Origin of the sequence: Streptomyces sp. NPDC052299, assembly GCF_040679335.1 — a bacterium.
Lineage (GTDB): Bacteria > Actinomycetota > Actinomycetes > Streptomycetales > Streptomycetaceae > Streptomyces.
The window spans coordinates 113,070-168,987 of the sequence record NZ_JBFAUP010000006.1; the positions used below are offsets into that span (position 1 = coordinate 113,070).

The 55,918-nt window shown below is 69.5% G+C and carries 54 protein-coding genes and 1 riboswitch (2 of these 55 only partly in view); of the genes, 31 read left to right on the forward strand and 23 right to left on the reverse strand.

The features are described from left to right. The 4 genes from AB0L33_RS12335 to AB0L33_RS12350 form a co-directional block, all read right to left on the reverse strand. Positions 1-130, reverse strand: the beginning of a protein-coding gene (locus AB0L33_RS12335; protein WP_365680330.1) for a ribonucleoside-diphosphate reductase subunit alpha. Its footprint begins 2,267 nt before the window's first position; only the first 130 of its 2,397 coding nucleotides appear in the window; its start codon is at positions 128-130; its stop codon lies beyond the left edge, outside the window. 140 nt (positions 131-270) lie between these two features. Then, positions 271-403: riboswitch (cobalamin riboswitch) on the reverse strand. 58 nt (positions 404-461) lie between these two features. Continuing rightward, complete coding sequence (gene mctP, locus AB0L33_RS12340; protein ID WP_365680333.1) at positions 462-2,093, reverse strand: monocarboxylate uptake permease MctP; 1,632 nt, start codon at positions 2,091-2,093, stop codon at positions 462-464. Continuing rightward, complete coding sequence (locus AB0L33_RS12345; protein WP_330453618.1) at positions 2,090-2,344, reverse strand: DUF3311 domain-containing protein; 255 nt, start codon at positions 2,342-2,344, stop codon at positions 2,090-2,092. The genes mctP and AB0L33_RS12345 overlap by 4 nt, the downstream gene beginning before the upstream one ends. A 256-nt stretch (positions 2,345-2,600) precedes the next feature. Next, positions 2,601-3,371, reverse strand: a complete 771-nt coding sequence (locus AB0L33_RS12350) for a GntR family transcriptional regulator (RefSeq protein WP_365680809.1) — start codon at positions 3,369-3,371, stop codon at positions 2,601-2,603. 281 nt (positions 3,372-3,652) lie between these two features. On the opposite strand from AB0L33_RS12350, the gene AB0L33_RS12355 reads away from it, so the two are divergent. The 4 genes from AB0L33_RS12355 to AB0L33_RS12370 all read left to right on the forward strand — a co-directional run bounded on the left by AB0L33_RS12355 (position 3,653) and on the right by AB0L33_RS12370 (position 8,544). Continuing rightward, positions 3,653-4,951 (forward strand): sugar ABC transporter substrate-binding protein, encoded by a 1,299-nt coding sequence (locus AB0L33_RS12355; protein ID WP_365680337.1) that lies wholly within the window; start codon positions 3,653-3,655, stop codon positions 4,949-4,951. 174 nt (positions 4,952-5,125) lie between these two features. Beyond that, positions 5,126-6,139, forward strand: coding sequence for an ABC transporter permease subunit (locus tag AB0L33_RS12360; RefSeq protein WP_365680340.1), 1,014 nt, complete (start codon positions 5,126-5,128; stop codon positions 6,137-6,139). Continuing rightward, positions 6,136-6,999, forward strand: a complete 864-nt coding sequence (locus AB0L33_RS12365) for a carbohydrate ABC transporter permease (protein WP_365680342.1) — start codon at positions 6,136-6,138, stop codon at positions 6,997-6,999. The genes AB0L33_RS12360 and AB0L33_RS12365 overlap by 4 nt, the downstream gene beginning before the upstream one ends. A 9-nt stretch (positions 7,000-7,008) precedes the next feature. After that, complete coding sequence (locus AB0L33_RS12370) at positions 7,009-8,544, forward strand: glycoside hydrolase family 3 protein (protein ID WP_365680344.1); 1,536 nt, start codon at positions 7,009-7,011, stop codon at positions 8,542-8,544. 74 nt (positions 8,545-8,618) lie between these two features. Here AB0L33_RS12370 and nagB read toward each other — a convergent pair whose 3' ends face one another. Beyond that, a complete protein-coding gene (gene nagB / locus AB0L33_RS12375) occupies positions 8,619-9,404 on the reverse strand; it encodes a glucosamine-6-phosphate deaminase (protein ID WP_365680346.1) in 786 nt (261 codons plus the stop codon). Between the two features lie 199 nt (positions 9,405-9,603). On the opposite strand from nagB, the gene AB0L33_RS12380 reads away from it, so the two are divergent. Further along, positions 9,604-10,674 (forward strand): SIS domain-containing protein, encoded by a 1,071-nt coding sequence (locus AB0L33_RS12380; protein WP_365680348.1) that lies wholly within the window; start codon positions 9,604-9,606, stop codon positions 10,672-10,674. Between the two features lie 358 nt (positions 10,675-11,032). Continuing rightward, positions 11,033-12,499, forward strand: coding sequence for a histidine kinase N-terminal domain-containing protein (locus AB0L33_RS12385; protein WP_365680811.1), 1,467 nt, complete (start codon positions 11,033-11,035; stop codon positions 12,497-12,499). A gap of 166 nt (positions 12,500-12,665) precedes the next feature. Here AB0L33_RS12385 and AB0L33_RS12390 read toward each other — a convergent pair whose 3' ends face one another. Both AB0L33_RS12390 and AB0L33_RS12395 read right to left on the reverse strand, forming a co-directional pair. Further along, entirely contained in the window at positions 12,666-12,923 is a 258-nt protein-coding gene (locus AB0L33_RS12390; protein WP_003953983.1) for a WhiB family transcriptional regulator, read from the reverse strand. Between the two features lie 319 nt (positions 12,924-13,242). Further along, positions 13,243-14,211: a diacylglycerol kinase family protein gene (locus AB0L33_RS12395; RefSeq protein ID WP_365680350.1), complete on the reverse strand. Its 969-nt coding sequence runs from the start codon at positions 14,209-14,211 to the stop codon at positions 13,243-13,245. 207 nt (positions 14,212-14,418) lie between these two features. Here AB0L33_RS12395 and AB0L33_RS12400 point away from each other — a divergent pair, with 207 nt between their 5' ends. Beyond that, positions 14,419-14,811 carry a hypothetical protein gene (locus AB0L33_RS12400; protein WP_365680813.1) on the forward strand — a complete coding sequence of 131 codons (393 nt, stop codon included), beginning with the start codon at positions 14,419-14,421 and terminating at the stop codon, positions 14,809-14,811. 66 nt (positions 14,812-14,877) lie between these two features. Here AB0L33_RS12400 and AB0L33_RS12405 read toward each other — a convergent pair whose 3' ends face one another. The 3 genes from AB0L33_RS12405 to AB0L33_RS12415 all read right to left on the reverse strand — a co-directional run bounded on the left by AB0L33_RS12405 (position 14,878) and on the right by AB0L33_RS12415 (position 16,759). Beyond that, positions 14,878-15,831: an RNA polymerase sigma factor SigF gene (locus tag AB0L33_RS12405; protein ID WP_365680815.1), complete on the reverse strand. Its 954-nt coding sequence runs from the start codon at positions 15,829-15,831 to the stop codon at positions 14,878-14,880. 23 nt (positions 15,832-15,854) lie between these two features. Then, positions 15,855-16,268, reverse strand: a complete 414-nt coding sequence (locus AB0L33_RS12410; RefSeq protein ID WP_018105584.1) for an anti-sigma regulatory factor — start codon at positions 16,266-16,268, stop codon at positions 15,855-15,857. Between the two features lie 230 nt (positions 16,269-16,498). After that, complete coding sequence (locus tag AB0L33_RS12415) at positions 16,499-16,759, reverse strand: UBP-type zinc finger domain-containing protein (RefSeq protein WP_365680352.1); 261 nt, start codon at positions 16,757-16,759, stop codon at positions 16,499-16,501. A 35-nt stretch (positions 16,760-16,794) separates the two neighbouring features. On the opposite strand from AB0L33_RS12415, the gene AB0L33_RS12420 reads away from it, so the two are divergent. Continuing rightward, positions 16,795-18,390: a Na+/H+ antiporter gene (locus tag AB0L33_RS12420; protein WP_365680354.1), complete on the forward strand. Its 1,596-nt coding sequence runs from the start codon at positions 16,795-16,797 to the stop codon at positions 18,388-18,390. Here the strand turns inward: AB0L33_RS12420 and AB0L33_RS12425 are convergent. The 4 genes from AB0L33_RS12425 to AB0L33_RS12440 all read right to left on the reverse strand — a co-directional run bounded on the left by AB0L33_RS12425 (position 18,372) and on the right by AB0L33_RS12440 (position 21,792). Further along, positions 18,372-19,313 (reverse strand): pyridoxal-phosphate dependent enzyme, encoded by a 942-nt coding sequence (locus tag AB0L33_RS12425; protein WP_365680357.1) that lies wholly within the window; start codon positions 19,311-19,313, stop codon positions 18,372-18,374. The two genes, AB0L33_RS12420 and AB0L33_RS12425, sit on opposite strands and share 19 nt — an antisense overlap. A 32-nt stretch (positions 19,314-19,345) precedes the next feature. Continuing rightward, the gene (locus AB0L33_RS12430; RefSeq protein ID WP_365680359.1) at positions 19,346-19,939 is read right to left on the reverse strand and encodes an N-acetylmuramoyl-L-alanine amidase; all 594 of its coding nucleotides are present in this window, start codon (positions 19,937-19,939) and stop codon (positions 19,346-19,348) included. 121 nt (positions 19,940-20,060) lie between these two features. Next, a complete protein-coding gene (locus tag AB0L33_RS12435) occupies positions 20,061-21,254 on the reverse strand; it encodes a globin domain-containing protein (RefSeq protein WP_365680361.1) in 1,194 nt (397 codons plus the stop codon). Positions 21,255-21,342: 88 nt separating this feature from the next. Next, entirely contained in the window at positions 21,343-21,792 is a 450-nt protein-coding gene (locus AB0L33_RS12440; RefSeq protein ID WP_365680363.1) for an Rrf2 family transcriptional regulator, read from the reverse strand. Positions 21,793-21,990: 198 nt separating this feature from the next. Between AB0L33_RS12440 and AB0L33_RS12445 the strand changes: the two genes are divergently transcribed. From AB0L33_RS12445 to AB0L33_RS12465, 5 genes are all read left to right on the forward strand, one after another. Beyond that, positions 21,991-23,397: a family 2B encapsulin nanocompartment shell protein gene (locus tag AB0L33_RS12445; RefSeq protein WP_365680365.1), complete on the forward strand. Its 1,407-nt coding sequence runs from the start codon at positions 21,991-21,993 to the stop codon at positions 23,395-23,397. A gap of 134 nt (positions 23,398-23,531) precedes the next feature. Further along, positions 23,532-24,575, forward strand: a complete 1,044-nt coding sequence (locus AB0L33_RS12450; protein ID WP_365680367.1) for a family 2 encapsulin nanocompartment cargo protein polyprenyl transferase — start codon at positions 23,532-23,534, stop codon at positions 24,573-24,575. A gap of 95 nt (positions 24,576-24,670) precedes the next feature. After that, the gene (locus tag AB0L33_RS12455) at positions 24,671-25,345 is read left to right on the forward strand and encodes a DUF6304 family protein (protein WP_365680369.1); all 675 of its coding nucleotides are present in this window, start codon (positions 24,671-24,673) and stop codon (positions 25,343-25,345) included. A gap of 99 nt (positions 25,346-25,444) precedes the next feature. Further along, entirely contained in the window at positions 25,445-26,428 is a 984-nt protein-coding gene (locus tag AB0L33_RS12460) for a DUF1648 domain-containing protein (RefSeq protein WP_365680371.1), read from the forward strand. Between the two features lie 2 nt (positions 26,429-26,430). Beyond that, entirely contained in the window at positions 26,431-26,790 is a 360-nt protein-coding gene (locus AB0L33_RS12465; RefSeq protein WP_265541263.1) for a GntR family transcriptional regulator, read from the forward strand. Between the two features lie 67 nt (positions 26,791-26,857). Here AB0L33_RS12465 and snpA read toward each other — a convergent pair whose 3' ends face one another. Next, the gene (snpA, locus tag AB0L33_RS12470) at positions 26,858-27,514 is read right to left on the reverse strand and encodes a snapalysin (protein WP_365680373.1); all 657 of its coding nucleotides are present in this window, start codon (positions 27,512-27,514) and stop codon (positions 26,858-26,860) included. 256 nt (positions 27,515-27,770) lie between these two features. Between snpA and AB0L33_RS12475 the strand changes: the two genes are divergently transcribed. The 5 genes from AB0L33_RS12475 to AB0L33_RS12495 all read left to right on the forward strand — a co-directional run bounded on the left by AB0L33_RS12475 (position 27,771) and on the right by AB0L33_RS12495 (position 31,786). Beyond that, on the forward strand, positions 27,771-28,715 hold the full coding sequence (locus AB0L33_RS12475; protein WP_365680375.1) for a LysR family transcriptional regulator: 945 nt from the start codon (positions 27,771-27,773) through the stop codon (positions 28,713-28,715). 104 nt (positions 28,716-28,819) lie between these two features. After that, on the forward strand, positions 28,820-29,818 hold the full coding sequence (locus AB0L33_RS12480; RefSeq protein WP_365680817.1) for an NAD-dependent epimerase/dehydratase family protein: 999 nt from the start codon (positions 28,820-28,822) through the stop codon (positions 29,816-29,818). Between the two features lie 69 nt (positions 29,819-29,887). Beyond that, positions 29,888-30,244 carry a DUF952 domain-containing protein gene (locus AB0L33_RS12485; protein ID WP_365680377.1) on the forward strand — a complete coding sequence of 119 codons (357 nt, stop codon included), beginning with the start codon at positions 29,888-29,890 and terminating at the stop codon, positions 30,242-30,244. Then, positions 30,241-31,158: an SDR family oxidoreductase gene (locus tag AB0L33_RS12490; protein WP_365680379.1), complete on the forward strand. Its 918-nt coding sequence runs from the start codon at positions 30,241-30,243 to the stop codon at positions 31,156-31,158. Before AB0L33_RS12485 ends, AB0L33_RS12490 begins: the two co-directional genes overlap by 4 nt. Positions 31,159-31,162: 4 nt before the next feature. After that, the gene (locus AB0L33_RS12495) at positions 31,163-31,786 is read left to right on the forward strand and encodes an amino acid transporter (RefSeq protein ID WP_365680381.1); all 624 of its coding nucleotides are present in this window, start codon (positions 31,163-31,165) and stop codon (positions 31,784-31,786) included. Positions 31,787-31,818: 32 nt separating this feature from the next. Here the strand turns inward: AB0L33_RS12495 and AB0L33_RS12500 are convergent, their stop codons facing one another. Further along, complete coding sequence (locus AB0L33_RS12500) at positions 31,819-32,430, reverse strand: TetR/AcrR family transcriptional regulator (RefSeq protein WP_365680383.1); 612 nt, start codon at positions 32,428-32,430, stop codon at positions 31,819-31,821. A gap of 101 nt (positions 32,431-32,531) precedes the next feature. On the opposite strand from AB0L33_RS12500, the gene AB0L33_RS12505 reads away from it, so the two are divergent. Then, positions 32,532-33,998 carry an MFS transporter gene (locus AB0L33_RS12505; protein ID WP_365680385.1) on the forward strand — a complete coding sequence of 489 codons (1,467 nt, stop codon included), beginning with the start codon at positions 32,532-32,534 and terminating at the stop codon, positions 33,996-33,998. Here the strand turns inward: AB0L33_RS12505 and AB0L33_RS12510 are convergent. After that, positions 33,995-35,005 (reverse strand): LuxR C-terminal-related transcriptional regulator, encoded by a 1,011-nt coding sequence (locus tag AB0L33_RS12510; RefSeq protein ID WP_365680387.1) that lies wholly within the window; start codon positions 35,003-35,005, stop codon positions 33,995-33,997. The two genes, AB0L33_RS12505 and AB0L33_RS12510, sit on opposite strands and share 4 nt — an antisense overlap. A gap of 147 nt (positions 35,006-35,152) precedes the next feature. Between AB0L33_RS12510 and AB0L33_RS12515 the strand changes: the two genes are divergently transcribed. From AB0L33_RS12515 to AB0L33_RS12540, 6 genes are all read left to right on the forward strand, one after another. Continuing rightward, complete coding sequence (locus AB0L33_RS12515) at positions 35,153-38,017, forward strand: M4 family metallopeptidase (protein WP_365680389.1); 2,865 nt, start codon at positions 35,153-35,155, stop codon at positions 38,015-38,017. A gap of 496 nt (positions 38,018-38,513) precedes the next feature. Then, positions 38,514-40,427: a GMC family oxidoreductase gene (locus AB0L33_RS12520; protein WP_365680391.1), complete on the forward strand. Its 1,914-nt coding sequence runs from the start codon at positions 38,514-38,516 to the stop codon at positions 40,425-40,427. A gap of 78 nt (positions 40,428-40,505) precedes the next feature. Beyond that, complete coding sequence (locus AB0L33_RS12525) at positions 40,506-41,648, forward strand: ferritin-like protein (RefSeq protein WP_365680393.1); 1,143 nt, start codon at positions 40,506-40,508, stop codon at positions 41,646-41,648. A gap of 21 nt (positions 41,649-41,669) precedes the next feature. Beyond that, a complete protein-coding gene (locus AB0L33_RS12530; protein WP_365680395.1) occupies positions 41,670-42,215 on the forward strand; it encodes a hypothetical protein in 546 nt (181 codons plus the stop codon). A 14-nt stretch (positions 42,216-42,229) separates the two neighbouring features. Beyond that, positions 42,230-43,147: a myo-inosose-2 dehydratase gene (gene iolE, locus AB0L33_RS12535; RefSeq protein ID WP_365680397.1), complete on the forward strand. Its 918-nt coding sequence runs from the start codon at positions 42,230-42,232 to the stop codon at positions 43,145-43,147. A 2-nt stretch (positions 43,148-43,149) separates the two neighbouring features. Then, the gene (locus AB0L33_RS12540; RefSeq protein WP_365680399.1) at positions 43,150-44,142 is read left to right on the forward strand and encodes a sugar phosphate isomerase/epimerase family protein; all 993 of its coding nucleotides are present in this window, start codon (positions 43,150-43,152) and stop codon (positions 44,140-44,142) included. 430 nt (positions 44,143-44,572) lie between these two features. Here the strand turns inward: AB0L33_RS12540 and AB0L33_RS12545 are convergent, their stop codons facing one another. Further along, positions 44,573-45,487: a hypothetical protein gene (locus AB0L33_RS12545; RefSeq protein ID WP_365680401.1), complete on the reverse strand. Its 915-nt coding sequence runs from the start codon at positions 45,485-45,487 to the stop codon at positions 44,573-44,575. A 108-nt stretch (positions 45,488-45,595) separates the two neighbouring features. After that, the gene (locus AB0L33_RS12550) at positions 45,596-46,627 is read right to left on the reverse strand and encodes a hypothetical protein (RefSeq protein ID WP_365680404.1); all 1,032 of its coding nucleotides are present in this window, start codon (positions 46,625-46,627) and stop codon (positions 45,596-45,598) included. Between the two features lie 861 nt (positions 46,628-47,488). Here AB0L33_RS12550 and AB0L33_RS12555 point away from each other — a divergent pair. Continuing rightward, on the forward strand, positions 47,489-48,526 hold the full coding sequence (locus tag AB0L33_RS12555; protein ID WP_365680406.1) for a RelA/SpoT domain-containing protein: 1,038 nt from the start codon (positions 47,489-47,491) through the stop codon (positions 48,524-48,526). Between the two features lie 211 nt (positions 48,527-48,737). Here the strand turns inward: AB0L33_RS12555 and AB0L33_RS12560 are convergent, their stop codons facing one another. The 3 genes from AB0L33_RS12560 to AB0L33_RS12570 form a co-directional block, all read right to left on the reverse strand. Further along, positions 48,738-49,763 carry a hypothetical protein gene (locus tag AB0L33_RS12560; RefSeq protein WP_365680408.1) on the reverse strand — a complete coding sequence of 342 codons (1,026 nt, stop codon included), beginning with the start codon at positions 49,761-49,763 and terminating at the stop codon, positions 48,738-48,740. Positions 49,764-49,897: 134 nt separating this feature from the next. Next, a complete protein-coding gene (locus AB0L33_RS12565; RefSeq protein ID WP_069742837.1) occupies positions 49,898-50,080 on the reverse strand; it encodes a DUF397 domain-containing protein in 183 nt (60 codons plus the stop codon). Further along, positions 50,077-50,874 (reverse strand): helix-turn-helix transcriptional regulator, encoded by a 798-nt coding sequence (locus AB0L33_RS12570; RefSeq protein WP_365680410.1) that lies wholly within the window; start codon positions 50,872-50,874, stop codon positions 50,077-50,079. The genes AB0L33_RS12565 and AB0L33_RS12570 overlap by 4 nt, the downstream gene beginning before the upstream one ends. Before the next feature lie 182 nt (positions 50,875-51,056). Here AB0L33_RS12570 and AB0L33_RS12575 point away from each other — a divergent pair, with 182 nt between their 5' ends. The 4 genes from AB0L33_RS12575 to AB0L33_RS12590 all read left to right on the forward strand — a co-directional run bounded on the left by AB0L33_RS12575 (position 51,057) and on the right by AB0L33_RS12590 (position 54,040). Continuing rightward, positions 51,057-51,545: a hypothetical protein gene (locus AB0L33_RS12575; protein WP_365680412.1), complete on the forward strand. Its 489-nt coding sequence runs from the start codon at positions 51,057-51,059 to the stop codon at positions 51,543-51,545. Between the two features lie 26 nt (positions 51,546-51,571). Next, entirely contained in the window at positions 51,572-52,072 is a 501-nt protein-coding gene (locus AB0L33_RS12580; protein WP_365680414.1) for a hypothetical protein, read from the forward strand. A 429-nt stretch (positions 52,073-52,501) separates the two neighbouring features. Then, a complete protein-coding gene (locus AB0L33_RS12585) occupies positions 52,502-52,948 on the forward strand; it encodes a DUF6082 family protein (RefSeq protein WP_365680416.1) in 447 nt (148 codons plus the stop codon). Positions 52,949-53,020: 72 nt separating this feature from the next. Continuing rightward, on the forward strand, positions 53,021-54,040 hold the full coding sequence (locus tag AB0L33_RS12590; protein WP_365680418.1) for a hypothetical protein: 1,020 nt from the start codon (positions 53,021-53,023) through the stop codon (positions 54,038-54,040). Here the strand turns inward: AB0L33_RS12590 and hemC (AB0L33_RS12595) are convergent. Further along, on the reverse strand, positions 54,027-54,959 hold the full coding sequence (gene hemC / locus AB0L33_RS12595) for a hydroxymethylbilane synthase (protein WP_365680420.1): 933 nt from the start codon (positions 54,957-54,959) through the stop codon (positions 54,027-54,029). The genes AB0L33_RS12590 and hemC (AB0L33_RS12595) overlap by 14 nt on opposite strands. 98 nt (positions 54,960-55,057) lie before the next feature. Between hemC (AB0L33_RS12595) and hemC (AB0L33_RS12600) the strand changes: the two genes are divergently transcribed. Then, positions 55,058-55,918, forward strand: the 5' portion of a protein-coding gene (hemC, locus tag AB0L33_RS12600; RefSeq protein ID WP_365680423.1) for a hydroxymethylbilane synthase. The gene runs 54 nt beyond the window's last position; 861 of the gene's 915 nt are visible here — the first part of the coding sequence; its start codon is at positions 55,058-55,060; its stop codon lies beyond the right edge, outside the window.

Genomic DNA, 55,918 nt, shown 5'->3' on the forward strand with positions numbered 1-55,918 from the left:
GGCCGGGGTCGGTGTCGGGCAGGTCCGCGGTGAGGTCGGTCAGGGTCCGCAGCAGCGCGGTGCCCGGTCCGTCGTTCTCGGTCCCCGCTGCTCCGGCCGCTGAAACCGGATCGGCTGGCGCGATGGTCACGTGGTGCTCTCCCTCGCTCGGCTCCGGCCAGGCGGGGAGCGGGGGCAGCCGGGCAGGAGGGGGCCCGGGCGGGGCGGCACTCCGTGCGGCGTCCACCGGCCCATCCCACGAGGCCCGGACGTCTGGGCATCCGGTTCGGTCGAGCCGGATGCGCCGTCGGCAGGTCCTCGGACTCGTCGGGTGCGTGAAAGCGCACCGAAAACACCGTTGCGGGACAGTTCCGGATTCGCACCGGATTCCCCTGCGGCGACAGCGAGCATGAGCATACATGTGGGGGCCGCCCCGTCGGGCAGCCCCCACATCTTGTGTCGCGAGGTGTAAGGGTGTGCGGTCAGTGACCGCCGGGCGCCCCCGCCGTGGCCGGCGGCAGCTTCTCCTGCACGCCCGGGTCGCCCGCGTCCGCGGTGTAGTCGGCCGGAGAGGTCTCGTCGGTCCCTGCCGGGGCCTTGACCGCGTTCAGGACGAAGGTGAGGACGACGACGACCACGACGTTCAGCACGAACGCGGTGAGGCCGATGTAGCCGATCTCGCCGAGGCCCGGGATCTCCTTGGAGGACCCGCCGAAGTGCTTCTGTGAGCCGTTCGGGTTCGCGACCCCGTAAGCGGCCAGCGTTCCGTAGACCATGCCGGCCGCCCAGCCGGCGATGAGCGCCCAGCGGTGGAACCACCGGGTGAACAGGCCGCCGACCAGGGCCGGCATGGTCTGGAGAATCCAGATCCCGCCCAGCAGCTGGAAGTTGATCGCGACGGTCTTGTCCATCGTGAGGACGAAGGCGAGCGCGCCGACCTTGACCAGCAGCGAGACCAGCTTGGAGACCTTGGTCTCCTGCTCGGGCGTCGCGTCCGGCTTCAGGAAGTCCTTGTAGATGTTGCGCGTGAACAGGTTCGCCGCGGCGATGGACATGATCGCGGCCGGCACCAGTGCGCCGATGCCGATCGCGGCGAACGCCACCCCGGCGAACCAGTCGGGGAACATGTTCTCGAACAGCTGCGGGATGGCCAGCTGGCCGTTTTCCACCTTGACGCCGGCGGCGATCGCCATGAAGCCGAGCAGCGCGAGCAGGCCCAGCATCAGCGAGTACAGCGGCAGGATCGTCGTGTTGCGGCGGATCACCTCACGGCTGCGGCTGGAGAGCGTCGCCGTGATCGAGTGCGGGTACATGAACAGCGCCAGCGCGGAGCCGAGTGCCAGCGTGGCGTAACCCCAGTGCCCTGCCTCGCCCGGAGCGAGCGCGCCGGTCGGCGGCTTCCCGGGCGGGTTGAACTTGTCCGCGGCGGCCGAGAAGATGTCGTCGAAGCCGCCCAGCTTGATCGGGATGTAGATGATCGCGACGGCGATGACCAGGTAGATCAGCCCGTCCTTGACGAACGCGATCAGCGCGGGCGCCCGCAGTCCCGAGGAGTAGGTGTAAGCGGCGAGCACCGCGAACGCGATCAGCAGCGGCAGGTCCTTGACGAACCAGTTGGTGTTCTCGCCGCCGCCGACTCCCATCACGTCCAGCACCGCCTGGATGCCGACGAGTTGGAGCGCGATGTACGGCATCGTGGCGAGGATGCCGGTGACCGCGACGGCCAGCGAGAGACCCTTCGAGCCGAACCGGCCCCGGACGAAGTCCGAGGTGGTGACGTACCCGTGCTTGTGCGAGACCGACCACAGGCGCGGCAGGAAGGTGAAGATCAGCGGGTACACCAGGATGGTGTAGGGCACGGCGAAGAAGCCGGACGCGCCCGCCGCGTAGATGGCCGCGGGGACGGCGACGAAGGTGTACGCGGTGTAGAGGTCGCCGCCGAGCAGGAACCAGGTGACCCAGGTACCGAACGACCGTCCGCCCAGGCCCCATTCGTCGAGCGTGGCCTCGTTCTCGGCCTTGCGCCAGCGGGCGGCCAGGAAGCCCATGACCGTGACGGCCAGGAAGAAGAAGATGAAGACGCCGAGCGCGACGCCGTTCACGCCGTCCTTCATGCCGACGCACCCCCCTTGCGGGCGCGCTGGTCACGCTGCCACAGCTTGTACGCGACCATGGTGAGCGCGGTGGAGATCAGCACCCAGAGCATCTGGTACCAGTAGAAGAACGGGATGCCGATGAAGGTCGGGTCGATCTTCGCGTACGAACTCACCCAGAGCATCGCCACGAACGGCGCGATGAGACACAGCGCGATGACCACCCGCACCGGGGTGACCGTGGGTGGCTTTCCTTCTGGTTCTTCGGGCATGGCGGCGACTCCGTCCCCTCGCTGATCACCTGTAATGCGCAGGAAATCTAGGCGAGGCATCCGGCCACCGTCACCCCCCGTCCGCATTGCGGTCCGGCAACGGTCGTCACCGGCCGGCCGGATGACCGGATTGGCGGCAAACGTCCGGGGGTTGGTCCGGTCCAAGGCCGCCACGGAAACGCCGAACGGCCCCCGGAGGCGGGTCCGGGGGCCGTTCGCGGCGCACATGCGTACGCCGGGTCAGTCGGTACGACGGTCAGTCCAGCGGGCGCTTCAGGCGGGCCACGAACTTGTAGCGGTCGCCGCGGTAGACCGAGCGCACCCACTCGACCGGTTCGCCCTGTTCATCCAGTGAGTGCCGGGAGAGCATCAGCATCGGCAGGCCCACGTCGGTGCCGAGCAGCCCGGCCTCGCGCGGGGTGGCCAGCGAGGTCTCGATGGTCTCCTCGGCCTCGGCCAGCCGGACGTCGTACACCTCGGAGAGCGCGGTGTAGAGCGAGGTGTACTTGACCAGTGAACGGCGCAGCGCGGGGAAGCGCTTGGCCGAGAGGTGCGTGGTCTCGATGGCCATCGGCTCGCCGCTCGCCAGGCGCAGCCGCTCGATGCGCAGGACGCGGCCGCCGGCGCTGATGTCGAGCAGTCCGGCGAGGGTGTCGTCGGCGGTGACGTAGCCGATGTCCAGGAGCTGCGAGGTCGGTTCGAGCCCTTGGGCGCGCATGTCCTCGGTGTACGAGGTGAGTTGCAGGGCCTGGGAGACCTTCGGCTTGGCGACGAAGGTGCCCTTGCCCTGGATGCGCTCCAGGCGGCCCTCGACCACCAGCTCCTGGAGCGCCTGGCGCACGGTGGTGCGCGAGGTGTCGAACTCGGCCGCCAGGGTCCGTTCCGGGGGCACGGGGGTGCCCGGCGGCATGGTGTCCGTCATGTCGAGGAGATGTCGCTTCAGCCGGTAGTACTTGGGTACGCGCGCGGTGCGCGTCCCGGCGCCCGTGCCCGCCTCGTTCTCCGAACTGCCCCCGTCGGCGCCCATGGCCCGCCTTCCCGACTGCTGCGTTGCTGCCGTCACCGGCTCCTCCGTCTGTCGCGGCTCACATGGTGGCACGGTCCGGTCACGGCTCGTCGCCCTCCCTCAGGTGTCGGTCCTATAACGGACGCGAGTGCACTTCTTATACACCCTTGACACCCCTAAAGGTCTAGGCCAAGCTCCCGGTACTGGTCTAAACCATTAAAGACCAGGTCCCAGCCCCAGAGGTACTCGTCGACGTTCTCGCGCGGTGGGGAGGGGGTTGCAGCATCCCTGAGGAGGGTGGCGTGAAGCGCAAGCTCATCGCGGCGATCGGCGTCGCGGGCATGTTGGTTTCCATCGCGGCGTGTGGTTCGGACGACAAGACGTCCTCGAAGGACCCGAAGGACCGCAAGGAAGACCTGACTGTCTGGCTCATGGGCGAGGCCCAGTCGACCTGGCCCGAACTGGTCAAGGACGTCAACGCCCAGTTCAAGAAGAAGTACCCGAACGTCAACGTCAAGATCCAGTACCAGGGCTGGGCGGACAAGGTCAAGAAGCTCGACACCTCCCTCGGTGGCGACAAGTTCCCGGACGTTGTCGAACTCGGCAACACCGAGACCATGCAGTACATCCTCAATGGTGCGCTCGGCGAGATCGACACCTCGAAGTACGAGAACTCGGACACCTGGATCAAGGGCCTGAAGGACACCTGCTCCTTCGAGGGCAAGGTCTACTGCGTTCCTTACTACGCCTCCGCGCGCCTGGCGGTCTACAACAAGGACATGCTGAAGGCCGGCACCGGCAGCGACGCCCTCCCGCAGAACGAGGACGACTTCCTCAAGGCGATGGACAAGGTCCAGGCCGAGCTCGCGAAGAAGGACAAGCGCGCCTCGTCCCTGTACTACCCGGGCCGCTACTGGTACGCCGCCATGTCCTACGTCGCGGCCGAGGGCGGCCAGATCGCCAAGTACGACGAGGGCTCGAAGGAGTGGAAGGCCACCCTCTCCACCCCCGAGGCGCAGAAGGGCATCCAGCACTTCGTCGACCTGGTCAAGAAGTACAACAAGGCCGACCAGACGAAGGACGAGCAGGACCACGCCAACGTCATGGCCAACGAGAAGGCCGCGGTCATCTACGGCCAGGCCTGGGAGGCCGGCAGCGTCACCACGGGCGAGAACGGCAACCCGAAGCTCGACGGCAAGATCGCCACGGCCGGTATGCCCGGCCCGAACGGCAAGGCCCTCCCGTCCTTCATCGGCGGCTCCGACCTCGCCACCATCTCCAAGTCCAAGGTCCAGGACCTCGGCCAGGAGTGGATCTCCCTCTTCACCAACGCGAAGTCCATGGACGTCCTCGCGTCGAAGAACATCCTCCCGAACAACGAGAAGCAGCTTGAGCCGCTGAAGGCCAAGCCCGAGACGGCCGCCATCGCCAACGCGGTGCCGGACGCCTGGTTCACGCCGATCGCGCCGGGCTGGGCCTCCATCGAGAAGGAGGAGATTCTGGAGAACATGCTCCTGAAGATCCTCAAGGGCACGTCCGTCGCCGACGCCACCAAGAAGGCCGACAGCGAGATCGACGCACTGATCAACAAGAAGGCGTAAGTCTTCCGATCGCCAGGCGGGGGCCCGGCATTGCGCCGGGCCCCCGCTCCCCCTCGGGCGGGTTTCGAACGTCCCGCCTGCCGGGCGGACGGCGCTACTTTCGAAACACGCCCCAGCTCAAGAACGCCGTGTTTTCCGGGGGCTGCCTCGGACCCGCGATGGAAGGTCAGCCACGTGACTGCCGCCGATACCAAGGCCGCCGGGCCACCGGTCCCCGTACCACGTGATCCCAAGGCGGACGGGAGCCCGCTGTCCGATGAAGGCGGCAACGCTCCCCTGAAGCAGAAGAGGAAGCGGAAGAAGGGCGAGCTGCTGCCCTACCTCCTGATCCTCCCGGCGATCGTGGCGATCGCCGCCGTCTACCTCTACCCGCTCGCCAAGACCGTCATCATGTCCTTCCAGGACATGGGCCGGCGCGAGCTGTGGACCGGTGATCCCGCACCCTGGGTCGGCTTCGATCAGTTCACCAACATCCTCGGTGACTCCGAGTTCTGGTGGGTGACCTTCCGCACCGTCGTCTTCATGGCCGTCTGCGTGTCGCTGACCATGGGCATCGGTCTGCTGATCTCCCTGCTGATGCGCCGGCTGTCCAACTGGGTGCGGCTCGTCCTGACCTTCTGCCTCATCGCCGCCTGGGCGATGCCGCTGATGGTCGCCGCCTCCATCTTCCGGTTCATGGCCGACTCCGACTACGGCCTCATCAACACCCTCATCGCGAAGGTCGTCGGCGACGACTGGCTCGGCCACAACTGGTACCTCGACCCGGTCCAGGGCTTCGCGATCATCACGCTGCTGGTCGTCTGGGGCGCCATCCCCTTCGTCGTCGTCACCCTGTACGCCGCCCTCACCCAGGTCCCCCAGGAGCTGGAGGAGGCCGCGTCCCTCGACGGCGCCACCAGCTACGGCGTGTACCGCTACGTGACCTGGCCGGTCATCAAGCCGGTCTTCAGCATGGTCGCCACGCTGTCGGTGATCTGGGACTTCAACGTCTTCGGCCAGATCTGGCTGCTGCGCGGCAGCAAGCCCGAGCCGGAGTACGAGACCCTCGGCCTCTACTCCTACTCGAAGGCATTCGAGTCCACCTCCTTCAGCCAGGGCACCGCGATCGCCCTGATCACGGTGATCCTGCTGTCCGCGGTGGCCGTGTACTACCTGCGCCAGCTCATGAAGACGGGAGAGGTCGAATGAGCACCACGACCGACACACCACAGGTCCTGCGCCCGGACCGCAAGAAGAGCCGCGTCGGCCTGAACATCCTCGGCCTCGGCATCTCGCTGGTCATGGTCTTCCCGGTCTACTGGCTGGTCATCAGCGCCCTGCGGCCCAGCCGCGAGATCCGCTCGTACGACCAGACCCTGTGGCCCTCGTCGATCACCTTCGACAACTTCGTCAAGGCCGTCGACCAGCCGAACTTCGGCACCGCCGTCCAGTCCAGCCTGATCGTCACGATCACCGCCGTCGTCGGCGGCATGATCATCGCCACCCTGGCGGCGCTGGCCATCGGCCGGTTCCGCTTCTTCGGCCGCAAACCCCTGCTCCTGATCATGATCCTGGTCCAGATGCTGCCGCCCACGGCGATGCTCATCCCGATCTACGCCCAGCTCAACGCCATGGGCGGCATCGACGAGTACTGGAGCCTGATCGTCGTCTACCTGGTCTCCACGCTGCCGTTCGCGACGATCATGATCCGCGGCTTCGTGGTGAACATCCCGGTGGAGCTGGAGGAGTCCGCCATGGTGGACGGCTGCACCCGCTTCGGCGCCTTCCGCCGGGTGATCCTGCCGCTGCTCGCCCCCGGCCTCGCCGCCGCGTCGATCTTCGCGCTGGTGAACGCCTGGAACGAGTACCTCTTCGCCTACATCCTGATCAACGACAACTCCAAGTACACGCTCAACGTGTGGCTGATGACGTTCACCAGCGAGCGCGGCACGGACTACGGCGCCCTGATGGCGGCGTCCACCATGATCGCTCTTCCGGTCGTCATCTTCTTCATGTTCGTGCAGAAGAAGATGGCCGCGGGGCTCACCTCCGGCGCCGTGAAGGGATAACGCCGCCCCATGACCACCCTCACCTCCACCACGGACACCGTCACCCGTGACGCGCTCGCCGTGCTGCAGCCCGGCTTCACCGGAACCACGGCGCCCGAGTGGCTGCTGCGCCGGGTCGGCGAAGGGCTCTCCTCCGTCGGCCTGTTCGGCCGCAACATCGAGAACCCCGACCAGCTCGCCGCGCTCACCGCCCAGCTCAGGGCCGAGCGGGACGACGTGCTCGTCGCCATCGACGAGGAGGGCGGCGACGTCACCCGCCTCGAGGTGCGGAACGGCTCGTCGTTCCCCGGCAACCTGGCGCTCGGCGCGGTGGACGACACCGAGCTGACCCGGGCCGTCGCCCACGAGCTGGGCCGCAGGCTCGCCGCGTGCGGGGTCAACCTCAACTGGGCCCCGTCCGCGGACGTCAACTCCAACCCGGGCAACCCCGTCATCGGCGTCCGCTCCTTCGGCGCCGACCCGCACCTGGTCGCCCGGCACACCGCCGCGTACGTCGAGGGCCTCCAGGCCGCCGGTGTCGCCGCCTGCACCAAGCACTTCCCCGGGCACGGCGACACCGCGGTCGACTCGCACCACGCGATGCCCCGCATCGACGTCGACCTGGGGACCCTGCACGCCCGGGAGCTCGTCCCGTTCCGGGCAGCCATCGCGGCCGGCTCCAAGTCGGTGATGAGCGCGCACATCCTGCTGCCCGCGCTCGACCCGCACCGCCCGGCCACCCTCAGCCCCCAGATCCTCACCGGTCTGCTGCGCGAGGAGCTGGGGTACCAGGGGCTCATCGTGACCGACGCCGTGGAGATGCAGGCCATCGCCTCGACGTACGGGATCGAACGAGGCTCGGTCCTCGCCGTCGCGGCCGGTGCCGACGCGCTGTGCGTCGGTGGCGGGCTCGACGACGACAGCACGGTCCTGCGGCTGCGCGACGCGCTGGTCGCGGCGGTGCGCTCCGGTGAACTTCCCGAGGAGCGGCTCGCCGACGCCGCTGCCCGGGTCCGCGCCCTCGCGTCCTGGACGCGGGAGGCACGGGGGGCTGTACGGGAGCCGGGCGCGGCAGCACAGGAGGGGACCGCGCCCGGCACCGCACAGAGCACCGGCATCGCCTCGGACATCGGCCTGGTCGCCGCCCGCCGCGCGGTGAAGGCGACCGGCGAGGCCGCACCGCTCACCGCTCCGGCCTACGTGGCCGCGTTCACCCCGGCCGCGAACATCGCGGTGGGCGACGAGACCCCCTGGGGCGTCGCGGCCGAGCTGGCCCGGCTCGTCCCGGGCACGGAGACCGACACCTACAACGGCGCCTCCGAGGCCCCGGCCGAGGCCGCGCTGCGGGCGGCGGGGGAGCGGCGCATCGTCGCCGTGGTCCGCGACGCGCACCGCCACGCGTGGATGGCCGAGGCCTTGGACGTGCTCCTCGCGGCGCGCCCGGACACCATCGTGGTCGAGATGGGCGTCCCCCAGGCCGGGCCCCGGGGAGCCCTGCACATCGCGACGCACGGCGCCGCCCGCGTCTGCGGCCAGGCGGCGGCGGAGATCATCGCCGGGAGCTGACCCCGCGCACACGAGAGGGCCGGGACACCACCACGGTGTCCCGGCCCTCTCGCGTACGGCGGAGAAGCGAAGGGTTACAGCCCCTGCCAGGCCGGCTTCGCCGCGTACGTCGCGCGGAAGTAGTCCGCCAGCTTCAGCTTCGACGCCGCCGCCTCGTCCACGACCACCGTCGCGTGCGGGTGCAGCTGGAGCGCCGACGCCGGCACGATCGAGGCGACCGGTCCCTCGACCGTCGCGGCGACCGCGTCCGCCTTGCCCTCGCCCGTGGCGAGCAGGATCGGGTGGCGGGCCTCCAGGATCGTGCCGATGCCCTGGGTGATGACGTGGTGCGGCACCTGGTCGATGTCGTTGTCGAAGAAGCGCGCATTGTCGACCCGGGTCTGCTCGGTGAGCGTCTTGATCCGGGTGCGGGAGGCGAGCGAGGAGCAGGGCTCGTTGAAGCCGATGTGCCCGTCGGTGCCGATGCCCAGCAACTGGAGGTCGACGCCGCCGGCCTCGGCCAGCGCCCTGTCGTACGCCTCGCAGGCCGCCTGGACGTCCTCGGCGGAGCCGTCGGGGCCCATGAACGCGTCCACGGAGAGCCCGAGCGGTTCGATCACCTCGCGCAGCACCACGGAGCGGTACGACTCCGGGTGGCCCGCCGGCAGCCCGACGTACTCGTCGAGCTGGCAGACGCGGGCGCGCGAGGCGTCCACGGCACCGGAGCGGACCAGGGACGCGAGCGCCTGGTAGATGGGCAGCGGGGTAGAGCCGGTGGCAACGCCGAGAAGGGCGTCGGGCTTGCGGCCGAGCAGGGCGCCGATGGCCCCCGCGATCAGTTCGCCGCCTGCCTTGGCGTCCGGGACGATGACAACTTCCACGCGGGGCCTGCCGATCCGATCGAGAGTGACGATATGTGGTATAGACCAATCAAGGTTCCAATCTAGCAGACTCACCCTGCCCCGAGATGTCCGTACCGGCACTCGGACGCGCTCCACCGGACGCCGCCCGCTGGCGACCCCCGCGCACCCCGTGTTCGACTTGTGCGGGGCATCGCGCGACACCCGGGAGGCACCAGACATGTCAGCCACGTACCCGGCCGGCGAGGGCGAGTGGCCCGGCCGCATCATGTCCGGCGAGATGGCGGAGCAGCCCGCGGTGCTCCGCCGCATCCTGGAGCGGGGAGCGCCCGCCATCCGCGAGACCGCCGGGCGGATCGCGGCGCGGAACCCGCGCTTCGTCCTGCTCACCGCCCGCGGCACCTCCGACAACGCCGCGCTCTACGCGAAGTACCTGCTGGAGATCACGCTGGGGCTGCCCTGCGGGCTGGCCTCGATGTCGACCACCACGGCGTACGGAGCGAAGCCGGACCTCCGCGACGTGCTCGTCATCACCGTCAGCCAGTCCGGCGGCTCGCCCGACCTGGTGGCGTCCACCAAGGCGGCCCGGGAGGCCGGTGCGGTGACCCTGGCGGTGACCAACAATCCGGACTCGCCGCTCGCGGCCGTCTCCGAATACCACATCGACATCCTGGCCGGGCCCGAGAAGGCGCTGCCGGCCACCAAGACGTACACCGCGTCCCTGCTCTCGCTGTACCTGTTCGTGGCGGGGCTGCGCGGCGGCGACGGGGCGGCGGCGGTCGTCCTGCCGGACCTCGCGGAGGAGGTGCTCGCCCGCAAGGACGAGGTGCGGGCCCTGGCGTCGCGCTACCGCTTCGCCGAGCGCATGGTCATCACCTCGCGGGGATACGGCTACCCCACGGCCAAGGAAGCCGCCCTCAAGCTCATGGAGACGAGCTACATCCCGGCCCTCTCGTACTCCGGCGCCGACCTGCTGCACGGCCCCCTCGCGATGGTGGACAACATCTCGCCGGTGATCGCCGTGGTGACCGACGGCCGGGGCGGTGAGGCGCTTCAGCCCGTCCTGGACCGGCTGCGCGGCCGGGGCGCCGACCTCTTCGTCGTCGGGCCGCAGGCCCAGGTGGCGGCGGCCTCCGCGGGGTTCGTGCTGCCGACGGCCGGGGTGGCGGAGGAGGTCCAGCCGGTCCTGGAGATCCTGCCGCTCCAGATGCTGGCGTACGAGGTGACGATCGCGCGGGGCCAGGACCCGGACGCGCCGCGCGCCCTCGCGAAGGTCACCGAGACCCGCTGAGGCGGGGAAGTCCCCGGAAGAACCCGCGGGCCGCGGCGCCGGGCCGGGACCCTCAGCCCGACCAGCACCGCAGCCCGGAGTAGGGCCGCCCTCGCGGGCGGCCGGCTCGGCCGGCGGTGTGCGGTGCCCCCGGCCGGGGGAGAGGCACCGGCGCAGTCAGGGCAGAGAGCGCGGGTACCTCGTTCCGCTCTCCTGTGCGGGGAGAGCGGAGGTCCTCATCAAGCATTGTGGACTAGACCACTGGCCCGTGTCCATGCGTGCGCGGTGCCAATGTCGGCCCCGGTTCACTGCACGTACGGGCAGCGGTTCCGGTTCGGACCGGCAGGCATCCACGGGTACGCTCGCACCCGTGCCCTCCATGAACGACCTCGTACGCCAGCACACCGCCCTGAGCGACACCGACCTCGAGTGGCTCCACCTGCTGGTCTCGGAGTGGCAGTTGCTCTCCGACCTCTCCTTCGCCGACCTCGTCCTGTGGGTCCCCACCCGCGACGGCACGCGGTACGTCTCCGTCGCGCAGATGCGGCCCAACACCGGCCCCACCTCCTACCAGGACGACATGGTCGGCCACCTGGTCCCGCGCGGCCGCCGCCCGCTCCTGGACGCCGCGCTGGACGAGGGCCGGATCGTGCGCGAGGGCGACCCGGAGTGGCGCGAGGAGGTGCCCGTACGGGTCGAGTCGATCCCCGTGCGCCGGGAGGGCCGGGTGCTCGGCGTGATCGCGCGCAACACCAACCTCCTCACCGTCCGCACGCCGTCCCGGCTGGAGCTGACCTACCTCCAGTCCGCGTCGGACCTGGCCCAGATGATCGCCGCCGGGGCCTTCCCCTTCCCGGGCCAGCAGGTCGACATGGACGCGTCCCCGCGCGTCGGCGACGGCCTGGTCCGGCTGGACGCCGACGGGGTCGTGCAGTACGCCAGCCCCAACGGCCTCTCCGCCTACCACCGCCTCGGTCTCGCCTCGGACCTGGTCGGCCAGCACCTCGGCCAGATCACCGCCGAACTCGCCCCGTCCCGGGGCCCGGTGGACGAGGCCCTGGTCAAGATGGCCAGCGGTTACGCGCCCCGCGAGTTCGAGGTGGAGTGCGCGGGCGGGGTGATCCAGCTGCGCGCGATCCCGCTCAAGCCCAAGGGCGTCCGCATCGGCTCCCTGGTCCTCCTGCGCGACGTGACGGAACTGCGCCGCCGTGAACGCGAGTTGATCACCAAGGACGCCACCATCCGGGAGATCCACCACCGGGTGAAGAACAACCTCCAGACGGTCGCCGCCCTGTTGCGCCTCCAGGCCCGCCGGATGGACTCCCCGCAGGGCCGCGAGGCGCTCAACGAGGCGGTGCGGCGCGTGGGTTCGATCGCCATCGTGCACGAGACGCTGTCCCAGAACCTGGACGAGCGGGTGGAGTTCGACGACATCGCCGACCGGGTGATCGCCATGGTCGCGGAGATCTCGCCGGGCAAGGTGACCTGCCGCCGCACGGGGCGCTTCGGGATTCTCGACGCCGAGGTCGCGACACCGCTCTCGATGGTCCTCACCGAGGTCCTGCAGAACGCCCTGGAACACGCCTTCTCCGTCGCGGAGTCCGGCACCGTCGAGGTCTCGGCGGTCCGTGGCGGCTCACCCACCGAGGGGCGGCTGCTCATCACCGTCCAGGACGACGGCTGCGGTCTGCCCGAGGGGTTCGACCCGCAGAAGGCCGGCAACCTCGGCCTCCAGATCGTCCGCACCCTGGTGGAGGGCGAGCTCGGCGGCACGTTCGGCATGGTGCCGGCGCCGGAGCGCGGGACGCAGGTCGTCCTCGACATCCCGGTCCGCAACGAGAAGTAGCGCGGATCACCCGCACACGGCAGAGAGCCCGGACCGTTGGTGAACGGTCCGGGCTCTCTGGTCAAGCATGCGCTTCGGGGGTACTGCGCGCTGCGACTCGGGGGGCGGGGTGGTGCGTACGCGCTGTACGCGCCGCCTGCGCTGAGGTTCGTAGCGGTGGCGTCGGTCAGGCGCTGGCGTTGCGCGCCCGGTTGCGAGCGGCGCGGCGCTTCATCGCGCGGCGCTCGTCCTCGCTGAGGCCACCCCAGACGCCGGAGTCCTGGCCGGACTCGAGCGCCCACTGCAGGCACTGCTCCATGACGGGGCAGCGACGGCAGACGGCCTTGGCTTCCTCGATCTGCAGCAGCGCAGGACCGGTGTTGCCGATGGGGAAGAACAGCTCCGGGTCTTCCTCACGACAAACGGCGTTGTGACGCCAGTCCATGGCTGCTACCTCTCCTTGGTGTTACGTACTGTGGCTTGTGAATGTGAACGCTTTCACGAATCCCCCCGCAGGTGTAGGCCCTACGCCCAGATGAACTGGTTGTGGTCCTGTGAAGTGAGGAGGGGTTCTGGCTCTCAGTGGAGGCCGTTGTTGCGGGCCGTCCCGATCGCCATGTAGAGATTCGCAAACCTCGGCGGCGGATACAACCCCTTCAGGAAAGTTTTTTTTGATTCCTCGGTGTCGGCTAGGTCACAGCCGTACTTCTAGAGGGTGGAAGCCAGTCCAAACGTTCGAGTTAAAGGACTTTGGTCCCTTCCACTCACACAATCACACGCAGTGCACGGCGTACGCCTGTGAACGTCACACTCGTACGCACTCCGAGGTGGTCACCGTCCATCTGGAAGGGCAGCGGGACCTTTGAATGCAAGGTGAAGTCCGTGAGGTCGTGCCGTGAAACCGCGTGCTTCCCCCGCGGGCCCTTCTCCGGGCTCGACGTGAGGAGCTGGGTGGCATAGCGGCCGACCGCCGCCGTGGACAGTTTCCGCAGGCCCAGCACGTCCAGGGCGGTGTCGAAGGACGCCTTCGGGGCCGCGTACACCGGCCGGTTCCCCAGGTACGTCCAGGGGGAGGTGTTGCAGATTATGGAAAGCGCGAGATCGGTGACCGGCTCCTCACCGGGCACGTCGAGCGTTATCACGCCCTGTCTCCGGTGCGGCTCCTCCAGGAATTGCCGGAGCACCTGGCGCACGTACAGGGCATGGGTCGAACGCTTGCCGCGCTCCCGCTGCTGTTCGACCCGGCCCACGACTCCCGCGTCGAATCCGAGGCCGGCGCAGAAGGTGAACCACCGCTCCGGCACCGATTCGTCCTCCGTGCCCGGAGTCCCCGCCGCGAGGCCGAGGCCGACCGTGCGTTCGGTCCGGTCGGCCAGCGCGTCCAGAATGGCGCCGGTCGCCTCCACCGCGTCGTTGGGGAGCCCGAGGGCCCGCGCGAAGACATTGGTGGAGCCGCCGGGCACCACGGCCAGCTTCGGCAGGTTGTCCAGGTCGGGGCCCCGGTGCAGCAGGCCGTTGACGACCTCGTTGACCGTGCCGTCGCCGCCGAGCGCCACCACGAGGTCGATGTCGTCGCTGTCGGCGGCCCGCCGCCCCAGGTCGCGGGCGTGCCCGCGGTACTCCGTGGAGACGGCCTCCAGCTTCATCTCGCTCGCCAGCGCGTGGATCAGCACGTCACGGGTCCGCGCACTGGTGGTGGTGGCTGCCGGATTGACCACAAGAAGTGCGCGCATGTCTGCCAGCCTACCTACCACGGGGTACCCCCCTGAAGTCCTGCCCGCAGGACCTCACGCTCGGTGACGGCTCGGGGGTGCGGCGGTGCTGCGCGCCACCCCGGCTTTCCTTCGCCGGGGCCGGGATGCCAACCTGCAAGGGTGAGTACTCAGCAGAACGCGCCCTCGCCCCTGGCCGAGCCGGCGAAACCGGCCAGGATCACGCTCGTGGCCGCGATCAGCGGCCTCGAAGGCGCCGCCCTCGTCATCGGCGGGATCTACATGCTGGTGATGGGCCTGCTGGGCCGGCCCGACAGCCCCGAGCAGGCCGAGATGGGTGGGCTGACCGTCATCGCGCTCGGCCTGATCCCGCTCCTCGCCGCCCGTGGCCTGCTCCTGCGCCGCAGCTGGAGCCGGGGCCCCGCGCTCATCACGCAGATCATCGCGCTGCCGGTGGCCTGGACGCTGCTGCGCTCCCACGGCGCGTTGATCCCGGCCGGCATCGTGCTCGCGGCGGTCGCGCTGACCGCGCTCTACCAGCTGGTCAGGCCCGCCACCATCGAGGCCCTCGGCATCCGCAGGCCGGGCACGGCGCCCGACCCGGGCCCCGAGGACGCCTGAGGGCTCCCGGACGCACGAGGAGGCCGCCGGGACGACCCGGCGGCCTCCTCCGCGTAACGGCGCCCGCTACTCCTCCACGAGCAGCCGCTCGCGCAGCTGCGCCAGCGTGCGGGCCAGCAGCCGCGAGACGTGCATCTGCGAGATGCCGACCTCCTGCGCGATCTGCGACTGGGTCATGTTGCCGAAGAACCGCAGCAGCAGGATGCGCTTCTCGCGCGGTGGCAGGTCCTCCAGGAGCGGCTTCAGCGACTCCCGGTACTCGACGCCCTCCAGCGCCTCGTCCTCGGAGCCCAGCGTGTCCGCCACGGCCGGCGACTCGTCGTCCGTGTCCGGAACGTCCAGCGACAGCGTGCTGTACGCGTTGGCCGACTCCAGGCCCTCCAGGACCTCCTCCTCGGAGATCCCCAGCCGCTCCGCCAGCTCGTGCACCGTCGGCGAGCGGCCGTGCAGCTGGGAGAGCTCCGCCGTCGCCGAGGTCAGCGACAGCCGCAGCTCCTGGAGGCGGCGCGGCACCCGCACCGCCCAGCCCTTGTCGCGGAAGTGGCGCTTGATCTCCCCGACGACCGTCGGCGTCGCGTACGTCGAGAACTCGACGCCCCGCTCCGGGTCGAACCGGTCCACGGACTTGATCAGCCCGATCGTGGCGACCTGGGTCAGGTCGTCCAGCGGCTCCCCGCGGTTGCGGAAGCGACGGGCCAGGTGCTCCACCAGCGGCAGGTGCATCCGCACCAGCCGGTTGCGCAGCTCCGCCCGCTCCGGCGAACCGTCGGCGAGCTTGCCCAGCTCGATGAACAACGCCCGCGCCTCGCTGCGGTCGTTTGGATCGTGGTGCCCGTGCTCGCTCATCTGGCCTGCCCGCTCCGCCTGCGACTGCTCCACCGCGACCGTAATGCCGGCGGGCCCGTCCGCCCCGTCCACCGCACGGGGCAGCTCTGCCCCGTCCACCGGATGAGGCAGGGCCTGCTGATCCGGGATGCCTGCCGCACGCACCACCCCTGGTCGGATCGTCTCGTCCCGCACAGGACCGTCCCCGTTCCCGTTGCTCACGCCGGCCCGGGTCCCGCGCCGCGCTGCTTGTACAGGCTGATGCTGACCGTACGGTCGTCGGCGACCGAGGAGTCGACCTTTCCGGCCAGCGCGGAGAGCACCGTCCAGGCGAAGGTGTCGCGTTCCGGGGCGCGGCCGTCCGTGGTCGGGGCCGCGACCGTCACCTCGAGTGAATCGTCGATGAGTCGGAACACGCAGCTGAGGACGGAGCCGGGCACGGCCTGCTGGAGCAGGATCGCGCACGCCTCGTCCACCGCGATGCGAAGGTCCTCGATCTCGTCGAGAGTGAAGTCCAAACGTGCTGCGAGACCGGCCGTGGCCGTGCGCAGCACCGACAGGTAGGCACCCGCAGCGGGCAGCCGGACCTCTACGAAGTCCTGATTCCCGGGCTCGCCTGCGATCTGGGACACCCTCACCTCCAAGGTGGCACAAACTCATTCGAGGTTCCGGGAGAACGCCCGGAGCCATGCGGTACGTCTTCGGTTCTCGGTCCGGCGACGCTATCGCGATCCATGATGCCGTGTCGCCGGAACCCCACCCCGGGGCTGTCACTCATGGTAGGTCCATGAGTACGCACAGTGCCTAGGGGTCTGCGTCGCTCAATTACGAACAACGCGCGCCGGTTTGACGTACCCGGGCGTCAGACGATCGAACCGTCGACAAAGCACCAACGCCACTTCTCGCCCGGTTCGAAGCTCCGCATGACCGGATGGCCGGTCCGCTCGAAGTGCCCCGTCGCGTGCCTGCCGGGCGAGGAGTCGCAGCAGCCGACGTGACCGCAGCTCAGGCACAGCCGCAGCTGCACGGGGTGGGTGCCCGCCGCCAGGCACTCGGGACAGGTGTCACCGAGGGGCACGGGCTCGGGGCGCGGCAGGTCCGGTACATGCGGGCAACCACTCATGATGGCCAGATTACGACGGATGCGAGGATCATGAGATGGACGCATTGCCCCTGGTGGCGCTGGTCGCGGGCAGTGCCGCGACGGCCGGCCTCGCACGCCGCACCCCGGTGCCGGCCCCGCTTCTCCTGGTCGCCGTCGGCCTGATCGCCTCGTACGTGCCGGGGGTGCCGTCGTACACCCTGGACGCGCACATCGTGCTCCCGCTGCTGCTGCCGCCCCTGCTCTACACGGCCGCCGTGGACAGCTCCTACCTCGATCTGCGGGCCAACCTGCGGCCGGTGGCCCTGCTCTCCGTGGGGTACGTCCTGTTCGCGACGGTCGCGGTGGGGTGGCTGGCCTATCTGCTGGTGCCCGATCTGCCGCTGACCGCCGCGCTGGTGCTCGGCGCCGTGATTGCCCCGCCGGACGCCGTCACCGCCGCGGCCATCGCCCGCCGGGTGGGGCTGCCCGCGCGTGTCACGACGATCCTCCAGGGCGAGTCCCTGGTGAACGACGCCACCGCGATCACCGCGTTCAAGGTGGCGCTCGCCGCCGCCGTGGGGGAGGGCATCAGCTGGGGCGCGGGGGCGCGGGAATTCCTGCTGGCCTCGGTCGGGGGCGTCGGAGTCGGCCTGCTGCTCATGGTCCCGCTGCACTGGCTGCGCACGCACCTCAAGGAGCCCCTGCTCCAGAACACCCTGTCGCTCCTCATCCCGTTCGTGGCGTACGCGGCGGCCGAGCGCGTGCACGCCTCGGGGGTGCTCGCCGTGGTCGTCGTCGCGCTGTACCTGGGCCACCGGTCCTGGCAGGTCGACTTCGCCACCCGGCTCCAGGAGGCCGCCGTCTGGAAGATGGTCGCCTTCGTCCTCGAGTCGGCCGTGTTCGCGCTGATCGGCCTCCAGCTGCCGTTCGTGCTCAAGGGGCTCGGCACCTACTCCGTGGCGGACGCCTTCGGGTACGCGGTGCTGGTCTTCCTGGCCGTGGTGGTGGTCCGGTTCGTCTGGGTCTACCCGGCGACCTACCTGCCCCGCCGGCTGTCGCGGCGGATCAGGGAGCGGGAGACCGGTACCGACTGGACCTCGCCGCTCATCGTGGGCTGGGCCGGGATGCGCGGGGTCGTCTCGCTCGCCATCGCCTTCTCCGTACCGCTCGTCACCGCCGACGGCGACGCCTTCCCGGCCCGCAACCTGGTGCTGTTCCTGACGTTCACCACCGTCATCGGCACGCTGGTGGTGCAGGGGCTCACGCTGCCGCTCCTGGTGCGCGTGCTGAAGCTTCCGGGCCGGGACCGGCAGGCGGACACGCTGGCCGAGGCGCAGGCCCAGAACGAGGCGTCCACGGCCGCCGAGGCCCGCCTGGACGAGCTGCTCACCGACGAGCGCAACCGGCTGCCCCAGCCGCTCGCGGACCGCCTGCGGACCGTGCTGGAACGCCGCCGCAACGCGGTCTGGGAACGCCTGGGCGCGGCCAACCCGGTCACCGGGGAGTCGGCGGACGAGACCTACCGGCGGCTGGCCGGCGAGATGATCGAGACCGAGCGGGCGGTCTTCGTACGGCTGCGGGACGAGCGCAGGATCGACGACGAGATGATGCGCACCCTGCTGCGCCGCCTGGACCTGGAGGAGGCGGCGGCCTACCGGGAGGAGGGCTGAGCGTCCCCGGGCCCGGCGGGCTCCTCGGGTGCGTCCGGACGGCCGGTGATCACGGCCGCGACCGTGGTTCCGGCGGGGAAGGCGCCCTCCTCCGCCAGCACGGTGAGCGCGTGCAGCATTTTGGCCACATACAGCCGCTCCACGGGCAGCCCGTGACGGTCCTCGAAATCCTTTGCGAACGCGTGCAGGGCCGGGGTCGTACGGGCGTAGCCGCCGAAGTGGAACCGCTCGTCCAGCCACCAGTCGCCCGCCGGCCCGCCGAACGCCTCCCGCTGGAGCTCCCGCACCGCCTCGCCCAGGAAGCCGCCGCGCAGGACCGGGACGCCGAGCGCGCGCTGCCCGGGCGCGAGTCCGGCGGCGAGCCCGGCCAGGGTGCCGCCGGTGCCGCAGGCCACCGCGGCCACGTCGGCCACGCCCCGCAGTTCGCGCCCCAGTTCGGCGCAGCCCCGGGCCGCGAGGGCATTGCTGCCGCCCTCCGGGACGACCTCGCAGTCCCCGTACGTCGCCAGCAGCCCGGCCAGGACCGCCGGGTCGGCCTTGGCGCGGTAGGTCGCTCGGTCCACGAAGTGCAGCCGCATCCCGTCGGCCGCGCACCGGGCGAGCGAGGGGTTGAGCGGCCGGTGGGCCAGCTCGTCACCGCGTACGACCCCGATGGTGCGGAATCCGAGGAGCCGTCCGGCGGCGGCGGTGGCCCGCAGATGGTTGGAGTAGGCGCCGCCGAAGGTGAGCACGGGGCGGCCGGCGGCTGCCGCCAGATTGGGCGCGAGTTTCCGCCATTTGTTGCCCGGCAGATCCGGGTGGATCAGGTCGTCACGCTTGAGCAGCAGCGTCACCCCGTGCCGGGCGAAGCGCTCGTCCTCGGTCCGCTGTACGGGCGAGGGCAGCCGGGGGCGCAGCCGGGATGCGGGAGACGGGGCGGACATGGCTCCATTGTGGCGGCGGGACCCGCCCGGGGTCATTTGAGGCGGTCGTGGATGCGGTCGCGCATGTCGCCCATCGCGAAGCCCTTCGGGTCCACCTTGCCGGGCTGCCACTCGCGGTGGCCGATGACCGAGCGGGCGGTCCAGCCGTGGTGGCGGCAGATGGCCGCCGAGACCTTCTCGATGGCTTCGAGCTGGGCGTCGGGCCAGGGGTCCTCGCCGTCGCCGAGGTTCTCGCACTCGAAGCCGTAGAAGTGCCGGTTCCCGTCGGTGTTGGCCTCGTTGTCGTGGGGGAGTCGCTTCTTCTCCGCGACGACCGCGCGCAGGACGTCGTCGTCGCCCATCCCTGCGTGGTTGGTCCTGCCGTAGCCGACCAGATGGACCCGGCCGTCCTTGGCGATGACGCCGTGGCACAGCGGGCCCGGCAGGTCGGGGTGGCCGTCGCGGCACATCTTCACGGTGGCGTCGGTCCCCTTGGTGGCGGAGTGGTGGATCATCACTCCGTTCACGGGGCCCCAGGGGCCCTTGTGGTTCCGGTTGTGGCTGCGCCAGTCGCCGACCTCGACGACGGTGAGCCCTTCCTTCTTGAGGGCGGCGAGAAACGCGCTCGCGGACATGGGTGAGGACATGACCGGCTCCTTTTGTGCGTATAGGAGCGGTTCTACCCAACTGGAAGGGCCCCGACCGGTCGCTGGGCGACGGCGGGGCCCTGTTCGGATCGTGTGCGAGCCGATCCGGACACGTCAGGGCCTAGGAGGCGAGCCACAGGTCGGGGCCGAACACCTCGTAGTGGATGTCGGAGGCCGGGACGCCCTTGGCGAGCAGCTGGGTGCGGACCGAGCGCATGAAGGGCAGCGGGCCGCAGAGGTAGGCGTGCGTGCCCGGGAGGACGGTGAGGGCGCTCAGGTCCACGAGCCCGGTGCGGTCGGCGGGGTGGCCGTCCTCCGGGTTCTCGTACCAGAAGTGGGCGGCGGCGTCGTGCAGCTTGGCCGTGAGCGCGGTGTGGTCGGTGCGCAGCGCGTGGTCGGCGGGGGAGCGGTCGCCGTGCACGACGGTGACCGGGGCGCGGTGCTCCGACTCCGCGAGGTGCTCCAGCATCGACAGGATCGGGGTGCAGCCGATGCCCGCGGAGGCGAGCAGCAGCGGGGCCTCGGCGGACTTCAGCACGAGGTCGCCGTACGGGGCGGAGACCCGGAGCCGGTCACCGGCGCCGACCCGGGCGTGCAGGTGGCGGGAGACCTCGCCGTCCGGGGCGTCGTTGCCGTGCACCCGCTTGACCGTGATGGAGCGGACCGCCGAGCCGGGGGCGCTGGACAGGCTGTACTGGCGTATCTGGCGGGCGCCGTCCGGAAGTTCGACCTGTACGGAGACGTACTGGCCGGGGCGGAAGGCGGGGGCCGGGGAGCCGTCGGCGGGGCGGATGCGGAACCGGGCGACGTCGTCGGTCTCCTCGGTGCGCGAGACGACCTCCCACTCGCGCCAGACGTCGCCGGCGACGACGCCCTGCTCCGCGTGCAGCCGCTCCTCGATGGCGATCAGAGCGTTGGCCATCAGCCAGTAGACCTCGTCCCAGGCGGCGGCGACCTCGGGCGTCACCGCGTCGCCCAGGACCTCGGCTATCGCGGCGAAGAGGTGGGTGTGGACGACCTCGTACTGGGCCGGGGTGACCCCGAGCGAGGCGTGCTTGTGCGCGATGCGGCTGAGCATCACGTCCGGGCGGGTGCCGGGCTGCTCGACCAGCTGGGTCGCGAAGGCGGCGATGGAGCCGGCGAGCGCCCGGCGCTGGGTGCCCGACGCCTGGTTGCCCCGGTTGAACAGGTCGCGCAGGAGCTCCGGGTGGGCGTCGAACAGCTTGCGGTAGAAGAGGTCGGCGATGTCCCCGATGGCCGCGCCGACGGCGGGCAGGGTGGCGCGGACGGTTGCGGTCGACGACTCGGAGAGCATCGGTGACTCCTCGGATGTTGAATTGGCATCTGGGATGCGCATTTAACGGCAGTGTAGGCACCGGGCCGGCGGCCCGGTGCGGCGGGGGTCAGTCCCCCGGGGGTGGTCCGGCGCCGAGGCCGATCAGCAGGGGGCCGGTGGGCGCGGCGGTCAAGTCCGCGATGGTGAGCGGGTCCAGGGAGGCGTAGAAGGCCTCCTGCGCCTCGCGGAGCGCGCCGCGCAGCCGGCAGGCCGCCCGGAGCGGGCACGGGGTGGCGCCCTCGCAGTCGACCACGTCGCCGGGCTCCTCCAGTTCGCGGACGAGGGCGCCGACCGACGCGTTCCTGCCCGCCTCGGTGAGGGCGAGCCCGCCGCCCCGGCCCCGTCGCGCCTCGACCAGGCCCAGGTGCTGGAGGCGGGCCACGACCTTCGCGGCGTGCGAGTACGGCACCCGCATGACCGCCGCCACCTCGCGGGTGGTCGGCGGGTCCTCGTGCTTCACGACGGCGAGGCGCATCAGGACGCGCAGCGCGACGTCGGTGAACTTGGTCAGCCGCATGGCGGTCAGATTAGTTAATTGGCATTCCGGATACAAATTTAAGGGTGCGGGCATGGCGCGGGTGCCGGGTGGGCATCGCGCAGCGTTGTGCCCCGCCCAAAGCCCGATTAGTCACACTCTTTTGTGTAATGGCGTGCCCCGTCCTCGTGCTGGAAGTGTTCTTCCCGCAGGTCAGCCGATAGATCGAGAGGACGACAGATGTCCGTTGGTGAAGAGGTTCAGAACGCGCAGGTGCCGCCGCAGCAGAGTCTCGGCACGGCGGCCGCGCGGAACCTCGCGACGACCACCAAGTCCGCTCCGCAGATGCAGGAGATCACCTCCCGGTGGCTGCTGAAGATGCTGCCGTGGGTCCAGGTGCAGGGCGGCACGTACCGGGTGAACCGCCGGCTGAGCTACTCGGTCGGGGACGGCCGTGTCACGTTCGTGCAGACCGGGGACCGGGTCACGGTCATCCCCGCCGAGCTCGGGGAGCTCCCGGCGCTGAGGGACTTCGAGGACGAGGAGGCGCTCGCCGAGCTGGCCAGGAGGTGCGAGCAGCGCGAGATCCCCGCCGGTCAGCTCCTGGCCACGGCGGGCGAGGCGGCGGACCGCGTGTACCTGCTGGCGCACGGCAAGGTCGAGAAGGTCGGCACCGGCCCCTACGGGGACGAGACGGTGCTCGGGGTCCACGCGGACGGAGCCTATTTCGGGGACCACTCCCTCATCGAGGGCGACGCCGTCTGGGAGTACACGGCCCGCGCCGTCACCGCGTGCACGGTCCTCACGCTCCGGCGGGCGGACGTGCTCAACCTCGCCGAACGGTCCGAATCGCTGCGGGGTCATCTCGCGGGGCTGCTGTCCGTCCCGCAGCAGCGCACCAACAAGTACGGCGAGGCGGCGATCGACCTCTCCGCGGGCCACGTCGGCGAGGCCGTCGTCCCGCACACCTACGTGGACTACGACGCCGCGCCCCGCGAGTACGAACTGAGCGTCGCCCAGACCGTCCTGAAGGTCCACAGCCGCGTCGCGGACCTCTACAACCAGCCGATGAACCAGACCGAGCAGCAGTTGCGGCTCACGGTCGAGGCGCTGCGCGAGCGCCAGGAGCACGAGCTCATCAACAACCGTGAGTTCGGCCTGCTCAACAACTGCGACTACGGCCAGCGGCTCCAGCCGCACGACGGGGTGCCGAGCCCCGACGACATGGACGAACTGCTCTCGCGCCGACGCGGCTCCAAGCTCTTCCTCGCCCACCCGCGCGCCATCGCCGCCTTCGGCCGCGAGTGCAACAAGCGCGGGCTCGTGCCGGAGAGCGTGGACGTCGGCGGGCACCACGTGCCGGCCTGGCGCGGCGTCCCGATCTTCCCGTGCAACAAGATCCCGGTCAGCGACGCCCGCACCACGTCGATCATCTGCATGAGGACCGGCGAGTCCGAGCAGGGTGTCATCGGCCTCCAGCAGACGGGCATCCCGGACGAGATCGAGCCCAGCCTCTCGGTCCGCTTCATGGGCATCGACGAGCAGGCGATCATCTCCTACCTCGTGACGGCCTACTACTCCGCGGCGATCCTCGTCCCGGACGCCCTCGGTGTCCTGGAGAACGTCGAGGTCAGCCGCTGGCGGTGAGCCACCGGGGCCCGGACCCCTCGCGGTCCGGGCCCCGCCCGCCCGCGCAGCACCCAGCAACCACCCACGTCCCCGGCCCCGGCCGCGCCAGCGGCCGGGGCCGGGGCGGCAACGACAGGGGTGACCGATTGACCATGACCCGAACAGACGCCGCGACCGAGGGCAACGAGGCCGCGGCGCTCCTCGAATACACCCGGACCCTCGTGGACCCGCACTTGCGGGCGGCGGTCGCCTCCCTGCCCGGCTCGATCCGGCGGGTCGCGATGTACCACTTCGGCTGGCAGCACGCCGACGGCAGCCCGGCGGCGGGCGGCGCGGGCAAGGCGATCAGGCCGGCGCTCGTCCTGGCGGCCACCCGCGCACTGGGCGGCGACCCCGAACAGGCCGTCCGGGCCGCCGTCGCCGTCGAACTCGTCCACAACTTCACCCTGCTCCACGACGACGTCATCGACGAGGACCACACCCGCCGCCACCGGGCCACCGCCTGGACGGTGTTCGGTGTCCCGGACGCCGTCATCGCGGGCGACGCGATGCTGGCCCTCGCCCAGCGGCTGCTCGCCGAGGACGGCCGGGCGATGTCGCCCGGCGCTTCGGCCCGGCTCTCGACCTGCGTCATCGAGCTGTGCGCGGGCCAGCAGGCCGACTGCGCCTTCGAGGAGCGCGACCCGGACCAGGTGTCGCTGGACGAGTGCCTGACCATGGCGACGGCGAAGACCGGCGCGCTGCTCGGCTGCGCCTGCGCCCTGGGCGCGCTCTACGCGGGCGCGGACGACCGGGCCGTCCGGGCCATGGACGGCTTCGGGCGGGAGGCGGGGCTCGCCTTCCAGCTGATCGACGACCTGATCGGCATCTGGGGCGACCCGGCCCAGACCGGAAAGCCGGTCGGCGCGGATCTCAGTGCCCACAAGAAGTCGTTGCCCGTGGTGGCCGCGCTCACCTCGGGCGGCCCGGCCGCGGCGGAGCTCGCCGAGCTGTACCGGGGCGCGATGAACACCCGCGCCGAGGTGAGCCGGGCCGCGGAGGCCGTGGACCGGGCCGGCGGCCGGGACTGGGCGCAGAGCTGCGCCGCGGACCGCATGGCGCGGGCCGTGCACCACCTGTCCAGGGCGGTCCCGGACCTCTCGGCGGCGGGCGATCTGCTGGCCCTGGCCGAGTTCGTCACCCGCCGGAAGCACTGACGGGCCGACCGCCGAAAGGAGGTGGGGAGCGGCCGCACCGGCCAAGCGGAGGGCGGCAGGGACGGTGTCGGAGGCAGGGGCTACAGTCCCTGCTCATGACAGATGAGTCGTGGGCCGGGTGGTACCGGGACCGGCAGGGATCGGACGCCGTCATCCTCACCACCGATGGGCAGCAACTCCGCCTCCGCGTACGGGGCGTGGACTTCGAGGGCGGCAGCTTCGACGGCCTGCGCCCGGTGGCGGCCGGATCGGCCGAGCAGGGGCTGTTCGCGCTGACGGACGGCGTCCTGGGCGACTGCGTCCTGGAGTGGGACCTGCCGTTCCCCGTCATGGCTGAGGGGGTGGAGCGGCAGGCGACCCTCAGCTGCCTGCTGTCCCTCCGCAAGCCCGACCCGTATCTCTACCTGGAACTCCGGTTCGGTGGGGCTGCCTTCGGTTCGCAGCGGGCCGAGAGCGACTTCGGGTCCGCGCTGGCGACGATCCAGCGGGAGCTGCCGCCCGGGGTCCGCCTGCGGACCTGCATAGCCTGCGCGTTCTCCGACTACTTCCCGGCCCCGGACCCGGTGCGCGGTCTTTCCGGCGGGCTCGCCTGCTTCCGGGGCGCCAAGGAGGCGTACCGGGGCACGGCCGGTGAGCAGGACGTGCTCGGGCTGTGGGAGCGGCGGACCGGCTTCGTCCAGGAGGTCTGGAGCTGCCGCGAGTTCGAGCCCAGGCCGACGGAGGGCGCCGGTACGGGCCACCGGGGAGCGTTCCCGCTCGAAACGGCCTGACCGTCCGGGAGCCGGGGCCGCGCGGCCCCGTCCCGCGTACCGCGGCGTCATTGCCGTCGCCTTCATTGTTCTAGTAGCATGCGAACAAGGGAGGTTTTGATGAACCTGAAATCCGTCGGCCGCGTGGTGCTCACCGCTCTGCCGTTCCTGCTCGCGCTCGCCGTCGACCTGCTGCTCTTCGCCACCCGCCGGGACCGGCTGCCCGCGCAGCTGGCCAGCCACTTCGTGGGCAACGGACGGGTGGACGACTACGCCGGCCAGACCTCGTACCTGGTCGTCACCACACTCGTCCTGCTCGGCACGGGGCTCCTGTGGACGCTGATGTCGGGGTTCGGGAAGTTCCCCGGCACGGCACACCGCATGCTGGTCGGCTTCGGGTACGCCTTCGCCGCCTTCATCGGCTACCTCCTGGGGGCCGTGCTCCTCATCAACGTGGACGCGGTCGAGGACGCGCAGGGCCGGGGGCAGGACGTCCACTTCCCCATGTGGCACATGGCCGCCGCCTTCGGGGCGGGCGTCGTCGCCTTCGGGCTCGGACACCTCGTGGCGATGCTGACGCCCGTCCCCGGACCGGACGTGGACGAGGGGCGCCAGGGGGACGTCGAGCGCATCGCTCTGGGCACCGATGAGGTCGCCGGATGGGCCCGCGGCACCGGGTCCTGGTGGCTTCCGCTCACGGCGCTCCTGGTCGTCGGGAGCGGCATCGCCGTGCTGTTCACGACCAGTTGGCCCTTCGCCGTGCTCCCCCTCGTCCTCGGGCTGCTCATCGCGAGCTTCGCCCGCCCGTACGTCACCGTCGACCGGCGGGGGATCACCGTCACCGGGCTGCTCCCCTGGCCGCGCGTCCGGATCCCGCTGGACCGGATAGAGACGGCGGCCAGCCGCGACATCAGCCCGCTCACCGAGTACGGCGGCTGGGGGTACCGCATCCGGCCCGGGCGCAGCGGTGTCATGATCCGGTCGGGGGAGGGCATCGTGGCCCGGCTGACGAACGGCCGCGACTTCGCGGTCACCGTGGACGACTCGGCGACCGGTGCCGCGCTCCTCAACACCCTGATCGACCAGCGCCGAACGGACCACTGACCATGCTCTTCCGGGTCGACCCCACCTCCACCGTGCCGCTCGGCGACCAGATCGCCGCCTGTGTGCGCCGTGCCGTGGCCGACGGCGCGGCCGCCCCGGGCGAACGACTGCCCGCCGCCCGCGTCCTGGCCGAATCGCTCGGCGTCAACGTGCACACGGTGCTGCGGGGCTACCAGCGGCTGCGCGAGGAGGGCCTGATCGAGCTGCGCCGGGGCCGGGGCGCGGCCATCGCGGACGGTGCGTCCCCGCACCGCGCCCGCCTCCTCGAACGGGTCCGCGAGACCGTCGGCGAGGCCAGGGGCCTGGGGCTCACCGTGGACGAACTGCTGACCCTGGTCCGTACCGAATACGGCACCGGCTGACGGCACGTCGGAACGGCGACGGGCCGCCCCGTCCTGCGGGGCGGCCCGTCGGCGCGAGCGGGACCGGTCAGGAACCGGACTTGGTCAGCGTGGCCGCGAAGCCGTACTGCCACAGGTAGTTCACCTGGCTGCGCTCAGTGGCGTTCGGGTACGGGTTGGTGCAGGACGTGCCGGGGCCGCCGCCCGACATCAGCTCGCTGCACGGCCCCGAGTAGTGGTCCGGCAGACCGAGGACGTGCCCGGTCTCGTGGGCGGTGACACGGGTCGAGTTGTACTGCCGGTTCTGCGTGTAGTCCAGGAAGATGTAGCCGTTGCCGTGACCGTCGGTGCTCGCGTACGAGCCGCGGGAGTCGTTGCCCTCGTAGTACGCGAAGTCGGGGTTCGAGCCCTCCTGGAGCCGGACGTTGGAGACCGAGCTGTTCCAGATCGAGGCGCTGTTGGCTATCTGGGTGCGGAAGCTCGGGGCGTTGGCGGCGCTGTAGACGATGGTGACGGCCTGGGCGCCGGGGTTGGCGGCCCGCTTCTCGGCCACCGACTTCGCGACCGCCTCGAAGAACGCCTTGTTGGCCGCGGCGTCCTCGTGGGACGCGGACTTGGCCGAGTACGCCACGTGCGCGGTCGTGGCGGCCGCCTCCGGAGCGGCGATCGCCGGTCCCGCGCCCAGCGCGGCGATGGTGAGGCCGAGTCCGAGCACGGCCGACACGACGGTCCTGGGGTGTCTCATGTGGGGGGTCTCCTACCAGTTACCTGTCAGAGGAACCCGTCCGATGATCGGAATCGGACGGGGGCGGTACGGAGAGAGTGTCGGGGAAGCGGAGCCCACGCGGATGATGTCAGCCGGTGATAACGCGGCCCTATCACCGGGTGTGGACATCTCGTGCACTCCTGCCGTCTGCACGCCCAACGCCCGCGGAATCACCCGTATTTGACCGGGTTACGGCCCATGGTGCGGCTCGCCCGGCCGCTTTAATCTCGGCACCATGGAGCTTGAGGTGAGACACCTCAGGGCGCTGTGCGCCATCGCCGACACCGGCAGCCTGCACCGGGCGGCCCGCACCCTGGGCGTGAGCCAGCCCGCGCTCACCACCCAGCTGCGCCGGATCGAGAACGCGCTCGGCGCCGAACTCTTCAGCCGCGAGCGCACCGGCTGCCGCCCCACCCTGCTCGGCCGCGCCGTCCTCAGCCGTGCCCGCCCCCTGGTCGACGGCATGACCGCCCTGGTCAGCGACGCCAAGGCGGAGGCCGCGGCCGCCGAGGGACCCCGGCTGCGCATCGGCTGCACCGCCAGCCGGGTCATCGGCGGCTGGCTGCGCCGCCTGCGGCTGCGGCTGCCCGGCACCGACATCTCGCTCCGGGTCGACGTCTCCGCCCGCGCCCTGCTCCGCGCGGTCGACGCGGGCCGGCTCGACGTGGCCTTCGTGCACGAGGTGGAAGGCTGCCCGCTCGCCGTCCCGGACGGGCTGGAGCAGCGGGTCCTCGTGGACCGCGAACCGCAGTTCGTCTCCATGGCCCGCGACCACCCGGCCGCCGCGCTGCCCGTGGTCGACCTGGCGGACCTGGCCGCCGACCGGTGGATGGTCGACCCGACGGTGGACGGCGAATGGGACGGGCTGCGCCGGATGTTCAGCCGGGCCGGCCTCGCACCCGTCGTGCTCCACGGCGACTACCTCACCGCCGCCTCCCTCGTCGTCCTCGGCGAGGCGGTCGCCCCCTGCCAGCCGACCTCAGGGCCCCGGGACGACATGGCGATCCGCCCGCTGCGCGACGACCCGCTGGCGGTCCGGCTGCTCCTGGTCTCCCGGCCCGGTGCGGACATGACCGCGGTCTACGCGGAGCTGGAGGCCGCGTACCGGGACGCGGCGCGACGGGTGGCCGGATACCACCAGTGGCTGCTGCGCCACCGCAGCCCGCTGGCCCTCTCCTGAGGCGGGCGGCCGGAGGAGTTCCCCGTTCCGGCCGATTCAGCCGAGAGCGTGGACCGTTCCCCCCGGCCGTTCCCCGGGGCAGAGTCGGTGACATGAGGCTTCTGATGCTGGGCGGTACGCAGTTCGTCGGCCGGGCCGTGACCGAGGCGGCCCTTGCGCGCGGCTGGCAGGTCACGGTCTTCCACCGGGGCCACCACGCGCCACCGCCCGGGACCGCCGAGATCATCGGTGACCGCACCGCCGACAGCGGCCTGGCCGCGCTCGCCGCCGGGGCGCCGGAGGGCGAGGGCCCCGCCTGGGACCTGGTGGTCGACACCTGGAGCGGCGCGCCCTCGGCGGTGCGCGACGCCGCCCGGCTGCTCTCCGGCCGGGCCGCCCGCTACACGTACATATCCAGCCGTTCCGTCTACGACTACCCGGCCCCGGCGGGCCTCGCCGAGGACGGCCCCATGGTGGCGGGCGCCTCGCCGGACGCCGGTGACGACCAGTCGTACGCCCTGGCCAAGCGCGGCGGCGAACTGGCCGCCCAGGACGCCTTCGGCGACCGCGCGCTGCTCGTCCGGGCGGGCCTGATCCTCGGCCCCTGGGAGAACATCGGCCGGCTGCCCTGGTGGCTGAACCGGATCGCCCGAGGCGGTCCCGTCCTGGCCCCCGGCGCCCCGGACACGGACATCCAGTACATCGACGCCCGCGACCTCGCCGACTGGGTGCTCGGCGCGGCGGAGCGCGGGCTGCACGGTCCGTACAACCTGGTCAGCAGGCCGGGGCACACCACCATGGGCGGACTGCTCGACGCCTGCGTGCGCGCCACCGGTTCGGACGCCGAACTGCGCTGGACCCCGGCGGAGAAGATCCTCGCGGCGGGCGTCGAGCCGTGGACCGACCTGCCGGTGTGGCTGCCGCCGGGCGAGGTGTACGACACCCTCCACCAGGGCGACGTCGGGCTCGCCCACGCGACCGGGCTGCGCTGCCGCCCGGTCGAGGAGACCGTCGCGGACACCTGGACGTGGCTGCGCGAGATCGGTGGCGAGGCACCCCGGCGTGCCGACCGCCCCGCCGTGGGCCTCGCCCCGGAGACGGAGGCCAAGCTCCTGGCGGGCTGACGCGCCGACGCGGCGAGGGGTTATCCACAGGCTCCGCCCCGCAGCCCGTCGCGGCGTTAGCCTCGGCCCATGGCCGAACTGCTGCACCTCACCGAAGGACCGCTCTGGGAGGCGGCGCGCGGGATCGGGACGTACGAGATGTCCACCCGCGGCCGCACCCTGCACGAAGAGGGCTTCATCCACTGCTCGCTGCCCCATCAGCTCCCCGGTGTGGCCGAGCTGCTGTACGGCACGGACAGCCGGGCCGGCGCCGCCGACCAGGAGCTCGTGGTCCTCGTCATCGACCCCGCCCGGCTCACCGCACCCCTGCGCTACGAGGCGGCCGCGCCCGGCGGCGAGGAGTTCCCGCACATCTACGGACCGCTGCCCGTCGAGGCGGTCGTCGAGGTGCGCCCCTGGCCGTCCGAGGAGGGCACCCCGGCATGAGCCCCGCCACCGAACCCGTCACCAGCGGGCCGCCCACCGCCGTCACCGGGGCGAGCGGCGCGCTCGGCGGCCGCGTCGCCGCCCGGCTGGCCCGAGCCGGCGTCCCCGTCCGGCTGCTCGGCCGCGACCCGGCCCGGCTGCCCGACATCCCCGGCGCCGACCTCGCGCCGCCCGCCCCCTACGGCGACGGCGAGGCCATACGGCGCGCCCTGGCCGGGGCGCACACCCTGTTCCTCGTCTCGGCGCACGAGAGCCCGGACCGGGTCCGGGAGCACACGACCGCGGTGGACGCGGCGGTCGCGGCCGGCGTCGAACGCATCGTGTACGTCTCCTTCCTGGGCGCCGCCCCCGACGCCACCTTCACCTTCGCCCGGGACCACTGGCACACCGAGGCACACATCCGGACCGCCGACGTCCGGTACACCTTCCTGCGCGACAGCTGGTATCTCGCCGGGCTCCCCGCGATGACCGGCGCCGACGGCGTGCTGCGCGGCCCCGCCGGGGACGGCCGGGTCGCCGCCGTCGCCCACGAGGACATCGCCGACGCCGCGACGGCCGTCCTCCTCGCCGACACCGATGCGACCGGCCCCTCGCACGACGGCCGCACCTATGACCTGACCGGACCCGAGGCGTTCACGCTCGCCGAGGCGGCGGAGGAGCTGAGCCGGGTCACCGGACGGGCCGTCAGCTATGTGCCGGAGACCCGCGAGGAGGCGTACGCCTCACGGGCGGGCTACGGGGCCGCGGACTGGGAGGTGGCCGGCTGGGTCACCTCGTACGAGGCCATCGCGGCCGGGGAGATGGCCACCGTCTCGGACGCCGTCCCGGCCCTGACCGGCCGCCCCGCCACGGACCTGGCCACCTATCTGCGCGAACACCCCGACAGCTACCGCCACCTCCTGAAGGGGCCCTGACGCCGTGCGCACGGAGACCCCCTGGGGCGTCTGGGACCCGCCACCGCTCGCCGAGGCCGTCCGCCTGCTCGCCCCACTGCGCGCCCCGTGGTGGATCGCCGGAGGTTACGCGGTCGAGCTGGCGGTGGGCCGCGCCTACCGGGAGCACGGGGACATCGACGTGCTCCTGCTGCGCCGCGACCAGGCGGAGGCGCAGCGGGTGCTGGCCGACTGGGAGTGGTGGGCCGCCGATCCGCCCGGCACCCTGCGGCCGTGGCGACCCGGCGAGACCCTGCCGGCCGGTGTCCACGACATCTGGTGCCGGCCGGGGCCGGACGAGCCCTGGCGGTTGCAGTTCATGCTGGACGACACGGACGGCGAGGACTGGGTGTTCCGCCGCGACCCCCGGGTCCGCCTCCCGCTGGGGCGGTTGGGACGGCTCTCCCCGGACGGCGTCCGCTACCTCGCGCCGGAGATCCAGCTGCTCTACAAGTCCAAGTCCCAAAGGCCCAAGGACGAGCGAGACTTCGAGGCGGCGCTGCCGGTCCTGGACGACCACGGACGTGCTTGGCTGGCCGAGACGATCACGCTGGCCGAGGGTCCGGACCACCCGTGGGCGGTCCGGCTGCGGGAGTTGCTGGCGGACTGAGGGCCCGGGCCCATTTCTGAGAAGCGCCCCCCTCACCCCACGTACGCCCCCGCCTTCGCCGCCAGGACCGCCGCGTCGGCGGCGCGGTCGGCGGCCGCCTCGTCCAGCGGCTCACCGCTGGCCAGCAGGCGGTAGTAGAGCGGCGCCGAGACCGCGCGTACGACCTCGTCCGCGTCCGTGCCGGGCGGCAGTTCGCCCCGCTCGACGGCCTCGGTGACACAGCCCGCCCACTCCTCGACCCGGATCGCGTAGAAGCGGTGCAGCGCCTGGGCCGTACGCGGATCGCAGGTCGCCGCCGCGATCACCGCGCGGAACAGCGCGCCCTGGCGCGGATCGGTGAGCGTCTTCAGCACCAGCCGCGCGTTCGCCCTGAGGTCTCCCTCCAGCGAGCCGGTCCGCGCGCGCGGCGACGACTGCTCGGCCATGTCGTCCAGCAGGTCCGCGATGAGACCGGTGGGCGAGGACCAGCGCCGGTAGACGGTCGTCTTGCCGACCTCCGCCCGGCGCGCCACATCAGCGAGGTCGAGCCGGTCGAAGCCGTGCTCGGCCAGCGCGTCGCCTGCCGCGCGCAGGACCGCCTCCCGCACCCGGGCGGTCCGCCCGCCGGGCCGTACGGTGCCCGGTTCCACGCTCTCGGATGCCATAACGGTTCTCCAGTTCCATTAACGAGCATTTCTCTGCTACGGTCGCCTTCATCTTAACGGAACCACGGAACCATTTAGCTTCCGTCCGAGGAGGGACGACCATGTCCGCGCCCAGCCGTACCCCGTCACGCTCCGCCCCCACCGTCTCCGCACCACCGCCGCCCGCGCGGATGACCGGGCGGCAGAAGCTCCTCCTGGCCCTGCTCCTCGGCGCCCAGTTCATGATCGCCGTGGACTTCTCGATCCTGAACGTCGCGCTGCCCGTCGTCGGGGAAGGGCTCGGCTTCGCGCTCCAGGACCTCCAGTGGATCGCCACCGCGTTCGCCCTCGCCGCCGGAGGCTTCACGCTGCTGTTCGGGCGCGTCGCCGACCTCGTCGGCCGCAAGCGCCTGTTCATCGCGGGCATGGCGGTCCTGGGCCTCTCCTCGCTGCTGGGCGGCCTGGCCACCTCGCCGGAGGTCCTGCTCACCGCCCGCGTGCTCCAGGGCCTCGCCACCGCCGCCGTCACGCCCGCCGGGCTCGCCCTGCTGACCACCGCCTTCAAGGAGGGCCCGCTGCGCGAACGCGCCCTGGGCCTCAACGGCGCCCTGATGTCGGCCGGGTTCACCGCGGGCGCGATCCTCGGCGGGCTCCTCACCGACCTGCTCTCCTGGCGGTGGGCCTTCCTGGTCAACGTCCCCGTCGCCGCCCTCGTCGTCGCCCTGGCCCCGGCCGTGATCGCCGACTCCCGCCCCGCCGGGCGCCCCCGCCTCGACGTGCCCGGCGCCGTCGCCGTCACCGGCGGCCTGCTGCTCCTCGTCCACGGGCTGACCCGGGCCGGGGCGACCGGCTGGACCACCCCCACCACCCTCGTGGCGCTCCTCGCCGGGCTCGCCCTGCTCGTCGCCTTCTGGTTCGTGGAGAAGCGGGCGGCCGAACCGCTCGTGCCCGTACGCATCCTCAAGCGCCGCAGTGTCATCTGGGGCAACGCCACCGGGCTCATCGCCTTCGTCACCGAGACGTCCCTGGTCTTCCTGCTGACGCTCTACCTCCAGGAGGTGCTGGGCTACACACCCCTCTCCACCGGTCTCGCCTTCGGCGTCCTGGGCATCGGCACCGTGATCGGCGGCACCCTCGGCGGCCGGGCGGTGGGCCGCTTCGGCAACCGCGGGACCATCGTCGCCGGGGGAGTCGTCCAGGCACTCGCCACGCTCTCGCTGGTGGCGCTCGGGACCTCGGGCGCCTGGATCTGGCTGCTGCTGGCCGCCACGTTCATCGGGGGCGTCGGCAACATGCTGATGATCGTCGGCTTCATGGTCACCGCGACCTCGGGCCTCCCCGACGAGGAACAGGGCCTTGCGACCGGCCTCGCCACGATGACCCAGCAGGTCGGCATCACCCTCGGCATCCCCGTCATGAGCGCCGTCGCCACCGCCCGGATGACCGCGCTGGGCGACACGGGGCCGGACGGCGTGCTCGCCGGGGTCTCGGTCGCCGTCCTGGTCAACTCGGGGCTGGTCCTGGCCGGAGCGCTGTTCGCCGGAACGTTCCTGCGGACGCGTCGGCATGATCCAAACGTAAGGCCCTAAAGCGTCAGCCACCCACGCATCGCCGCCTGTACGCCGGCCTGGAAGCGGGTCTCCGCCTTCAGCTCCTGCATCAGGCGGCTGATGCGCCGGCGGACCGTGTGCACGTGCACGTCCAGGCGGCGGGCTATCGCCTCGTCCTTGAGGCCGGAGGAGAGCATCGTCAGCAGCTCCCGGTCCTCGTCCGTGACCTGGCTGTTGTCGACCGAGCCGATCGGCACGGCACGCTCCCACACCGCTTCGAACAGCGGCACCAGTGCGTTGCTCAGCAGCGCGTCGCTGACCACCAGGGCAGTCGCGGTGGGGTCGGCCGCGTCGGTCGGCGGCAACAGCGTCATCCGGCGGTCCACGGTGATCAGCTTCGTCGGCAGGTCCACGCCGAGCCGGATCTGCACCCCCTCCGCGGCGAGCACGTTCAGCCCGCGCGCCCGCCCCTGGAAGCTCAGCCCCTCCCGGTCGACCACGGCCCGCACGCGTACCCCGCGCCGGACCGGCTCCGCCATGTTGATCGGCTCGGGCATGCCGTCCGGCTCGCTGGCGGCGTACGGGGGGCGGTCCAGGAGGGCGACCTCCTCGGTCGCCGAGACCACCAGCGAGGTGACCCGCTCGGCGATCGCCCGCCGCCCCCGCAGCGTCTCGATCCCGAGGGTGCGAGGGCTGTGCGAGGCGGACATGAGCTGCGCGGCGATCCGGTCCACGGAGCCGGTCAGTTCCTCCAACTCCGCCTCGCGCCGCAGAAGTTGCGCCTGATGCAGATGGATGAGGTTGCGCAGTGCGGTGGCCGGGGCGTCCGGGACCGGCAGCCCGGAGCCCCGGGCGGGACGCGTGAAGCCGCGCTCGGCGAGGTGGTCCAGCGCGTTGCGGAGCTGCCGGGGGGAGAGGCCGACGGCCTGGGCGAGGGCGGCTCTGGTGGTGTCGCCGGGGGTGTTCAGCAGGGCCTCGTACACCTGGAGTTCGTGTGCTCCGAGTCCGAGTGCCTGCCACTGTTCGTCCAGATCAGCCCATTTCACCTGGCGATTTTCGCCGCTGCGTGCAGGCCACACAAGTGTGCACGTACAGAAGTCTGCAGGTGGAACGCATTGTTCACATCCCGCTGCGGGTCTTCCATGTCGGCATCCGATAACCGTTCACGCCCTTGTGGCAACCGGAGGAGCACCGTGCGGACTTCAGCACGCAGACGAGCAGTTGGTTCACAGGGACGCCGCACCGGCGTCGTTGTCGGACAGGGCATAGCCGCGCTGCTGGCCACGGCGGGCCTGATGGCCACCGCCATGCCGGCAGCACACGCCGACACCGCTGCGGGCGCCCCCGCGGCCTCCGAGACCACGCCGGGCAGTGAGACCGACACCCCCTCGCTCGTGACCGGTCTGAACGAGGAGGTCACCGCTACCGGCAGCGCGGCCGACGCCGCCCGCGGCCACCTCAAGGCAAAGAAGGGCCGCTACCACATCGCGGACACCTCGGCGAAGGACCTGGCGGCTGTCGGGACCACCACCGAGAAGGGCGGCAAGGAGACGGTCCGCCTCCAGCAGAAGTACAAGGGCGTCAAGGTTCTCGGCGGCCAGTACGTCGTCCGGATGACGAAGAAGGACGGCAAGCGCGCCGTCACCGGCACCTCAGGCAACTACTTCACCAAGCTGAAGCTGGACACGGTCGCCCCGAAGGTCTCCGAGAAGACCGCGATCGAGCGCGCGGTCGGCGCGGTCACCACCCAGTTCGGTGGCGGCCTCCTGCGTGCCCCGGCCAAGGGCGAGAAGGCCGCCAAGGCCGACTTCACCGGAACGGCGGGCGACGTCACGATCCTCCCGCAGGGCACCGGCGTGCTGACCCGGCACATCACCGTCACGGGCACCAACCCGGCCGACGGCTCGCCGGTCCAGCAGGAGGTGTACATCGACGCGCACTCCGGCTTTCCGGTCATGCAGTACAGCGGCATCCAGACGTTCGGCGCGACGGACACGGCCGCCGGTGCCACCGAGGACTCCGCCGCCCCCGCCGACGCCTCCACCGACGCGGCCGACCAGTTGGTCGTCAAGGGCAGCGGCGTCCGTTACAACGGCCAAAAGGTCGACATCAATCTGTACAAGGACTCCAAGGGTCTTCTGCAGATGATCGACTACAGCAAGCGGGCCGCGGACTCCCCGTACGAGGGCCCCATGATCGCCACGTACGACGCACGCGGCCGTGAGGCGGCCAGTGCTTCCGGCGTCTGGCCCGTCGGCGTCAAGTACTTCCAGCCCGCCACACCGGAGCTCGGCGAGGACTACACCAACTCCGGTGCGGTCGACGCCCACTGGGCGGCCGGAAAGGTGTACGACTACTACAAGAACCACTTCGGCCGGAAGAGCCTGGACGACAAGGACGGCTTCATCTACTCCCTGGTCGGAGTCGTCAGCAACGGCCAGCCGTACAACAACGCCTTCTGGGACGGCGCGAAGATGGTGTACGGCCAGGGCGGCGGTGACTATCGCACCTTCTCGGCCGACACCGACGTCGTTGGCCACGAGATGACCCACGGCGTCGTCACCCACACCGCGAACCTGGTCTACGCGGGCCAGTCCGGCGCCATGAACGAGGCTCTCGCCGACTACTTCGGCAACGCCATCGACTTGGAGGCCAACGGCCAGTCGATGGACGACCCGGACTCCGGTCTTCTCGGCGAAGACCTGTGCACGACGCTGGGCCCGCGCGAGTGCGCCCTGCGCGACCTGAACGACGGTGCCACCACGTCGAAGAACTTCATCGGCGTCACCTACGGCGGTGACAGCGGCGGCGTCCACCTCAATTCCACGATCTTCTCCGGCGCGCTCTGGGACATGCGCCAGGACCTCGGCGCGGAGTTCGCCGACCAGATCGTCTACCGCGCGCTCTCCGCGTACATGACGCCGCTCGACGGCTTCACCGAGGGCCGCGCGGCGGTCATCGCCGCAGCGACGGAGCTGGGCGCCACCAAGGCCCAGCTCAAGGTAGTCACGCGCTCCTTCGACGCGCACGGCATCGTCCCCGGCTGGGAGAAGGCGCTCGGCGTCGACACCGACACGCTCATGTCCAAGGTCAACATCTACAACACCGGCGTCGGCGCCGGCGGCGGCAAGTACGCCGTCTCCCGCTCCAACGAGGACGGCAGCGAGCCGTACTCGGTGTGGCTGGGCAGCACTTCCGGCAAGGGCCAGCCGCAGTTGGTGAGCCCCAACAACGGTGACTACAACGTCTACGCCACCACTGACGGCGAGACTGTGGTCTGGGCCGACTACAGCAGTAACGGCGTCAAGATCATGGCCCGTCCGGTCAAGGGCGGCCTCACCAAGGTGGTCGACGCCATCGGCACCAACGTCTCCGGTCTCGTCGTGGACGGCGACTATGTCGCCTACACCGCCGTCAACCCGCAGTACGGGGTGACCAACGTCCGGTACGTCAACATGAAGACCGGCGAGGTCGGCCTGGTCGACGGCGGCCGTCCGTACAACGTCTCGGGCCTGCCCTCCATCAAGGACGGCAAGATCGCCTACGCCAAGGTGGCCCCGGACTCGAACGGCGACTCGGTCCTCGGCGTGGGCGTCTTCGACGGCGCAACCCACACCACGTCGTCGATGCCCGTCGCCGACAACGTGATGGGCGTCGGCCAGACCGCGATCACCGACGACGGCGTCTTCTGGATCGAGGACGACGACGCCAACGACGACGGCCAGGCCGCCGTGCGCCGCGCGAACCTCGACGGCTCGAACCCGATCACCGTCACCCCGGAGGCCGGCGCGGGCTCCCTCTACGCCTACTCGCTGACGGCCTCGGACGACGCGGTCAACGTCTCGACCGTCCTTCCGGCCACCTGGTGGGCCAACGACACGATGATGAAGCTCTACCAGGTCGCGCCCGACGGCAAGGGCGGCCCGAAGCGCGTCTCCTGCAACCGCGGTGAGCAGGCGTTCGGCGACTCCGACGAGGGCACCCGCGTCGTGTGGCTCGACGGCACCACCGGCTACACCAACCTGGTCAAGCGCGACCGCCCCGCGGGCAACTGCTGACCTGACTCCGTAACACCTTCGCGGCCGGGCTCCTTCGGGAGCCCGGCCGCTCGTGTTTCCCGCCCTGAACCGGACAGGACGCGGCTGCTTCGGTGACAGCGCGTGTCGGCCGAATCCTGCACGAGACCCCCACGAGCCTTTCATCAATAGGCTCAACTGAATTGTCAACCAAGGGAGTTGACATCGACGGGCCGATTACGCCCGATCGATGGGTTTCCCGACGAGATCCCCGCCTCGGTGCGGCGAGTGACGACGTCATATGCAAACCTCGTGCCGAGGCCCCTCCCGGCTCATCGGTGGGCGGAAATCGCTCGCTGCCATGGTTCCCGGCTCGAAAGCACACACCGGGCCGGCTCAATTCACCTTCGGCGGCGGTGCCGGGCCTTCGACAGCCGGTCGATCACCATCCGTTCCGGCGGACGGTGGGAATTTCCACCGGGACGGGTCGGCCAGTAAATCGGGGTGAGGTCACCCCCAGAGGCGACAAGGGGCATCAATGACGCCGTTCGACGACACGGACCCGGTGATCTTCCCGGCGGGGGCCGCGACGCAGACCAGCGCGGCGGAGGCCGCGAGAGGTGAGTGGGACGCCGTGATCGTCGGCGCCGGCATGGCGGGTTCCATCGTCGCCGAGCAGCTGAGCCAGGCCGGCTACCAGGTCCTGGTCGTCGAAGCCGGCCCTGGCAAGGACCTGGACCTCGCGGAGTACGAGTCGTACCTGTCGCGGTTCTACGGCGCGGTCGTCAAGGACAACCAGTCACCGTATCCGTTCAACCCGAACGCCAGGATGCCCAGGAGCACCGACACCATGCCGGTGAATCCGAGCACACCCCGGGACGACTTCTACCTCGTGCAAGAGGACACGTACTGCTCGGACACCACGTTCACCCGAGTCCTCGGCGGCACCTCCATGCATTGGGAGGGAAAAGCGCTGCGCATGCTGCCCGAGGACTTCGACCTGCGGACCAAATACGGCCAGGGACTGAACTGGCCGCTCAGCTATGACGACCTGGAGCCCTACTACCGGCAGGCCGAGGCCGAACTGGGCGTGGCCGCCGAAGTCGAGGACCAGGCGTATCTGGGAATGCACTTCCCGAAGGGGTACGTGTTCCCGATGCACCGCATGCCGCCGTCCTATCTCGACAAGACGGTCGCCCGAGGCGTGGACGGCATGCGGGTCAATGTGGCGGACGACGATTACACCCTCCGGGTGCGGAGTTTTCCGCAGGCCCGGAACGGCGTGCCTAACGCGGCGTACGACGGCGGCAAGGGCTTCGTCCCGGTCGGCGCGGTGAGCACGAACCAGGTGGAAGAGGGCGAGCGCTGCCAGGGGAACACCAACTGCGTACCGCTCTGCCCCGTGCAGGCCAAGTACCACGCGGGAAAGACCCTCACCAAGGCGCTCCGCAAAGGCAACGTCAAGCTCCTGACGCAGGCGGTCGCGTCCAAGGTCGAGGTCAATGAGGAGGACGGCCGGGTCACCGGGATCACCATCAAGCACTACCAGTCCCTCGAATCGAACAGCTACGAGACGTACACGGTCAAGGGCACCGTCTACATCCTCTGCGCGCACGCCATCGAGAACGCACGTCTCATGCTGGCCTCCGACATGCAGCGCATGAGCCGCAGCGGGCTGATCGGCCGGAACCTGATGGACCATGCGTACCTGCTGTCCTGGGGCCTGCTGCCCGAGCCCGCCGGCACCATGCGGGGCACGTCCTGCACGAGCGGCATCACCGACCTGCGCGGCGGGCGGTTCCGCGGCACCCAGGCGGGATTCGGCGTGGACATCCACAACGACGGCTGGGGCTGGGCGACCGGCTCGCCCTACACGGACCTGGTCGAACTCGTCGACAAACAGGGCCTGCACGGAAAGGAGCTGCGCCGGACCCTCGGCGACCGGATCTCCCGGCAGTTGCTGCTGGCCTTCATGATCGACCTGTTGCCCGACAGGAACAACACGGTCACGGTGGACGAGCGGTACAGGGACGCCCTCGACAACCTGAAACCGGTCGTGTCGCTCACGATTCCGCCGTACACCATGCGGGGAGCCGCCTTCGCCCGCAAGCTCGCGTCCGACATCTTCGCGAAGCTGGGCGCGGAGGAGCACACGGAGTACGACAAGGACCGCTACAGCGCCGTCGAGTTCGAGGGCCAGTGGTACAACATCGTGGGCGGCAACCACCTCGCGGGCACCCACATCATGGGCACCGATCCGACGAACTCGGTGGTCGACCACACCCAGCAGTCGTGGGACCACGACAACCTCTACCTCGTCGGGCCCGGCAGCCTGCCCTCGATCGGCACCTCCAACATCAGCCTGACCATGGCGGCGCTCGCCTTCCGCAGCTCCACCCACATCGTCAGGTATCTGCGCGCCGCGAAGGCCCCGGCCACCATCCGCAGCTGAGGCCTTTCGTCCGGATCACGCCGGCGCCCGCGCGCGAAACCGGCCGCCGCAACCGCCACCGCCCACGATTGGGAGAGCATGTCCGTTTCAGAGTCGGAGACGTCCCAGGACTCCAAGATCAAGACCATCGAGGAACTGCGCGAATACCTTTACAAGGGGCTCCAGTTGGAGCACGCGACGCTTCCGCCGTACCTGACCGCCCTCTACTCGCTGCACCCGGGGAAGAACTCGGACGCCTGGCACGTCATCAGGGTCGTCGCCGTCGAGGAGATGCTGCACCTCACCCTGGTCGCCAACGTCCTGAACGCGGTGGGCGGGACTCCGGAGCTCACCAAGCCCGGCTTCGTACCGAACTACCCGACGTACCTGCCGTGTGGTCCCGACTACTTCCAAGTGCACCTCCGGCCGTTCTCGCGCGAAGCCCTCGACACGTTCCTGAAGATCGAGAAACCGGCGCAGGCCGCCGACGAGGAGGACAGGGTCGTCCCGATGGACTGGGTGGCCCTGGGACTGGCGCCCGCCGGAGCGGCGCCGACTTCGGAGGCACTGGCGGAGCTCGTGGAGTCCGGCACGGTCCTCGGCCTCGTCCCCGGCGAGCCCACCCAGCGCTTCCTGAGCATCGGTGAGTTCTACGAGGAGATCATCCGGGGGATCAACCACCTGGAGGACCAGGCCCGGCAGGCGGGGACGACGATCTTCACCGGTGAACCCGCACGCCAGGTGACTCCCGAGTACTTCTACTCGGGTGGCGGCGATGTGATCGAGGTGACCGGTCGCGACTCCGCGGTCGCGGCGCTCACCCTCGTCGCGGAACAGGGCGAAGGGCTGCACGGCGCCATCTTCGACAGCCAGGACGAAATCGCCCACTACTACAGGTTCCAGCAACTGGAGAAGGGGCGGTACTACCAGAAGGGAGACACACCGGGCCGTCCCTCCGGCCCGGAGGTGAATGTCGACTGGGAGGCTGCCTATCCGGTGAAGCCGGACATCAAACTCGCGGACCTCGCGGGAGACCCGGAAATCCTGACAGCGGCCGAGGAATTCAACCGGTCCTACGCCACCTTCCTCACCAGCATCAACCTGGCCTACAACGGTCGGCCCGAACTCCTGCTCAAGGCGGTCTGGGAGATGTTCCGCATTCGCGACAGCATGAACAGGCTCATTCGCAACCCGCTCACCGGGCACGCGGGATTCAACGCCGGCCCCACGTTCGAGATCTAGACCGCCGAAGGAGGAAACACCGTGACGCAAACCGTGACCACAGAAGAGGAACTGCGCGAATTCGTGAAGTTCTCCGCCACTGTCACCGGCTTCAGCGAGTTCGACCTGTGGGGGACCGGACAGGCGGAGGCGTACTACGAAACGGTCGTGGCACAGCAAGGGCCGGACGCGCTCCGGAGGGCGATTTCGTCCGACCTCTCCGCCGTCCCCTCCGATCCGGTGGTGAAGAGCATCATCAAGCTCTGGTACGTCGGCGTCTGGTACGGCCCCGAACTGACGGGCCGCGTGGACGTGGCGGCCTGGACGGCACCCGGACGCAGCGGGGCGAAGCCCGCCGTACCGGATGACAGCCGGCCGGAGGAGAGCCTGTCCGGGCAGGCCGCGCCCGGACAGGAGCAGGCCGGGGAAGACCGCGCGGAAGCCGAAGAACGCAAACCCCCGTTCGTCGTCTCCCCCGACGCCTACACCGAGGGCCTGCTGTGGCGGGCGATCGGTGCCCATCCGGCCGGTGCGAAAGCGCCGGGCTACGGGTCGTGGGCCAATCCGCCCACGCTCGAGAACCACTGAGCGGAGGAAATGCATTGACCAGCACCGTCCCGAACCTGGGCCCCGACAAGGTGTCGCTCGGCGTCACGCCGACCCTGTGGTGGAACGACGACTTCCCCCTGATCGACATCGGAATCCCGTTCGAGCAATGCGTGAGCGAGATGGCGCTCGCGAAATTCCAGGGCTGCAGCATCGGCCACAAATACCCGAAAGACGCCGCAGCTCTGAAGGAAGCGCTGGATCTGCGCGGCCTGAAGGTGTCCGAGCCCTGGGTGAGCACGTATTTCACCATCGGTGAAAAAGACCGGACCGTCGAGAACTTCAAGAGGCAGCTGGAGTTCCTCAAGGAAGTGGGCGGCCGGGACATCGTGGTTGCGGAGTTCGGGCAGTCGTCCCATCTGCAGCCCATCCCCGTCTTCAAGCACCGCCCCCACTTCACCGTCCCGGACTGGGACCTCCTCACCAGCGGGCTCAACGACATCGGCAAGCTGGCCGCGGACAGCGGGATGCGGCTCTGCTACCACCACCACATGGGCACGGGCGTGCAGTCGGCCGAGGACATCGACACACTGATGGCGGGTACCGACCCGGACCTCGTGCATCTGCTGTTCGACACCGGGCATCTCCGGCTCGCGGGCGACGATCCGCTCCGGACCCTCGAGAAGCACAAGCAGCGGATCAAGCACGTGCACCTCAAGAACGTCCGCCAGTCGGTGGCCGAGAAGGTGGAGAACGACCACCTGTCCTTCGAGGAGGGAATCCGGCAGGGCGTCTTCACCGTGCCCGGGGACTCCGAAGGGATGATCGACTTCAGGCCCGTCCTCACCGCGCTGGGGAACGCCGGCTACGAGGGATGGCTGGTCGTCGAGGCCGAGCAGGACCCGGCGGTGGCACGCCCGCTGAAGTACGCCAAGATGGCCCGCACCTACCTCGCCGAAGTCCTGGGATGGTAGCGATGAGCGCGCGCGACATCTACCTCAGCTTCTTCATGTTCACGGTCAACCTGCACCCGGACGACCCCCGGTACACCGAGGTCATCGTCCGGCACATGGAAAAACTGCGGAGCTTCGGGTACGCGGGCTTCGACATGCCGGTCTTCCCGAACGGCACGGGGGACCCGCAGGGCGACGTCATCCGCTACGAAAAGCTCAGGGAAGCGCTCGACACGGCCGGCCTGGCGGACATGGGCCTGACCACCAACGTGGCCACGACGCCGGCGTACAACCCCACTTCGCTGAGCGCCGAGGAACGCGAGGCAGCCCTCGTCTACCTCAAGTCACGGGTGGACATCACAGCGGCTCTGCGCGGCACCATCATGGCGGGCCCCGTGCTCTTCCCGTACAACGTGTTCCCCACCCTCGACGGCAAGCCGCTGTGGAGTGACGCACTGCAGGACTGGCTGCGGCCCCGGTACCGGATCGCACAGCCGCTCTTCGAGGAGCTCGGCGCGTACGCGGCGGAGAAGGGCGTCCAGGTCGCCATCGAACCCGTCGACCACTGGGAGACCCCGGCCCCGAACATGGTGCGCGACGTACTCGACTTCCTCGTCGGCGTACCCGGCCCCCACATCGGCGTGTGCGTCGACAGCTCCCACGTCGTCCTCGGCAGCAGCGGCCCGGAGGCGTACCGGCGCGACATCGAGGACGCCGCCGACCAGCGGCGCCTGCACTACGTCCAGGTGTCCCCGCCGGACCGCGGACAGGTCGCCGACAGCTGGATCCCCTGGCGCGAGTTCCTCGAACCGGTCCTGCCCGTGTACGACGGGCCGCTACTCATCGAAATCTTCAACGCCATCCCGGAGTTCCACGAGTCCTTGCGGCTGACGAGGCGCAAGTTCTGGATTCCGGTGGACGACCAGCCGGTCCCCGGCGTGCCGAGCGCGTACGACGTCGCGGAGGACGCGATCCAGAAGCTCCGTACGGAGCTGGCACCCCTCGAAGGCAGATGATTCCCGGGGAAAGAAGACCGCACCCGGTCCGCCATGGCCGCCGTTCTCGGCGGCCCGCGGACCGGGTGCGGTCATGCAGGCGACCTGACCGGCGAAACCGCGGGTCAGGCGGCCCAACCCGAGATCAGGCCTTCTTGGTCTCCTAGTAATGGGCCGGGTCGGTGACCTGCAGGGATTTTCTCTGCGGGGCGCTGACCTGGCCTTTTGCTGTTGGCTGGCGATGGGGTGCGACGGTCCTGGCCGAGTGTCTTGCGGACTGTGTGCGGACTTGCGCAGGACCGCGAGCGTGGGAGCTACCGGGTGTGAGTCGCTGAGGTGCCTCGTAGTGCTCCTGCACCGGCTGGGGGAGGTTCAGTACGCCGTGCATCGGTTTGGTCGTCGTACGGCACCGGATGCAGCTGTCTTCCTTCGGCGTTCAAGACCACCACGGTCAGGAGCGCCGTATGGCTCCCGACGCGAACAGCTGCACCAGAGTCGAGGCGAGATGCACCGCCATGACCGCCTCCTGCACGGTCTCGTCCCGGGTCTCTTGCAGGTTCCCGTGACGGCTAGTCTGTCCCGTCCACAGCAGGTCCATCATGCTCTCCACAACCGCCAGGCCCTCCACCCCGGACGTGCCGATGATCGGCACGCGGAGCTTTGCCTGCACCTGACGGAACTCCCCGAGCATCGTGCCTAGCGTCGCCTTGGCGTGCTTCGGCTGCAGGGTGGCGTGTGCAGCTGACTCCACCGCCTTGATTGCCTCGCTGTACGCCTTCACCGGATCGGGCTGCAGCGCGTACGCAGCGTCGAGGGCCTGCCGCAGGTGTCGGGTGGCCGAAACGCCCTCGGGCTGGTCCGCTGCCTTGGTGGCCTCGTCGGTGACCGCCGCCACTGCCGAGTCGACGCGCCGCACCAGGGCTCGCCCGTCAGTTCGGATCGTGTAGAGAGAGCCAGCGTCGTTGAGAAGCCGCTGCAGTGGGACGCGATACTGCGTGTCGGGCATGGAGTTCGCCGTGATGAGGGCAGCCTGCCACGCCGGGAGCCCTGCGGTCACCGGCGTGTTTTGCCACCCGCCGGTCGGCACCAGGTCGAGCAGTACGTCAGTAACGTCCAGCAGCTTCTCGGCCGGTGTCCAGTAGGCGATGCGTTCGCCTATGCCGACGTCCTCGTGACCGCTTTCCTCGGTGTGTAGAACGACGTCAATCCGGACGGCGGCCCGCTCGGCGGCACCGGTATACCTCTCGGTCGTGGTGCGGACCCACTCCCTGAGGGGGAGTTCGAGGCTGGCGGGAACGCCGTCCCGCAGGGCACGAGTAGCAGGAGCGTCGCGGGCGGACAGAGGTGTCCACTGGTCATCGGTCACCTGGCAAACGGTAGCTCCGCGAGGTCGTACCGCATACGGGTTTCAGTTCGACCGCGTGCACGGTCTTCCGCGTCCGTGCGGGGACCTCCTGTCACCCGGGGTGCCCTGCTAGTTGCTCTCCGCGTCCGATGGGTCGATATCCGGCTGACTTCGTTGAACAACCTGCCTCTCAAGGTCTCGCTGCCGGATGGTGAGTTCCCGAAGGCATACTTCCATCGCGTCGCTACAAAGTGCTTTGTTGTCTACTTGCCACCGGTACGGCTCGTATCGCTTGCGGGAGTTCGGGACGAGGGCCGATGAATGGGGTGGGTGTATCAGGCCAAAGCTGAACAGGCGTTGGCAACCATCCTCCCAAGCATCGCGTTTGATTCCAAATCTATTTATTCTCGCGCGCCCATAAAGGTAGACGCCGCGGTATGCGTGGGCGTTGGCCGCCCACTGGCTTAGGTATTGCAGGATAAGCCAGGTGGCGATCTCGGAGGGGTTTAGTACCTGGATCCAGCCGTTCAAGAAGAAATCGGAGGGCACCGTAAACGTAGCCTCGGCAGGTTGGTCGAGGGCGGGCACGCTGTAAGTGTCTGGTGTCTGATGCACCCCCCGGCCGGTCTCTTTCATGAGGGAGAACTCCTGGAATAGCCGCCTTCCATTCCGGTCTCGCGGAACTGTCACAAGCGCTTCCGACGGCCCGAGCCCTTCAAGGGTGGTCAGCGCAGACTTGATTTGCCGTACGCGCAGGTCGCCGCCATCCCTGATCTGCTTGGTCTCCGGCATGTAGGTGCGGGACCGCCCGTCATACGCGCCATCGATGGCGATGAAGTCCGACCAACAGCCACGCTGCCCGGAGAGTGGACGCTGATTCGCCCATGAGGATCCGGGAAGTAGGCGGCATTGCGCATCGAAGATCGCCAGCAAGTAGAAGCGCAGTGCGACTCCCCGGGGCAGGACCAGCCGAGACAGCGCTGATTTTCCGTCGGTAGAGGCTTCGACGAAGGGCCTGGTTCGCAGGGCGATCGAGCCGGGCCCTTGGTGCATGGTGTGGTGCAACTTCAGGCCGGCGCTGGCCGCCCCGACTGCTCCGTGGCGGTCCATCTCGGTCAACCGCCTGAGCCTGCGCCTATTCGCTTCGCGGGCGTCAGCCACGCTCCCCTCCTAATTAAAACGTTTTGATCCGCACGGTGGATGGTTCTCTTTCGGGGGCAACGTTTTGATCCTGACGCTTTGATCCGCAAATAAGGGCAGGTAGTTCGCGAGCGAGCGGCCATGCGGATCAAAGCGTTTCGTTGGCCCTTGGTAGTCCCGGTTTGCCAGCTCCAAGATTGAGATTGCTACTCGCCCAAGAGGGCGTAGCCGCATAGCCGTTCGTGTCCATGGGCGAGCAGCCCCGGCATGCGTCCGAGGTCGCTCGATGTGCAGAACTTTCCCAGCAAGGAGCCCTACATGACCAACCGTACAACCCGGGATGAGCGCCCTGAGCGGCTGTCTCACCGCTGGGCGCTCATTCTGACCGCGGCCTGCCTCGCAGGGGCGATCGTCCTCGGACTCGCCGGCCCTCTGGCTGCACTCGGCGCAACTGGCGCGGCGGTACTCGGGCTGGATCAGGTGCTGAGGTAGTAAGGCCGGGCCCGTTTCTATGGGCGTTCCCGCAGGACCTTCGGCATAGCGGTGGTCCGTGCGAAACACGACACCCCCGTACACCGCGGCGTACGGGGGTGTCTTACGGCAGGTCAAGTCGTCGTGATCACTGATCCGACCAGGTGGCTCTCCGAAATCGGCAAGCAGGCCATCTGGCAACGACCGGGCTTGTCGTCTCGGTGGGCGAGGTAAACAATCACACCAGCCAGACGGGCGTGTTCCCCGCATGGCCATCGGGCTCCGCCCAGACCCCGACGGCCATGCGTCCGTCGACCGGTAGCCGCAGGACCGTCTCTCGATCTTCGGGGGGGCACTGACCGCGGAGATAACCACAGGCGGGCGTCGGCGCGGCCCTGTACGGTCGCGACCATGAAGAAGTGGGTGGTCCCTGAGAACTCGAACAACCGCGTCCGACGTGCTAGCCGGACAATCGGTAAGGGGACGGGCACGCCCGAGGAGATCAGGGAGGCGCGGGACGTCTTGAGTAACTACCGTCTCGCCCACGCATTTCCTCTAAATGCGGTGACCGTGACCGTGCGGCAGCGAGCGCTCGACGTGAACCCGAATGCCGTCGTGGCCGAGCGCCGGAAGCGCCTGCCCACGATCTTGGACAAGCTGAAGCGCCACCCCACGATGAGCGTGACCACCATGCAGGACCTGGGGGGTTGCCGGGTGGTCTTCAATACTGTTGCCGAGGTGGAGGAGTTGGTCAGAGTTCTGGTGGACTTGCCGCGGAGCAAGAACCGCGTCAAGAAGGTCTACAACTACCTACGTGATGAACCTGGGCCACGCGACTCTGGCTACCGGGGCGTTCACTTGGTATACGAGTACGGAGCCTCGAAAAGGGAATACCACGGCCTGCGGATCGAGCTGCAGGTGCGTACGCAGCTCCAGCATGCTTGGGCGACCGCCGTCGAGACTATGGATTTGTTCTCGGGCAGTGAGCTGAAGTACGGGAAAGGCGACGCGGACGTGCTCAGGTTCTTCGTCCTGGTCGGCTCACTCATGGCGTACGAGGAAGGCACCACCCCGGTGCCCGGCGCCGAGGGGACGCGGGAGGAGTTGGCAGCCGAGTTGGCGCGCCTGGAGACGGGCGTCGGCGTTCTGGAGAGGCTACGAGGCTACGCGGCGATCGTAGGCGAGCATGCTAAGACGGACAGACGGAACACCCTGACCCTCGAACTCTGGCGGACCGAGGGGCAACTCACAGTGACGGTACACGAGACGCTTGCCGCCGCAGAGGCCCGGATCACTGAGTTGGAGGCATTGGACGACGAGGACTTGGATGCGGTGCTCATCAACATCGCCCGGATCAGCCAGCTGCGCGACGCGTACCCCAACTACTTCGCAGACACCGGCCGTTTCACCGGGTTCGTCGAGGCGTGCCTGAGGCGTTGTGTCAGTTAATGAGTTGGCGGTAGATAATGAGGGATGCGGCTATGCCGACAGGAGGCGCTCAGCGCTCGTAGCGACGGTGTGGGCGTCGGTGTCAGGCCAGCCAGGAGACCGTTCTCCGACGAATTGGCGGTGGCGGCCGAGCCGCCCGGATCCGCTTCGTCCACGACTCTCGGCAGCAATTCGGCTGCGTAGGCGAGCTTGTAGTCGCGCTGGGGAAATCCTACTGCCGCAGGATGCTCATGATTTCGCTTGCTTTGGCAATGGCAGCCCGAGGTCCGTATGCCACCATCGCCGCCAGCACCGCTGCACTGCCGGCCACCACGGCGTCTACACCTGCGGGAAGGCCGAACAGAACGCCGAGGCACAGCGACGCTGCGGCGGCGATCACAACAGCCGTCAGCCGGAGTCCTTCCTTGTTGACCACGGGAGTAGTAGTGCCTTGCAAGCTCTGCGCGGGGAGGAGCGCGCTCACGTTGCCGGAAGCGAAGCTGTTCCCGATCTTGGCCAGTAGCGCGGCCAGGCCGCGGAGCGCTCCATTCCCATTGATGTCGATCTGTGCCTCGGCCAGTTGAAGCTTGGCCACGACGAGAGCAGCGTGTTCCTTCGCCTTCCTCTGCCGTGGGGATCCGCGGCCTACGCTGGTCGTGATGCGATGGACCCGCAAGAGCGAACGCCGAACTGTGGAGCAGGTGTCGTCCAAGTGGCGTAGAGCCTTGGGTCGACCGCTCGTGTCGGAGTGTGCGACTGCGTCACATGCCTCGATCGCAGCCATGATCGAGAGCAGGAGCATGTAGCCCGCGATGGCTTTGCTGTGCCGAGCTGCCCACATTAGAAGTGGCAGCGTCACAGCAGCGAGTATGAGTGCGGATGGCTGCAAGCTCGGCTGTACCTTCCGAGTCTCGATTGTCTTGAGCACTGCTATGACGAGGTCTGCACAACCGAGACCGATCAGGAAGGTCAGCAGCCAATGGCGAAGCTGAACGCTCGCAGCAGTCCTCTTTCCTGCCTCACGGAACGCCTGGATGGGCATGTCCGCCAGGTCAAGGCGAGCCAAAGCCGCAGCCGTTGGCGCCATATCCCTTTCTGCGACTCTGGCGTTCCACGCCGACCACAATGCCTGCAGCGGCCCGATCCGGCGTGCGGTCGACGCAAGGATGCGGTAGACCAGCACCACAAGCGAGGCCAGGAGTACACCTCCCACCACCGACCGCTGTATCGCGGCTGCGCGCTCCCAGTCAAAGCTCATGTGGGGATCCTGGCGCAGAGCACGGACGACCGTGGCGGTTCTGGTTGATCAGTGCAGTGTCGACTCGTCCCGGTAAGCCCCTCAAGGCAGAAGGCCCCCCTCGTGCGAGGGGGGCCGTCGGGCAGCTTCGAGCGTCACTTCATCGAGCTGATGAAAGCCGTCCAGGCCGGCCGGGAGGTGTTCAGCTCCGGACCGACCTCGTCCTTGTGCTTGGAGTCGCGGACCATGACCTGAGGCAGGTTGTCCGCGACCTCCACGCACGCGTCGTTGCTGGAGCCGCTGTACGAGGACTTGCGGTAGGTCGGCTGCTCGCTCACTTGAACCTCTTCAGTACTTCGTGGATTCGGCCGGTGGAGTCACGGGCGCTCAACGCCTCCTCGGCAAGGCGATCATAGACCCGCTGGTACTGCATGACCGTCGCTGTTTCCTCAGAGTAGCTACCCGTTCCGAAGCCTTCTGTGTACGTGGCCCGCCGGCCGCTGTTGAGGGTGAGGAGGGTGAACGATCCGCTGACGATGGCGGCCGTGAACGGCAGAACCCGGACGCTGATGTTCGGCTGCTCCTGTGCCTTCAGCAGGTGCTCGAGCTGCTCGCGGGCGACCTCGGGTTCCCCCATGTCGCAGTGCAGTACGGCCTCGTAGATGATCGCCGTCAGCCACGGCTGATGCTCTCCGCTCAGCACGCGGCGAGCGCGTTCCATGCGCTGGTCCACGATGTGCTGGATGCGCCGGGGATCGCCGGCTTGTCCTGCCAGTACCAGGGCTCGGGCGTACCCGGGTGTCTGGAGAAGGCCGGGAACTATCAGGCCGAAGTCGTAGAGCATCGTTGCCTCGGGGAGGCGGCGGATGTAGGGCCTGGCGTAGTCGTTGACGTTCTCCTGGTTCAGGATGCGGACCAGGTTGACGAGGGAATCGGGGTCGAGGCCCAGGGTTCCTTCGAGCTTTTGCGCCAGGTCGGTGTCGGGCGGGACCTCGCCCGTCTCGACCTCGGAGATCCGGCTCTGCGACGTGTACGTGCGCTTGGCGACGAATGCCTGGCTCCAGGGTGCGTCCTTGAAGTCACCCTTCTCCTTGGCCTCCTGCTGTCGCCGCAGGCGGGCGTCCTGAACCATCCGCCCGATGTACTGCTCCAGCCCCTGACTTGGGTCTACATCCCTCGTCTTTGTCATATGCCGGATATCCCGATCGCCGCCCGGTACTCAACTCCTAGTGATCGTAGGGCTACTGGCGGCATCTTGGGAGGGTCGAAGGAAGGCAACGAATCGCCGGGACGCAGGAGAAGCCAGGAGCAGTTATGTCACACCCCCCGAACGAGGCCCAACAGGCGCCAGCTCTGAATCCCGCAGCCGCGATCACCCTTGCTGACGAGACGCTGCGTCTCCAGCTCGGAACCACCACTCTCCCCGCGATGCAAGTCCAGGTCGCACTTCTGGTGGCGCAGATCCGCTGCTTCTTCGAGGCCGGTCTTCCCGAGACCCAGGAGGAGGCGGACGCGCAGCGCCAGGAGATCCTCCCGCTCCTCGATGAAGTGCCCGCCGGGGATGATGTCGCGTGGCGTACGTGGACGCGCATGCGGGCGCTGGGCCACGTTCTGCGGCGGCACGTTGCCCAGTACACCAACCGGAAGCTTGGCGAGGACCGAGACCCGGGGGACGACACCCCGAGGGAAGTGCCGGCAGCTACTGACAGGGGCGTGCCCAAGGGCACCTACCGGGTTCCTACCGTCCTGGAGACGCGGCGTGCTCAGCAGCGGCTGAACCGTTCGGCGGGAGGGCAACAGTGATCGGGACGGCAGCGGTGGCTCGTGCGGTGAGCGACTACATGCACCGTCGCCCCGGGGAGACCCTGACGCTCGCCCCGTTGTGGCAGACGCTCTCCCAGCACGCGAAGGCGGGGACCTGCCACCACCGTGGAACCTGTCCGATCGTTACGGCAAGCCCGATCGTGCTCAACGAGCGTCAGGAAGTGCTGGTGCTCGGGGTCGGGCGCGGCACCGTAAGGATTCCCGAGGCTCGGTTCGAGGATGGGTGGGACACCCTCGCTGAAGCGGCTTCGATGCTGGCGCGAGCCCTTGGAGTTCATGAGTTGTGGACTCAGCCGGGTTGCGAAGACCCGGTTCAACTCCACGCGGCTCGCGCGGATGCTCAAGACGGTGAGCGTATGCGGGTCGCGGCCCGTTATCTGTTTCGCACGCATGCCGGCCTCTGCCACTTCGCTCCGGGCGCCCCTCAGACGTGGGTGCCGTTGGCTCAGGCGGACATCGAGCTGGCCACGCGTGTCCATGCCCTCGTCGCTGAGGTGCCCCTGTGAGCCGACAGGCGCCCGAGTGGATCTACCTCAGCGTTCTGGCGGGCCTCACGGTTCTGCTCGTCGGCGGAATCTGGGCAAGCCGATGAGCGGCACTCATGTGCTTACGACTGTCACCGTGACCCCTGCGCAGGTTCGTGCCGGCGACCTCGTCCGCTGCGAGGGGGCGTGGCGAACGATCCGGGATCTCCGCCGCACCGGGCGCGGCGGAAGGGCTGCCGTGATCAACGGCCTGCCGGGCGTCTGGAAGCTCCCCAACACCTTCGACGTGATGCGTCCTGCCCGACGAAGTTAAGGCTCCGTCCCGGTGAGAGCGCAGCTCTCCCCGGAGGCGGTAGTCGGCCCTCGGCCCGCTCTGTCCGCCCCTCCTCCACGCGGCAGACGGATCGGGCCGAGGCCCCGACACCCTCTCCAATCGCGAAGGAAGAACGAATGAAGTCCACCATTCCCCTCGCCCTGGCCCTGGGTACGGCTGTCGGTGCTGCGCACCTGGTGCTCACGGCCAGGCACCACCGCGACGTGCGGCATCTCGGGTTGGCGCAGATGCATGGCGAGCTGATCCGGGACACGGCCGCGAACCCGGAGTTCAACCAGATCACGAACTACCCCTACCTGGAGGACCTGGACGACTCGACTCGTGTGCGGCTCATTCACACGAACAGGTGGGTCAGCCTCTGGAGCACGATGCTCCGTCTGCGTTTCATGCCGCTCAACAGCATGCGTCAGGTGGCGGCTGAGTTCATGAGGAGCCCTGTGGGCCGCCAGTTCCGGGAACAGGCTCGCGACCATCGCCGCATCACGGCGCGCGACAAGCACGACGCGGCCTTCAACAGCCTCATGAACGAGGCGTATCAGGAGGCCCGCGCCGACGCTGCCTGACCGTCAATCTCCCGCCCGGCTGCTGCGTGACGGTCGCGGCCGGGCGGGTTCGCCCAAGCGAAAAGAACACCGATGTCATTCGAACCGCACGACCTGGTGGGGGCCCTGACCACTGGCCCTCCCATTTCACCGCACACCCCGCAGGCCATAGGAGGAGCATTGCGCACCCCACGCTTATCGGTCCGGAACTATCTCGGTGGGCCGGGACTCACCCCCCAAGACCTCACGATGGTCTTCCTGATGCGCGAGGGCGACGACAGGGCAGCCAGCTCAATGCCCACGCGCACGGTGGGAGAGGCCGTCGAAGACGCGCAAATGATCCAGGACCTGGGCATTCGGTCCGTCAAGGTGTTCGCGGGCTCGCGTCTCCGGGACGGCCACGCCTCGCAGGCCACCTCTCCCACGGGGCTCATGGCCCGTACGATCGCGGCCGTGAAGAAGTCCGCGCCTGGGCTCGCGGTCATGACCGAGACGTGCGTGTGCTCCCACACCGACTCGGGGGAGTGCTGGCTCGCCAACGAGCGTGACGGCGGCATGGACCATGTGAGGACCACCGAGGTCCTGGCGGCCCAGGCAGTGATGCAAGCCGAGGCCGGCGCCGACATCGTTGGACCCGCGGCGATGATCCCGGGCTCGGTCAAGGCCGTCCGCGAAGCCCTGGACGATGCCGGGCACCGTGACGTGGCGATCATGCCGCACCTCATCTTCGAGTCCGGGCTCTACCAGGGCTACCGGGCAACGATGGGGGCCACCCCTCAGTCCGGGACGCGGGCCTTCCAGATCAATCCGCAGCGGCCGGAGATGGCCGTGCACTTCGCCCTTGAGATGGTTCGCGAGGGCGCGGACATGATCCTTACGGAACCTGCGCTGCACACCGTCGACACCCTCGTCCGCCTCAAGGACAAGGTCCCCGTGCCTGTGGTTCCGTTCTCAGTGTCGGGAGAGTACCTGCGCCTCACGGACCGCCAGCCGGACGGGGAACTCGACGTGAGCGGCCTGGTTGAGGCGTACACCGTCCTCAAGCGGGCCGGCGCCGATCGGATCATTACGTACGGTGCGATGGAAATCGCACGCAGGCTTAAAGGCTCCTGATCGCCGAGAGGATGTCGGCGGCGCCCTGGTTCAGCAGGTCTGCCGCAACAGCGAAGCCAAGCTTCTCCGGCTCGTCCGCCGGCCCAGTGGCTTCCGCGGTTACCTGCTGAGTCCCATCGGTGGACGTTACGGCGGCCGACAGGTGCAGCAGTCCGTCCTGCTCCACCCGCCCCCATGCGCCGACGGGGACGGAGCATCCGCCATGCAGATCGGCAAGCAAGGCGCGCTCCGCTCGTACGCAAGCATCGACGTCGCTGTTCCCGGTAGCAGCGAGCAGTCGTGCGGCCGGCGAGTCTGTACGGACCTGGATTCCGAGTGCGCCTTGCCCGGGTGACGGGAGGAAGAGGCGTGGGTCCAGAACCTCTTGGATCTCGGGCGTCAGCCCGAGTCGATTCAGTCCGGCAGCGGCGAGAACCACCGCGTCGAGCGAGCCCTTGGTGGTTCGGGCAAGCCGCCCTGGCACGTTTCCCCGGATCGGCACGACGTTGAGGTCGGGGCGGAGCGCGAGGAGCTGGGCCACGCGGCGGGGCGCCCCTGTGCCCACGGTCGCCCCTTCGGGGAGACCGGCCAGGGTCGCCCCGCAGAGCACATCGCGTACGTCTTCACGCGGGCCAGGCGTGGTCAGCAGGGTCGTTCCTTCGGTAACGGCCGTGGGGAGGTCTTTCAAGGAGTGCACGATCACGTCGACCTTGCCCGTGACCAAGGCTGCCTCTTGGTTGGTGGAAAAGGCGGACCCGCCGGCCGTCTTGGCGACCTCCGCGAGCGTGGGCGTGACGCGGTCCTGGTCGCCGCCTTCGAGGATGACCTCGCGCTTGAAGGCGACTTCCGGGAACCGCCCGACCAGAGGCGCCAGCCATTCGCTGACCTGCGTCCTCGCCAGCTTGCTAGCCCTGGAGCCGATGCGCACCACGTCGCCCATTCAGGTCAACTCCTCGCGATAGCAGTCCCGTTGACTCGCAATCGTACTTGCACCAGAACCATGCAGATCCCGACACTTTGTCACTAAAGGAGAAGTTTGTGAGCCTTCGCGTGGGCGCCCGCGCCTCGAAGATGTCCCTCATGCAGACGGCCCCGGTCTTATCCGCCCTCTCCGCCACCGGCCCCACCATCCTGCGCCCCTTTACCGAAGCGGGCGGCGACAGGCCGGTGGATCGAGCCGCACTGGAGGCAGAGGGGGTTTTCTCCGAGGAGATCGAATCCGCCCTGCTGATGGGCGAGATCGACGTCGCTGTTCACTGCCTCAAGGACGCGCCGACCATCGACAGTCCCGGCCTGACAATGTCCGCTTACCTGCCGCGCGACGACATCCGGGACTGCCTGGTCGCCCGCGATCCGGGTCTCACGCTGGCCACCCTCCCCGCCGGGACGAAGGTAGCCACCGCGTCCTTGCGCCGGACCGCCGCACTGCACATCCATCGCCCGGACATCAAGGTCGTTCCGATACGTGGGCCGGTGGACGAACGCCTCCGAGCGCTGCACGAGCCCGACAGCCAGATCGACGCGCTGGTCGTCGCCACATGCTCCATGGAACGCCTCGGCCTGTCCCACTTGATCACCGAACGGATCAGCCCGGAGGTGATCTGTCCTCCGCTCGGCGCTGCGATCATCGCCTTCCAGACACGCGAGGACGACAGGGCCACGAGCGAGGCCATCAGCTTCCTCCACGACCCGGCTACCGCCACGGAGGCGGAAGCCGAGCGTCTGGTACTCCGTCGGCTGGGCGGCTTCTGCAATGCCCCGCTGGCGGGGTACTGCCGAACGAACCGGGGTCCGGACGCCTCCACCTACACAGTCCGCGCCAGATCCTTCACGGCGGACGGCGGTTCTTCGGTCGATGTTCGCCGCACCAGCAGTGACGCCAGGAAGGCGGCCCTGGCC

What these genes read in the sequence shown, in the direction of transcription:
- AB0L33_RS12490 (WP_365680379.1), top strand. Translation starts at nt 30,241, where the DNA reads ATGAGCCCCGCCACCGAACCCGTCACCAGCGGGCCGCCCACCGCCGTC.
- AB0L33_RS12380 (WP_365680348.1), top strand. Translation starts at nt 9,604, where the DNA reads ATGTCAGCCACGTACCCGGCCGGCGAGGGCGAGTGGCCCGGCCGCATC.
- hemC (WP_365680420.1), bottom strand. Translation starts at nt 54,959, where the DNA reads ATGGGCGACGTGGTGCGCATCGGCTCCAGGGCTAGCAAGCTGGCGAGG.
- AB0L33_RS12555 (WP_365680406.1), top strand. Translation starts at nt 47,489, where the DNA reads ATGAAGAAGTGGGTGGTCCCTGAGAACTCGAACAACCGCGTCCGACGT.
- AB0L33_RS12445 (WP_365680365.1), top strand. Translation starts at nt 21,991, where the DNA reads ATGTCCGTTGGTGAAGAGGTTCAGAACGCGCAGGTGCCGCCGCAGCAG.
- mctP (WP_365680333.1), bottom strand. Translation starts at nt 2,093, where the DNA reads ATGAAGGACGGCGTGAACGGCGTCGCGCTCGGCGTCTTCATCTTCTTC.
- AB0L33_RS12590 (WP_365680418.1), top strand. Translation starts at nt 53,021, where the DNA reads ATGTCATTCGAACCGCACGACCTGGTGGGGGCCCTGACCACTGGCCCT.
- AB0L33_RS12385 (WP_365680811.1), top strand. Translation starts at nt 11,033, where the DNA reads ATGAACGACCTCGTACGCCAGCACACCGCCCTGAGCGACACCGACCTC.
- AB0L33_RS12585 (WP_365680416.1), top strand. Translation starts at nt 52,502, where the DNA reads ATGAAGTCCACCATTCCCCTCGCCCTGGCCCTGGGTACGGCTGTCGGT.
- AB0L33_RS12505 (WP_365680385.1), top strand. Translation starts at nt 32,532, where the DNA reads ATGTCCGCGCCCAGCCGTACCCCGTCACGCTCCGCCCCCACCGTCTCC.
- AB0L33_RS12465 (WP_265541263.1), top strand. Translation starts at nt 26,431, where the DNA reads ATGCTCTTCCGGGTCGACCCCACCTCCACCGTGCCGCTCGGCGACCAG.
- AB0L33_RS12420 (WP_365680354.1), top strand. Translation starts at nt 16,795, where the DNA reads ATGGACGCATTGCCCCTGGTGGCGCTGGTCGCGGGCAGTGCCGCGACG.
- AB0L33_RS12570 (WP_365680410.1), bottom strand. Translation starts at nt 50,874, where the DNA reads ATGGTTCAGGACGCCCGCCTGCGGCGACAGCAGGAGGCCAAGGAGAAG.
- AB0L33_RS12480 (WP_365680817.1), top strand. Translation starts at nt 28,820, where the DNA reads ATGCTGGGCGGTACGCAGTTCGTCGGCCGGGCCGTGACCGAGGCGGCC.
- AB0L33_RS12485 (WP_365680377.1), top strand. Translation starts at nt 29,888, where the DNA reads ATGGCCGAACTGCTGCACCTCACCGAAGGACCGCTCTGGGAGGCGGCG.
- AB0L33_RS12390 (WP_003953983.1), bottom strand. Translation starts at nt 12,923, where the DNA reads ATGGACTGGCGTCACAACGCCGTTTGTCGTGAGGAAGACCCGGAGCTG.
- snpA (WP_365680373.1), bottom strand. Translation starts at nt 27,514, where the DNA reads ATGAGACACCCCAGGACCGTCGTGTCGGCCGTGCTCGGACTCGGCCTC.
- AB0L33_RS12415 (WP_365680352.1), bottom strand. Translation starts at nt 16,759, where the DNA reads ATGAGTGGTTGCCCGCATGTACCGGACCTGCCGCGCCCCGAGCCCGTG.
- AB0L33_RS12540 (WP_365680399.1), top strand. Translation starts at nt 43,150, where the DNA reads ATGAGCGCGCGCGACATCTACCTCAGCTTCTTCATGTTCACGGTCAAC.
- AB0L33_RS12450 (WP_365680367.1), top strand. Translation starts at nt 23,532, where the DNA reads ATGACCCGAACAGACGCCGCGACCGAGGGCAACGAGGCCGCGGCGCTC.
- AB0L33_RS12425 (WP_365680357.1), bottom strand. Translation starts at nt 19,313, where the DNA reads ATGTCCGCCCCGTCTCCCGCATCCCGGCTGCGCCCCCGGCTGCCCTCG.
- AB0L33_RS12435 (WP_365680361.1), bottom strand. Translation starts at nt 21,254, where the DNA reads ATGCTCTCCGAGTCGTCGACCGCAACCGTCCGCGCCACCCTGCCCGCC.
- AB0L33_RS12455 (WP_365680369.1), top strand. Translation starts at nt 24,671, where the DNA reads ATGACAGATGAGTCGTGGGCCGGGTGGTACCGGGACCGGCAGGGATCG.
- AB0L33_RS12475 (WP_365680375.1), top strand. Translation starts at nt 27,771, where the DNA reads ATGGAGCTTGAGGTGAGACACCTCAGGGCGCTGTGCGCCATCGCCGAC.
- AB0L33_RS12575 (WP_365680412.1), top strand. Translation starts at nt 51,057, where the DNA reads ATGTCACACCCCCCGAACGAGGCCCAACAGGCGCCAGCTCTGAATCCC.
- AB0L33_RS12345 (WP_330453618.1), bottom strand. Translation starts at nt 2,344, where the DNA reads ATGCCCGAAGAACCAGAAGGAAAGCCACCCACGGTCACCCCGGTGCGG.
- AB0L33_RS12350 (WP_365680809.1), bottom strand. Translation starts at nt 3,371, where the DNA reads ATGGGCGCCGACGGGGGCAGTTCGGAGAACGAGGCGGGCACGGGCGCC.
- AB0L33_RS12365 (WP_365680342.1), top strand. Translation starts at nt 6,136, where the DNA reads ATGAGCACCACGACCGACACACCACAGGTCCTGCGCCCGGACCGCAAG.
- AB0L33_RS12525 (WP_365680393.1), top strand. Translation starts at nt 40,506, where the DNA reads ATGTCCGTTTCAGAGTCGGAGACGTCCCAGGACTCCAAGATCAAGACC.
- AB0L33_RS12560 (WP_365680408.1), bottom strand. Translation starts at nt 49,763, where the DNA reads ATGAGCTTTGACTGGGAGCGCGCAGCCGCGATACAGCGGTCGGTGGTG.
- AB0L33_RS12430 (WP_365680359.1), bottom strand. Translation starts at nt 19,939, where the DNA reads ATGTCCTCACCCATGTCCGCGAGCGCGTTTCTCGCCGCCCTCAAGAAG.
- AB0L33_RS12500 (WP_365680383.1), bottom strand. Translation starts at nt 32,430, where the DNA reads ATGGCATCCGAGAGCGTGGAACCGGGCACCGTACGGCCCGGCGGGCGG.
- AB0L33_RS12440 (WP_365680363.1), bottom strand. Translation starts at nt 21,792, where the DNA reads ATGCGGCTGACCAAGTTCACCGACGTCGCGCTGCGCGTCCTGATGCGC.
- AB0L33_RS12370 (WP_365680344.1), top strand. Translation starts at nt 7,009, where the DNA reads ATGACCACCCTCACCTCCACCACGGACACCGTCACCCGTGACGCGCTC.
- AB0L33_RS12460 (WP_365680371.1), top strand. Translation starts at nt 25,445, where the DNA reads ATGAACCTGAAATCCGTCGGCCGCGTGGTGCTCACCGCTCTGCCGTTC.
- AB0L33_RS12520 (WP_365680391.1), top strand. Translation starts at nt 38,514, where the DNA reads ATGACGCCGTTCGACGACACGGACCCGGTGATCTTCCCGGCGGGGGCC.
- AB0L33_RS12395 (WP_365680350.1), bottom strand. Translation starts at nt 14,211, where the DNA reads ATGCGCGCACTTCTTGTGGTCAATCCGGCAGCCACCACCACCAGTGCG.